Consider the following 56,370-nt stretch of genomic DNA (forward strand, 5'->3'; position numbering starts at 1 on the left):
GCCAGCAATGGTGGCTTTAGCCCGGGTGTTCACCTCTTCCCATTCCGAACAGAGTCGTTAAGCCCCGGTGCGCCTATGGTACTGCCTTCACCGGTGGGAGAGTCGGTCGCCGCCAACCTTATTTGAGCAAATCCCCTGTGCCGCTTTCACCAGCCGCATAGGGGATTTTGCTTTTATGGACTAAATCCAAGCTATCGACATTCCCACCGTTGATAGCGAGAGCAAGCAACAAGATGATTTGGAAGAGGTGCTAGTGGTCAAAAAACTGGTTGTCTGACAATTTTAATGGAGCAGCGCTCCTGGCTTACCTTGAGGGATGAATGAGCTAGCTTTTTACACCGACCTGCTGGGCTTGCCTCAGGTGGCCCTGACGGGCGTCATGGTCACGAAAACGACGATAGAAATCGCCTGTACCTTGACCGATACGCAGACGCTCTGTCCTTGCTGCGGGGTGGTCTGCACGCTCGTCAATGACCGTACCACGCGCCGGTTACGGGATTTAAACATTTCGGAGCGAGCGGTTTACCTGGTGGTGAGCGTGCGGCAGTTTCGTTGCCCGACCTGTGGCAGTTGCCCGACCGAGCGGTTGCCGTTTGCCGATTCCAACAAAAGCTACACACACCGGCAAGCCCGGTATGTGTTTGCCTGGTGCCGCAAACAAGCCTACAGCGAAGTAGGGGCCGTGGTCGGGATGCACGCCAAAACGGTGGAGCGTCTGGTGCTCGACCAGTGCCGGCAGGCCGAACAACTGCCCGAGCGCTACGTCGGTCTGCGGCGCCTGGGCATTGACGAGCAAAGCCACCGCAAAGGCAAGAAGCACTTTATCTGCCTGCTCACCTACCTGGACACGGGCACTGTGGTCGACATTCTGCCAGACCGCAAAAAAGAAACCTTAGTCGCTTATTTCCAGAAGCTTGGTCCAGCTTTTTGTCAGCAGATAACGGCCGTTAGCTGCGACATCTGGCAGCCGTATCTGGCCGTAGCGGCCACCTGTTTCCCGCAGGCCACGCTCGTGCTCGACCGGTTTCACGTGGTGAAATTGCTCAATCAGGGCCTGGATGCCTCCCGGCGACGCTTGCGCAAAGAGGCCCCGGACGAAGCGGGCTACAAACAGCTCAAATGGCTTCTTTTCGAGCAGTACCACCGCCTGAGCGATGCGGAGCTCGACACCTTGCAGGGCGCCTTTGCGGTGAGCGCCGAGTTGAAAAGCGCCTATTTTCTGCGCGAAGAGTTCCACCATATTCTAGACCGGCCGCAAGCAGTAGATTCCGCCATTGGCTTATTAGACAAGTGGATAGAACGTATTCAGGCCCCAAAAATCACCCTCTTCAATTCCTTTATCCGCACCCTCCAACGCCACAAAGAACCGATTGCCAACTACGTGCTTGAAAACTTGTCCAATGCCGTGACGGAGGGACTCAATAATTTAGTCCGAAGCATTCGTCGATGCGCCTTTGGCATGCCTAACTTTCAGCATCTGCGGCTGCGAGTCATGGCCATTTCAGGGTGAACATTAAAATTGTCAAACCTTACCACATTTTTTAACATGCACCGCTAAACTATCCGGTTTTTGGGAAGCAGTATACACCTACTGGTTGGCGTATAAAAATGATGACTTATTTGGTCATATACTTACATGCTCCAACAAATATGGGTTGGTTTGTTAGATAGAATACGCTATGAAACTGTTGTATCCGGGATTTTTAGTGGCATTGGGCGCGATTGCCATTCCAATTATTATTCATTTGCTGCAACTGCGCAAGCCGAAGCGCTTATTGTTTACTAATACTGCTTTTATAAGAGAGGTAGAATTAGTGACGGTGCAGCACCGGCGGTTGCAACATTTATTAGTATTAGGGGCTCGTGTGCTAGGTATCGTTGCTTTAGTGCTGATGTTTTGTCAGCCTTTTGTTCCTGCTAAAAATGTTGCTCAAGCAAATACCGGGGGCGTTGGAGTAGTAGTGGATAATTCATTTAGCATGCAGATGCGTGGGACCGTGCAATCTTCTCTATTTCAGGAAGCTATTGTGAATGCGCGGAATTTAGGTGCAGGTGGTAAGTCGGAGAAACAGTTGGAGTTGCTTAGTGCTGGCAAGGCAACTCCATTTGGTGCTGCTTTGGATGAATTGAAGCTTAGCGCGCAAGCTAATGCCGCGAAAAACTTGCGTAATCATCCTGCTCAGAATCAGGTATACGTCATCTCGGACTTTCAAAAAAATGGGTTCAATACGGATGCGTTTGATGGTTTGGAAAGAACCAGGCAGACGGTGCTGGTACCGTTGAAGGGCGAGCCAACGGCGAACGTATATGTTGACAGCGTGTGGGTCGATGATGCTTTCGTGCGGGTGCGAACGAACCTGAGTTTGCACGTTCGGGTGCGAAATGGTGGCAATGCTGAGTTGAAGGATTGTCCGGTGAAGGTGTTTCTGACTGGTAAGCAGGTAGCGGCCTTTCGGGTGACGCTCGCGGCTGGTCAGGTGCTGACTTCGGTGGTGCAGGTGCAGGTGAGTGATGCTTCGGTAGCGTTGGGGCGGGTGGTGACGGAAGATGTGCCGGTGACATTCGATAATGCTTATTATTTTACCTTGCAGCCCGCGGCCAATATCAGCGTATTGGAGATTGGAACAGCGCCCATTGCGCAGCAGTTGTATGCGAATGAGCCACTATTTAATTACACGTTCTCCAAGCCTGAGCGAGTAGACTATGGCGGGTTGAGGCGGGCTAATGTGGTGCTGGTGCGGGGCCTGGCAACAATTGATGCCGGCTTGCGGGAGGCCTTACGGGCGGTGACCCAACGTGGCGGGACTGTGGTGGTAGTGCCTTCAACGGTGGCGGGCGCGCAGGCATCTTATCAGCAATTATTTAGAGAACTGGGGTTGGGAGCGGCGCGATGGGAGGCTGCGGTGGCGACTCCGGAACTGCGGGATGTGGCCATGCCGAACGCTCAGGACCCGTTTTTTCAAGATGTATTTGGCGCACCGCAGCGGGCCGTGACGATGCCACGCGTGGCTCCGGTGCTCCGGTGGACGCGGACAGGCAAGGATATTTTGCGTCTGCGGGATGGCGAGAGCTACCTGGCAAGTTTCGCCAGTGGAACGGGCCAGGTTTATGTCTTCTCGGCTCCGTTTGAAAAGGCGTACTCGGACTTTGGTACGCATGCGCTGTTCGTGCCGGTGATGTATCGGATGGCGATGCTGAGCTACCGGAATGAGCAATTGCCCGCTTATCGGCTTACCCAGAACGGGCTGGCCCTGAAGTTGCCCGTGGAGCCTAACCAGCCGGCACGGGGTGCCGAGCGGGCGGATGAAGCCCCCCTGCGCCTGGTGAAAGACAGTTTGACGCTGATTCCGGCACAGCGGATGGTGGGGCAGGAAGTGCAGCTAGCCTTACCCGAGAGCATGGCCGAAGCTGGGTTTTACCGGGTGATGCGCCGCAATAAGGTGTTGGCAACCCTGGCCTTTAACCAAGACAAGCGCGAATCGGAGCTGGCGGTCTATTCGGCCGAGGAACTGCGCCAGTTGATTGGACCCAATCGCCCGAATATTCAGGTGCTGGAAGCGGGGACGGACGGAGCGGGTCTGGCCAAATTTCAAGCGGAGCAGACGGGCCAGCCCCTGTGGCGCTACTGCCTGCTGGTGGCGCTGGCTTGCTTGCTGGCCGAGGCGCTGTTGCTACAGTTTGGCTCGCGCCGAGCGGTTGCGGCGGGCATCAGACAAGCTGCTTAGGGAGTACGCTTTAGTAATTATAGCCTGCTGTAGCTGCCACAAAGCGTATCTTGCGGCCTTAACGGGTACTTGTTTATGGCTGTTTATTCTTCCGTGGAGACCAATGCAACGCTGGATACTGCGCCTTCGCGCCTCGTGACGCGCCTGGCCCTGCGGTTTGGAGGGGGCGCGGGACTGGCGTGCGGCCTGTGGATGCTGGGCTTGCAGCTGAGTGGCAACAACGGCTTTGGTCCGAAGCAAGTGCTGGCGCAGCTGCTGGTGCCTCTGGCAGCAGTGGCGAGCGAATGGGTTTTGCGGAAGAAGCTGCAGCCCGGCAAGCCCGGGCTGGGCCGCTCGTTGAGCGTTGGGTTGCTGACGGTACTGATTGCGGCCGTGATTTCGGCGGGCAGTGTGCTGGCGCTGGCTTATGGGGCGGGTGAACCAGCGTTGGCGCGCAACCGCGCCGAGGTGAAGGAAATTATACTGTCCCAGCAACGCGAAAACCCCAAAATGATGCGGAGCGAGAAGGAAATTCGGCAGCAGTTGCAGAACGTGGATAAGTTGGCGGCTTCGGATTTGGCCACCAGCAATTTCACGATTGTGCTACTGTTTGGACTGGTGCTGGCTTTACCGGGGGGGATATTTTTTCGGGAGTAATTCGGTTTATCTTTCGGCTCTTTTCAACCATTTACACACCATACATGGAAACAAACGCTACTTCACCGGTTACCACCACAGCGGTGGCCTTACGATATGGGCTGCTATTGACTGTGAGCGGCATACTGGTCGACTTTTTAGTTCGAATTGCGGGCTTCAACTTCATGACATTTGGTATCGCATCTTTCTTAGGCGGTATCACCGTGAGCATTGTGTGGATAGTATTGGCTCACCGCGCTTTTAAACGCGCCAATGGTAACCTTATGACGTTTGGCCAAGGGCTAACTATTGCTATGATAATGATGCTGATAACAGGCTTCGTGTCCGGCTTATTTAATTACTTGTACGTGCATTATATCGACCCGGAATTCGTAGAGCGGATGAAAGCGGGAATGACAGAATTCATGGAGCGCAATAATGTGCCCGATGAACAAATTGAGACAAGTACGGCTCGTTTGGATGGCATGAATGTGGGTATCGGTAAAGCATTGCTAGGAGGACTGGGTAATGGACTGGGCTTTGGTTTGTTCCTGGGATTGATAGTTTCAGCATTTACCAAAAAATCGAAGCCTGAGTTTGAATAAATTACCTGCCACTTTTCCGGTGGAAATTTCCATCGTGATTCCGCTGCTCAACGAAGCAGAGTCGTTGCCGGAGCTCACGCGCTGGATTGCGCGGGTGCTGCAAGCCAACGGGCTGACGTATGAGCTGATTCTGATTGATGACGGCTCGACGGATGATTCCTGGGCGGTGATGGAAGCGCTGGCCGAAGAAGATGCCACGCTGCGGGGCATTCGCTTCAACCGCAACTACGGCAAATCAGCGGCGCTGAACGTGGGCTTTGAGGCGGCGCGGGGCCGGGTGATTTGCACCATGGATGCCGATTTGCAGGACTCGCCGGAGGAATTGCCGGAACTGTACCGGATGATTGTGGAGGACAAATACGACCTCGTGAGCGGGTGGAAGCAGAAGCGTTTCGACCCGCTTTCGAAGACGCTGCCGACCAAGCTATTTAACGGCGCGACGCGGTGGATTTCGGGTATTCAGCTGCACGACTTTAACTGTGGGCTGAAATCGTACGACCAGCGGGTGGTGAAAAGCATTGAGGTGTACGGCGAGATGCACCGCTACATTCCGGTGATTGCGAAATGGAACGGATTCCGCAAGATTGGGGAGAAGGTGGTGCAGCACCAGGAGCGTAAATACGGCGTGACCAAATTCGGGCTGGAGCGGTTTGTCTACGGCTTCCTGGATTTGGCCAGCATCACGTTTGTGAGCCGGTTTAGAAGGCGGCCAATGCACTTTTTTGGCACACTTGGCAGCTTATCGTTTTTTGTCGGCATACTGCTGACGCTGTGGGTGGTGGGCGAAAAAGTGTGGCTTTCGCTGCACAATCTGCGCGCTCGCAATGTGACGGACCAGCCGTTGTTCTTTCTGGCGCTCACGGCGGTAATTATTGGCGTGATGCTCTTCCTATCTGGCTTCCTGGCCGAAATGGTGCAGCTGAACGGGCCGCGCCGCAACGATTATCTGGTGCGGGAAAAACTTAATTAAATTCATTTAACAATTATCAATTAATATTTAACAGTCGCGTATTTGGTCGAGTGTAGGTTGTTAAATGGTACTTGATAAATGTTAATGACATGAAGGTTGTAATTATTGGCCCGGCGTACCCCTTGCGGGGTGGGCTGGCGACGTACAACGAGCGGCTGGCGCGGGCATTTCAGGAAGCCGGCGATACCGTGCGCATCGTCACATTCTCGCTGCAATACCCGGATTTTCTATTTCCCGGGCAAACGCAATTCAGCACCGAGCCGGGACCGGCTAACCTCGATATTGAGGTAAGCCTGAATTCGGTGAACCCGCTTTCGTGGGTAGCAGTGGGGCGGAAATTACGCCGTGAGCGGCCCGATTTGGTTATTTTCCGGTTCTGGCTGCCCTTTATGGGGCCGGCGCTGGGCACGGTGGCGCGGCTGGTGCGTGGCAACGGGCACACCCGCGTAGTGGCGATTACGGACAATGTGATTCCGCACGAGAAGCGGCCGGGTGATGGCCCGCTCACGCGCTTTTTCCTGAGCGCCTGCGATGGATTTGTGACCATGAGCCGCAGCGTGCTGAGCGACTTGCAACGGCTGGGTTTTGGGCGGAAGCCGGCCCTGTACCGGCCGCACCCGCTATACGATAATTTCGGCCCGATTAAATCGAAAGCCGACGCGCTGGCGGCGTTGGGGCTGCCGGCTACCATGGGATACGTATTATTTTTTGGGTTTATCCGGGCGTATAAGGGACTGGATATTCTGCTGGAAGCATTTGCTGATAAACGGCTGGCCGAATTACCGATTAAATTAATTATTGCCGGCGAATACTACGAGGATGCTGCGCCGTATGAGGAATTAATTAAGCGTTATAATTTAGAAGAAAGAATTATTCGGGCGACGGATTTTATTCCGAATAACGTAGTGGTGGACTATTTCTGCGCGGCCGATTTAATTATGCAGCCCTATAAAAACGCCACGCAAAGCGGCGTCTCGCAAATAGCCTATCATTTTGAGCGGCCCATGCTGGTGACGGACGTGGGCGGGCTGGCCGAGTTGATTCCGGCTGGCGTGGTGGGCTACGTGGTGCCGCCCACGCCGGTCGCCATTGCCGACGCGGTGGTGGATTTCTATGCGGCGAAGCGGGAAGAAACCTTCGTGGCGGGCGTGCGGGAGCAGAAAAAGCAGTTTTCGTGGCCCGTGATGGTGGCGGCGCTGAAAGAGGTGGCAGGCTAACCTCACCCCCTGACCCCCTCTCCAAAAAAGAGGGGGCACCGGCTTTGCGCTAGTATTTCCCTGTTAATTAATTAAAAGCGCCGTCATTCCCGAACTGGTGCCCCCTCTTTTTTGGAGAGAGGGTCAGGGGGTGAGGTTGGGCTGCACGACGCTTTCGCGCACGGCCTGCAACACCTTGGCCGCCGGCAAATCCTCCATGCAGCTCGTGCCCAATTTACAGCTGCCCCGGTAGAAGCAGACGCAGTCCTTGTTGGGCTGCACGATTTGGCCCCGGCCGTAGAGGTCGAATTCGTGGGGGTTGAAGATGTTATTCATCAGGATGGTGGGCTTGCGGAGCGCAATGCTGATGTGCATGCCCATCGTTACCTGCGTCACGATGCCGTCCATCTGGTTCATCAGGTTGATGAACTGGGGCAGGGGGAAGGTGCCGGGGTAGGCCGCGCCGGTGGCGGCGTGCAGCTCGCGGTTGCGGGCGTCTTCGGCCTCGCCGCCGAGCAGGACGGGCGTGTAGCCGGCGGCTTGCAGGCCGGTTATCAGCTCAATCCACTTTTCGGTGCTCCAGAGGCGGGTGGTCCACCGGTCGCCGCAGCCGGTGTTGAGGCCGATGCGGGGATGCGTGGCGGGCAGGGCGCTCCAGTCGAAGCCCTTGTCGTCGTGGGTGTCGAAGACGTACTCTTCGCCCCGGAAATCGAAGCCGCAGAGCTCGAAGATTTCCTGCACGTAGGGCTTGGTGTTGGCCTGGCTCACCTGGTCGAAGATGCCGGTGAGGTACTTGTGCTCGGCCAGCGCATTCACGGGCCAGGCCACGCCGTCGTGCGGGCGCAGGGCGTAGCCGAATTTCTCTTTGGCCTCGATGGTGTTCAGCAGGGCGCAGGCTTCCTTTTCCTTGTCGAGGTTGATAACGACATCGAACTGCCGGGCCTGCAATTGGAGGGCGCTGGCGAAATCGAACTTCAGAATCTCCTCAATCTCGGCCTGGGGCAGGATGGCGGGCGTGAGCGTGAGCCAGGTAATGGCGCAGCCGGGCCGCTCCTCGCGCAGCCGCAGCAGCAGGGGCGTGGTCCGAATCACATCACCAATAGCCCCGAGCTTGATAATCAAAATCCGCTGCGTGACCGGCTCATACACCGGGCAGTCGGCGCACACGTAGCCGTCGGTTTTGTTGGGACGGCAGGGGAGGTCGCCGCGAAAGTGGCGGCAGTCGGGGTGAACAACAACGGTGTCGAGGAGCTGGGGCACGGCGCAGGCAAGGGGAATGATGCGGCAAAAGTAGCGCCCGGCGGCGGCCGGGGAGGTTGAGGTGGGTTGAAGGAAGAATATCGATGTAACGTGCCTACCGCCCCACGTAGCTATGCGGCGTGATGCCGCGCAGCTCCGCCTTCACGCCCTCGCTCACGTCCAGCCCCTCGATAAACGCCCCGATACTGGCGGCCGAAATGGCCTCTCCCGTGCGGGTGAGGGCTTTGAGGGCATTGTAGGGGTCGGGGTAGGCCTCTCTCCTGAGAATGGTCTGGATGCCTTCGGCCACCACGGCCCAGTTGGCTTCGAGGTCGCGCTGCAACGCCGATTCATCAAGGGCCAGCTTGCCCAGGCCGCGCTGCAAAGCCCCCAACGCAATGAGGATGTGGCCGAGCGGCACGCCCAGGTTGCGCAGGACGGTGGAGTCGGTGAGGTCGCGCTGGAGGCGGGAGATGGGCAGCTTGGCGGCGAAGTGTTCGAGCAGAGCGTTGGCCACGCCGAAGTTGCCTTCGGCATTCTCAAAATCGATGGGGTTCACCTTGTGCGGCATGGCCGAGGAGCCCACCTCGCCGGCCTTGATGGTCTGCTTGAAGTAGCCGAGCGAGATGTACTGCCACACGTCGCGGGCCAGGTCGAGCAGGATGGTGTTGAGGCGCTTGAGCGCGTCGCAATGAGCCGCCAAGTGGTCGTAGTGCTCAATCTGGGTGGTGGGGAAGGAGCGATGCAGGCCCAGCCGCTCGTTCACGAAGGTGGCGGCGAAGGCGTGCCAGCTAATGCCGGGGTAGGCCGCGAAGTGGGCGTTGAAGTTGCCGGTGGCCCCGCCGAACTTGGCCCCGAACGGCACCTGGGCCAGCAGCGCCACCTGGGCGTCGAGCCGGGCCACGAACACCCCGATTTCCTTGCCCAGCCGGGTGGGCGAGGCCGGCTGCCCGTGGGTGCGGGCCAGCATGGGCACGGGGGCCCACTCCTGGGCGCGGGCGGCCAGGGCGTTGCGCACGGCGGCGTAGGCGGGCAGCACCTCGCCCACCAGCGCATCGCGGAAGCTGAGCGGAATGGCCGTGTTATTGATGTCCTGCGAGGTGAGGCCGAAGTGAATGAACTCGACGAACGCCCCCAGGCCGAGGGCCGTAAACCGGTCGCGCAGGAAGTATTCCACTGCTTTCACGTCGTGGTTGGTCACGGCTTCGTGGGCCTTCACGGCCTCGGCATCAGCCTCCGTGAAGCCTTCGTAGAGCTGGCGCAGCTGGGGGAAAGCATCCGGCGACACGCCGTGCAGCTGGGGCAGCGGCAGCTCGGCCAGGGCAATGAAGTATTCGATTTCGACCAGCACGCGGTAGCGTATCAGGGCCATTTCGGAGAAGCGGGCGGCCAGGGGGGCGGTGGCGCGGGCGTAGCGCCCATCGAGGGGCGAGAGGGCGAGGAGGGGGCTGGGCATGGGGCAAAAGTACGGGAGCCGCAAGGGAGGTAGAACGACCAACTCCCCTCCTTTTTTAAGGAGGGGATGTTCGAGCCGCAGGCTCGGACGGGGGTGGTGGCATTCGTTGAACGATGGCGGAACGATGGCCGCTCCAGTCGTTCCGCCATCGTTCAACGAATGCCACCACCCCAGCTGACGCTTCGCGCCAGCATCCCCTCCTTAAAAAAGGAGGGGAGTTGGTCGTTCAACGACTTCACCACCCCCGTTTCAGCTTCGCTGAAACATCCCCTCCTTGGCAAGGAGGGGAGTTGGCCGGTTGGCCTTATTCTCCCGTATTCCTGCTACGCCCTCGTTTTTCTTACCTTTGACGCTGGCTAAGCCGCCCACCATACTGAGTTCCGTGCAAATATCCCCCTCCACCAAACGACTTCTACTCGGCATTCTGGGCAGCCTGGCTGCGCTGCTTCTGCTGGCATTCGCCGTGTTTCAGTGGAAGCGCCAGCAGCTGCTCACCTATGCGCTGGAGGCCGTGAAGGCCAAGGTTGAGCGCAAGTATCCGGTTATCCTCACGCTGGGGCCAGCGCGCTTCGCGGGCTTCAAAACCGTGGAAATTGCCGGCCTGAGCCTCGTGCCCAGGGCCGCGCCGACCGATACGCTGCTCACTGCCAAGCGCCTGCAGGCCAGCCTGAGCGTGCGCTCGCTGTTTGCGGGCCGGCCGGTTTTTAGCGGGCTCGAAATCATCACGGCGCGGCTCACGGCCCGCAAATCGGCCACTTCCGACAACTACGGCTTTCTGGTAAAAAAACAAAAAGCCAGCACCGTGCCCCGCGACACCACCAAGGGCACCAACTACGGCCTGCTGCTGAACCAGGTGCTCGAAACCGCCTTCGACAACATCCCCGATGAGGCCAGCTTCAAGGATTTTTACGTGAGCTACCTGGGGCCGCGCCACACGGCGCTGCTGCGCCTGCCCGAGCTCCGGATTGAGGACGGCGACATTTCGGGCCGCCTCACGGCCAGCATCGACTCGGTGGTGAACGAGCTGGGCATCAGCGGGCACATCGTGCCGGGCGACTACGCCCTCACGGCGCGGGTGTTTGGGGTAGGCGGCTCGGTGCAGCTGCCCTACGTGCCGCGCCGCTTCGGGGCGCTGGTGAGTTTCGATACCGTGCTGGTGCGGCTCGATAGCAAGGAATTCGACGACGATGATACCGGCGGACGGCTCACGGTGCGCGGCTCGCTGGCCGCCCGCAACTTCAGCCTCTACCATCCCAAGCTGGCCGCCAACGAGATTGAGGTGAAGCGCGGGACGCTGGACTTTGTGGCCACGCTGGGCCGGGGCACGGCCGCGCTGGAGAAGGGCAGCCTGCTCACGGTGAACAAAATCGTGCTGCACCCCGAAATCAGCGTGCGATTGAAGCCCAGCCAGGCCGTGCGCATCAACGTAACCTCCGACGACACGGAGGCCAACGACTTCTTCGCCTCGCTGCCCACCGGCATTTTCGACGAGGTGCGCGGCATCACGGGCACGGGCACGCTGGCCTACCACTTGCGGGCCAGCCTGGATTTGGCCCGGGTCGATAGCCTGAAGTTCGACTCCGGCCTGCGCGGCAAAAACTTCAAGCTCACCAGCGTGGGCGAGGGCGACGACGACCTGAGCAAGCTCAACACGGCCTTCCGCCACACGGTGTACAACGACCGGGGCGACTCGGTACGCACTTTCGCCGTGGGCCCGCCCAACCCCGATTTCGTGCCCTATAATCAGGTTTCGCCCTACCTTATCCACGCCATCACGACGGCCGAGGACCCGCGCTTTTTCACCCACCGGGGCTTCATGGAGCAGGCGTTCGTGAAGTCGGCCATTCAGAACATCAAGGAGCGGCGCTTTGCCCGCGGCGGCAGCACCATTTCGATGCAGCTGGTGAAGAACGTGTTTCTGACCCGGCAAAAAACCGTGGCCCGCAAGGTGGAGGAAGCCCTCATCGTGTGGCTGCTGGAGAATACGCGCCTGGCCAGCAAGCAGCGCATGTTTGAGGTTTACCTCAACATCATCGAGTGGGGGCCCAGCAAGTACCGCTGGCCCAGTGGCAAGCGCGGCGTGTATGGCGTGAAAGATGCCGCCCTGTTCTACTACGGCAAGCGCCCCGGCGAGCTCAACCTGCCCGAAAGCCTGTACCTGGCCAGCATTATCCCGAAGCCGAAATTCGCCCGCTATTCCTTCGATGCCTACGGCGACCTGCGCCGCAGCACCCGCTATTTCTTCCGGCTCATTGCTGATATCATGGCCACGCGGGGCCTCATCACCGGCAACGACCGCGAAAGCCTGCCGTATGCGCTGCGCCTCAATGGCCCGGCCCGCCAGTATATGGCCTTCGCGGCCCGGCCCGACACCACCCGCATCACCGCCGCCGCCGATTCGAGCCAGTTTGAGCCCCTCAACCTGATTGACCTGCTCAACACCGGGGCCGCCGCCCCCGATGCCGGCGTGAACTCAGGTGCCCCCGATGTGGAGCCGCTGAAAGCGCCCAAATAGGTAGAGACGCAACATTTTGCGTCTCGTCGTTGAACGAAATCGCCAGGCGTTGCCCACGCGAGCCGTTCAACGAGGAGACTCCAACTATTGCGTTTCTACCTCGTGCCCGCAATCCGGTTATTGATGAGTAGAAACGCAAAAGGGGGATGCGCCAACGTTGGCGCATCCCCCTTTTACATTATGGCGCAGCTGAGCTATTGCACCGCGATGCGGCGCGTAACCGAGCCATTTTCATAGGCCACGCGCAGCAGGTACACGCCGGCGGGCAGGCGCTCTATGTTCAGGGTCAGCTCGGCGGCAGTGCCCACGGGCAGGGCCAGCACGGGGCGGCCCAGGGCATCGAGCAGCTCGATGGAGCGCGGGTGGGCGCTGGCATCGGGGCGCACGTGCAGCAGGCCGTGGGCCGGCACGGGCCAGGCGGCGGTGCGCCCGGCCACGGCCGCCGGAGCGGCCACGGCCAGCACGTTGGGGGCCGTGATGCGGGCCACGCCCAGGGCAGGCTGGAAATTGACCGTGGTAAAAGTGCCCGCGAGCACAATGGCCCCGTCGGGTTGCACGAGCAGGGAGCGCACGGTGGTATTGGGCACGGCGGTATTGCCGAATGAAGCATCCGTCTGGCCATTGGCCAGCATGCGGCCCAGGTTAATCTGGCCAGTCGTCGCGCTCGAATTCGTGAAGCTGCCGCCCAGCAGTACCCGGCCATTGGGCTGCTGGGCCAGGGCAAACACATTGCCGGTAAGCAGCGCGTTGGGCGCAAACGAAGCATCGGCCATGCCGGCCGCGTCGAGGCGGGCCACGCCGTAGTGCAGGGTGCCATCTACGGCGTCGAAGTTGCCGCCCACCAGCAGCTTGCCGTCGGGCTGCTGGGCCAGGGCATAAACGCGGTTGGACGGGGCCGTTGTGCCATTGGTGGCCGTGAAAGTCGACAGGTTGTTGAACGTAGGGTCGAGGGCTCCCGTGGTTTCGTAGCGCACCACGCGCACCACGGCGCTCGGCTGGCCAGTGGGGCGGAAGCGGCCACCTACTACAATCTTGCCGTCGGCCTGCACCAGCAGCGCGTCGGTGCCATTGGGGCTGCCCGTGCCGGTGCTACTCACAGCGCGCGAAAAGGAGAAGTCCGTAGCCCCGGTGCTGGTGAGCCGCGCCAGCCCGGCCCCGCCCACCCCGTTGAGGCCCCCGGCCACCAGTATCCGGCCATCGGGCTGCACGGCTACGGCCGTAAGGTTGGAAGTGGCCAGGGCCGGGGCAGCAAAGCCCAGGTCGGGAGCCCCGGTGGTGCCAAGCCGGGACACGCCTTGCACCATGCCGGCCACTACTTTGCCATCGGGCTGCAGGGCCAGGCAGGTAACGGCGGCGGGCAGCACGCCCGTCGCGGCCGAGTAGCTGGTTTCGAGCGTGCCATTGGTGGCCAGGCGGGCCAGCCGGTGCACGGGCTGGCCGTTCATTTCCGTGAAGTTGCCGCCCACCACCAGCTTGCCATCGGCCTGCCGCACCATCGCGACTACATTGCCGGGGATTTGCAGCTTGGCGGCAAACGTGGGGTCGGATGCGCCGGTGCTGGTCAGGCGCAACAGGTTGTTTTCCTGGTTGCGCAGGGTGTTGAAGTAGTTGCCCACTACCACGCCGCCAGTCGCATCGAGACTGATGCTGCTGGGGTTGCTGTTGGGGTTGCCGTTGAACTGAAAGCTGTTATCGAGGGCCCCGGTGGAGGTGAGGCGGGCCAGGCCATTGGCCGGGCCCGTGCTGAAGTAGCCGGCCACCACAATCTTGCCATCGGCCTGCAGCCGCACCGCCGCGTCGGAAAAGGTAGTGGAAATGCTGCCGACAGGAAACTGCGACGAAGAAACCGCGAAGGTATTGTCGATAGCCCCGGTGGTGAGGAGGCGCACCAGGCCGGGGCCGGAACCGGGGGTGGCCGTGTTCACCAGGTAGCCATTCACCAGCACTTTGCCGTCGGGCTGTAGCGTCAGCCCTTCCACCTGCGAGCCGGCCAGCAGCAGTGGGGCGAAGGTGGCATCTATGCTGCCGTTGGCGTTGAGGCGCACAATGCCCGGCGCGGGCGTGCCGTTGAAGGTCTCAAAATCGCCGCCCACCAGGATTTTACCATTGGGCTGCACCGCCACCGTGTAGGCCGAGGCGTACTGGTTGGAGGTGCTGAGAATGCCGCTGCCGGCGCTGAAGCCGGTATCCACGCTGCCGTCGGCGTTGAGGCGCACCACCCCGGCGGCCGTCGCGCCGCTGTAGGTGTTGAAATAGCCCACGACCACCACTTTGCCGTCGGCCTGCACGTCGTAGTTCTGCACGTAGCCGTAGTCGTTGGTGAAATCCGGGCCGGGGCCGGGGTCAAACCCGTTGTCGGGAGTACCGTTGGCGTTCAGGCGCAGCAGCTCGACCCGGCTCGTGGTTCCCACGGTGATGCTGCCACCATTAGCCCCCAGCAGGTACTGGCCGTTGGGCAGGTTCTTGATGCGAAACACGTTGCTGCCGAGGCCAACGTTTTGCCCAAAGGGTACATCTACGGCTCCCGCGGCATCGAGCCGCACCAGGCGGCCTGATGCCGTGCCGTTCACCCGTGTGAAGGTGCCACTTAGCAGCCGCTTGCCATCGGCCTGCTGGTCGCCCATGGTAAACACCGCGGCCGGGGCGAAAATGCTGGTAGGCGAGGCAAAGGTGGGGTCGAGCACCTGGGCCGCCGCCTGAAAATGGGTAAGCGGAGCCAGCAGCAATCCCGCAATAGCGAGTCGAAGTATTTTCATGTAGTGGTGGAAAGGAAGCGAAAAAATACAGTGAAAAAGGGGGTGAAAAATGAAGCGAAGGGAGAGTTAAAATAACAGAAGCGGCTGAGGCTACGCTTCTTTTTTGGGCCAGAGCAGCGAGGCCAGCACGCTCAGTACAAGCAGGCCGCCCACCACGCCCAGCGCCACGGGCATGGGGATGGTAATGAAGCTCTCAAGCAGGATTTTGGCCCCGATGAATACCAGAATGAGCGAGAGGCCGTAGTGCAGGTAGTGAAACAGGCGCATCATGCTGGCCAGGGCGAAGTACATGGCCCGCAGCCCCAGCAGGGCAAATACGTTGGAAGTGAACACGATAAACGTGTCGCGGGTGATGGCCAGAATGGCGGGAATAGAGTCGGCGGCAAATACCACATCGGTCGTTTCTACCATCACCAGCACCACGAAGAGCGGCGTGGCAAAGCGCACGCCGTCGCGCCGCACGAAGAATTGGCCCCCCTCAATCTGCCGGGTGATGGGCAAATGGCGGCTCAGGAAGCGCACCACGGGGTTGTGCTCGGGGTCGATTTCGGGACCGTCGCCGCTCAGGCCCATCTTGATGCCGGTGTACATCAGAAAAGCCCCCAGCGGGTAAATCAGGAAGTGGAACCTGGCCAGCAGCGCGCCTCCTATCAGAATAAATACGGCCCGCAGAATCAGCGCGCCCAGCACGCCCCAGAACAGGATGCGGTGCTGGTATTGTGCCGGCACTTTGAAATAGCTGAAAATGAGCAGAAAGACAAATAAGTTGTCCACGCTCAGGGCTTTTTCCACCAGGTAGCCGGTCAGCCATTGCAGCCCGGCCTGGGGGCCCATGGTGCGGTACACCACGTAGTTGAACGCCAGCGACAGCGCCACCCAAAAGGCACTCCACCCCAAAGCTTCACGCAGTTTTATCTCGTGGGCATTGCGGTTGAAAACCAATAAATCAAGCAGCAGCAGCCCGATAACGAACGTCGTAAAGAGCAGCCAGAACAGGGGCGTGTTTTCCATGCGTAGCGCCAAGATACAGCGGTCCAGGTGCGTCTACGCAACTGGTCCTCACGCCAACGCCCGCAACGTTCAGCTTAGCGCGCTAGCGCACCACCCGCTTCAGCGGGCGGAACCAGCTGTTGGCCTTCATCTGAAGCACCCCGAAGAAAGCTTCCTGCACAATGCCCTTCGACATCTTGGAAGTACCCCGGGTGCGGTCGGTGAAGATGATGGGCACTTCCTTGATGCGGAAGCCCAGCTGGTAAGCCAGCCACTTCATCTCAATCTGAAACGCGTAGCCTACGAAGTGAATGTTGGCCAAATCAATAGCCCGCAGCACCCGCGCCGTGTAGCACTTGAAGCCCGCCGTGGCGTCGCGGATGGGCATACCCGTCACCACGCGCACGTACCAGGAGGCGAAATACGACATCAGCACCCGCGACATGGGCCAGTTCACCACGTTCACACCCTCAATGTAGCGCGAGCCCACGGCCAGGTCGAAGCCGTCGCGGGCGCAGGCATCGTGCAGGCGCAGCAGGTCGTCGGGGTTGTGCGAGAAGTCGGCGTCCATCTCAAACACGTATTCGTAGCCGTGGCCCAGCGCCCAGCGGAAGCCGTGCAGGTAGGCCGTGCCCAGGCCCTGCTTGCCGCTGCGCTCTTCCAGAAAAAGGCGGCCCGGAAACTCGGCTTGCAGGCCGCGCACAATGGCGGCGGTGCCATCGGGCGAGCCGTCGTCGATAATCAACACGTCGAAAGCCCGCGGCAGCGACATCACCTTGCGGATAATCAGCTCCGCATTTTCGCGCTCGTTGTAGGTAGGAATCAGGACGAGGCCTTCGCTCATGGGGTAAGAATTGGGGCAAAGATAGGGTTTTGCCGCACGAAGCTGCATAAGCAATCAAGCTTCTGCGTTAATATTTAGTCAGTTAATATCAATAATAATAAATATTATGATACTAAAAATATAAAATGAATTAGAAAATCGGATTAGCTGGCGGCTAATGTTTCGGCGGTGCGGCGGGCGTGGCGGATGCAATCGGGCACGCTCACGCCGGCGCGCCAGTTGGCCACGGCCACTACGTGCTCGCGGGCCAGGGCATCGGTGGTAGCGTGGGCAGCCATAATGCGGGCATCGTACTGCGGAATGCTGCGCGGCCACAGGTAGCGCCCTTGCCAGCGCGGCGCGCCCGTGATGCCGTAGAACTTGCTCAGTTCGGCGTGCACGGCGGCTTGCTGCACGTCCTCGGGCTGCGCGGCGGCTTCCTCATACTGCGTGCCGCCCACGAAGGTGGTGAACAGCACCTGCCCCGCCGGCACCCGCTGCGGATAGATGCTGCTGGTCCAGATGGAGCCCGCCGCATACGTGCCTTCCACCTTGGGGTGCAGGGCCCCGAAGCCGTTGAGCGGGTGCGCTACGGCGGCGCGGTCGTAGGCCGAGAACACCACGCTCATGGGCGGGTAGTGCACGGCGGCCAGCGCGGCGGCGGCTTCGGCAAACAGCGGCTCCAGCAGCGGCGCGGCGGCGTAGGCGGGCAGGGCCAGGGCCAGGTGCGAGTAGCCGGGGGCGGCGGCCAGACCCTGGGGGCCGCGCAGCTCCAGCTGGTAGGTGCCATCGGTGGCTCGGGAAAGGGCCGTGACGGTCGTGCCGGGCTGGTAGCTGCTGAGCTTGGCCGCCAGCGTGTCGGTAATGGTCTGCACCCCGCCCGTGAGCGTGACGATGCGGCGGCGCGGCGCTCCCTTGCCGGTTTTCATCAGCCCGCGCAGCACCGAGCCGTACTGCTGCTCCAGCGCGGCCAGCTGCGGAAAGGTTTTGTGCAGCAGCAGCTTCTCGGGGTCGCCGGCGTAGATGCCGGCCATGAAAGGATTGACGGCGTAGTCCACGATTTCGGGGCCGAAGCGGCGGCGGAAAAAGTGCGCTACGGTTTCGTGAACATCGATGGGCGCGGCGGGCTGGCGGAATTCTTTCAGCAATTGCCACTTGGCTTTGAGGGTGAAAAAGCCGTTGGTGAGCAGGGTGGGGGGCGAGCCGGGCAGCTCGCGGTAGCGCCCGTCGCGCAGCACGTAGCGGTGCTGGCTCACGGCGGCCGAGTCCTGAATCTGGTCGGTGAGGCTGAGGTCGGCCAGCAGCTCTTCCAGCTCGGTGCTCAATTGCAGCGAGTTGGGGCCGGTTTCGAGCAGGTAGCCTTCCGGCGTGGCCCAGGTGTGCAGGTTGCCACCGGGGCGCTGGTCGGCCTCGAATAAATCGTAGGGCAGGCCGGCCTTTTGCAGGTACCAGGCCAGGGTGAGGCCGCTGATGCCGCCGCCGATGATGGCAATTTTCATAGAGTGATACTGTAGCTGAAGCGAGCTGTAGCGCGAAGCGGTGCTTCGCGTCGCCGCGCCGCCAACGAATTGTTGTATCGGCGCAACGCCGTGGGCTACAAAGTTAGCCTCGCCGTCCTGCGGTTCGCCCGTAGCTTTGCTCCCGATGACAACAATCAACAAAGCCATTTTTCTGGACCGCGACGGCGTGCTGAACGACGAAATCGGCGACTACGTCTGGAAGCTCGACGAATTCATCGTGAGCCCCGGCGTGCCCGAGAGTCTCACCCGCCTCAAAGCCGCCGGGTATTACCTCGTGGTGGTGACCAACCAGGCCGGCATCGCCAAAAAGCTTTACACCGCTGCCGACGTGCACGCCTGCCACGCCAAACTGCAGGACGCCTGCGGCCACTTGCTCGACGCCCTCTATTTCAGCGAAGCCCACCCCAGCGTGAGCGACTCCATCCTGCGCAAGCCCGATTCGGGCATGTTCGAGAAAGCCGTGGCCCGCTTCAACCTCGACCCCGCCCAGTGCTGGATAGTGGGCGACCGGTACCGCGACATGGAAGCCGGGGCCAAAATCGGCGTGCGCGGCATCATGGTGGGGGAAACGGAAGCGGTGGATTTCACGCCCCGCGTGGCGGATTTGCGGGCGGCCACGGATATTATTCTGGGCGCGGAATAATTGTAAAAAGCACGTCATGCCGAGCGCAGCCGAGGCATCTCGCCTGGGGTAGTAACTCAATCGATTGGTTTACTACCCCAGGCGAGATGCTTAGGCTGCGCTCAGCATGACGTGCTTTTTCATGACCGTTCTGACATAATAAAAGGCCGGCCTCCCTTGCGGAAAGCCGGCCTTTTCTTTTCAAAGCCCTAAAGCTCTACTGGCGCGCCGTAGTCGTGGCCGTGCTGGCCGTAATCGGCGAGGAAACGCGGTTGGCTTCCTTGGTGCTGCTGTAGGCGGGGCACTTCTGGCGGTTGCAGGCACCCAGCGAGAGGGCCGCGAAGCCGGCGGCGAGCAGAACGAACTTTTTCATAATAGCTATAAAACGGGTGAGGGATGATGCGGTTGGGCTTCAAAGATAAGCAGTCAGCCCAATATTCTGCTACGATTCCTTAACGCGGAAATTGCACTATTGGTATCCGAGAATGCGCATCATGCTGGCCGCTTCCTGGGCGGGGGCGAAAACCCGGTCGGAGAGGGTGCCGTCGTCGGCGCGGTCGAGGATGATGTGCTGGGGGGCGGGAATGAGGCAGTGCTTGATGCCGCCGTAGCCGCTGAGGCTCTCCTGATACGCGCCGGTGTGGAAGAAGCCCACGTAGAGCGGCTGCGCATCGGCGGGCTTGCGCTCGGGCAGGAAGGTCTGGTAGATGTGCTTCTCGGAGTTGTAGTAGTCCTGCGAGTCGCAGGTGAGGCCGCCAAGCTGAATCTTCTTGTACTGCTTCTGCCAGCCGTTGAGGGCCAGCATGATGAAGCGCTGGTTCAGGGCCCAGGTATCGGGCAGGTTGGTGATGAACGAGCCGTCAATCATGTACCAGAGCTCCTTGTCGTTCTGCAGCTTTTCGTCGAGAATGCTGTAGATGGTAGCGCCGCTTTCGCCCACCGTGAAGATGCCGAACTCGGTGAAGATATTAGGCTCGGGCACGCCTTCTTCGGCGCAGATGCGCTGGATGGTGCGCAGGATTTCGGCCACCATGTAGGGGTAGTCGTACTCGGGCTGAATGCTGGTTTGGATGGGCAGGCCGCCGCCAATGTCGATGGTGGTGAGGGTGGGGCACACCTTGCGCAGCTCGCAGTACTTGTGCACGAAGCGGCTCAGCTCGGTCCAGTAATAGGACGTGTCCTTGATGCCGCTGCTGATGAAGTAGTGCAGCATGGTGAGCTCGAAGCGCGGGTCGTCCTTGATGCGCTGCTCGTAGAGCGGGATGGCATCGGCGTAGCGCACGCCCAGGCGCGAGGTGTAGAACTGGAAGCGCGGCTCCTCGTCGGAGGCCAGGCGCAGGCCCAGCTTGGTTTTGGTGGCCGCGGGCTGCACGTGGGCCAGGTAGTAGTCGATTTCGCTCGGCGAGTCCAGAATCGGAATGCAGTTGACGAAGCCATCGTTGAGCAGGCCCACCACCTCTCTTTTGTAGTCTTCGGTCTTGAAGCCGTTGCAGATGATGTGCTTATCGCGCTCGAACGCGCCCTGCGCAAACAGCGCCCGGATGATGCTGATGTCGAAGCACGACGAGGTTTCGAGGTCCACGTCGTTGGTCAGCGCTTCTTCGAGCACAAATTTGAAGTGCGACGACTTGGTGCAGTAGGCGTAGGAATAGGAGCCGGTGTAGCCGGTCTCGGCGATGCCATTGGCAAACCATTGCTTGGCCCGCTGAATCTGGGAGCTGATTTTGGGGAGGTAGGTGAGGCGGAGCGGGGTGCCGTACTTCTCCACGAGGGCCATCAGGTCGATGTCGTGGAAGCGGAGCTCGTGGTCCTGGACGGTGAAATCGGCCGTGGGAAAATCGAAAGTTTGGGAGATGAGGTCGTGATACGTATCCATAAGTAGTTGTCAGGTGCTTGTTGTCAGTTGTTGGGGGCTGTTGGGGCTGCTGAACAAGAAAAATGTCCAACAACTGACAACGAGCACCTGACAACTAACAGAAATCCCCGACCTTTGCGGCGGGCAGTACAAAAGTACCGCCGGGGTTAGGATAATAACCGGGGAACGGCTGATTGTTCTCCGGGGGTCCGGCCTCGCATCGTGACGATGGAATAGTAAGCGACTTGGCTACGGCAGATTCTTCTGCCGCAAGGCAGCGTGATTCTAGTGGTTAACGGTTAGTGATAAGTGGTTAATTGTCGGGTTGCCGAAAAAATTAACCAGTAACCACTAACCACTAACCACTAAAAAACGATGCCGCCATCCTGCCAACCTAAATTCCCACCCGATGAAACGCATAAAACTACTGGAAGTACGCTCCGAGCTGGGGGCTGGCACGCGCGGCGCGAGCATGGGCCCCGATGCCCTGCGCGTGGCCTGCCTCAACAAAGGCTCCGACTATTTCCGCCGCTTCAACTCCGTGGTGGTGCCGGATTTGAACCACGTGCTGTTCGACAAGAACCACTTCCCCTTCGCCAAGCACATTGACAGTATCTACACGGTGCAGAAGGGCATTGCCAACGCCGTGGAGCAGACGCTGCGCTTCGGCGAGTTCCCGCTGGTGCTGGCCGGCGACCACAGCAGCGCCAACGCCACCATTGCCGGCATCAAGGCCACCTACCCGCACAAAACCCTGGGCGTGGTGTGGGTTGATGCCCATGCCGATATTCACTCGCCTTACACCACGCCCAGCGGCAACATGCACGGCATGCCCCTGGCCGCCGCCCTGGGCCAGGACAACCTGAGCCACCAGCGCAACATTCCGGACCCCGAAACTACCTTCTTCTGGAAGCGCCTGCGGGACCTGGGCGAGCCCGGCCCCAAGCTCACCCCCGACCACCTGGTGTACGTGGTGGTGCGCGACACCGAGGAAGAGGAAAATGCCATTATCGACGCGCTGGGCATCCGCAACTTCAAGCTGCCCGAGTTCCGCGCCAAAGGCCCGCGCCAAGTGGCCCGCGAGATTTACGAGCAGCTGCGCTTCTGCGACATGGTGTACATCTCCTTCGATGTGGACTCGCTCGATTCGCGCTTCAGCAAGGGGACGGGCACCCCCGTGGAGCTGGGCCTCGATGTGCCCGAGGCCATGGCCCTGTGCCGCGCCCTGCTCGAAAACGACCGGGTGGTGTGCTTCGAGATGGTCGAAATCAACCCCACGCTGGATAGCGAGAACACCATGGCCAAGAATGCCTTTGATATTCTGGAAGTAGCCACGGAGGCCATTGAGCAGCGGCTGCGGCTGGATGAGGTGGTGAGTCGGTAGCGACCGGACTTGGCAGCAGCGCGGACTTTGTAGTCCGCGACCCGCGCCGTGAGAACTGCTTTAACGGGCCGCTGGCCGTAGTTTAGCGCGCAGCGCGCAACTACGCGCCACTGGGTAAGGTGAGTCTGCGACTCACGGCCGCAGAGCGGCCAGGCGGGGCCGCGCCGTTTGGGCCTAACGGCGAGTTGCAAACTCGCCTTACCAGCGGCCAGCAGTTACGCGCTGCGCGCTAAACTGCGGCCAGCAACCACCAGCCAGCGCACCACCGCCGTCGCCGGCAGCACCGACCGCAAAACCCTCACCGCCCTGCTGCGCCGCAACGCCAACCTCATCAAGGATATGCGGGTGCAGCTCAAGCCCTACCAAAGCTCGCCCACCAAGCACGAGGTCTGGCTGCGCTTCCAAGGCTACACCAAGCTCATCGTCCTCGGCGGGGGCGGCCCCAAAGGCCCTGCCCCTAAGCCCGCCGCCTAAGCCGCTGCAGGAACAAAGAGCCCCGCCAGTAGCTGGCGGGGCTCTTTTGTTGCTTCAAGTTTCGGGGGGGCTATTCATCCGACGGGCGCGGTCTATCACGCCGTTATTAGCTGGCAATCGAGAAAATCACATCGGCTGGAATTTTCAGCCGAGTGTAAAGCCTGCGGGCGAAATCCATGTTCAGCTCCCGTTTGCCTTTCATGAGTTCGGACAATCGAGGTTCGGAGACTTCGAGGAGCTCAGCCAGTGCCCGTTGCCGGATACGCCGCTTAAACATTTCCACTTCAAGGATGCCCCGGAGGGTTGTTGGTGGTTCGGGCGTGTGGCCCTGGGCCGTTTCGTAGGCTTCTACGGCATCAGCAAGCAATGCCAGGGCCTTATTTTCAGCTGCGTCCGGGGCTTGTTCCCAGGCGAGCATCTGCTCGATGGCGGCCTCGTGCTGTTCGTCGCTGGTAATGGTAAAGTCGAAGGAATACGCTGTTTTGGTAGCGACTTGCTCAGTGGGAATTCCCTTCGGTTTGGTTGCTGTTTTTTCGGTGGACTTGCTCATTTCACGTAGGGCCTTAACGGGGATAGCGGGTATTAAAGATTCATTCTGCATAGCCTGGGGCTACCTATTTATAATTTGCTTCTTCGTCAGTTTGGAGTATTCAGCGTGAGTAAAAATTTCTCGAATGTAAATGCGTTTAGTTTGGAAGAATAGCATGGCTATCAGTCGGTAATGATTTCCTTTGATATTGAAAACGTAACGGTCATTCCCGATATAATCGGTGGCTGGCATGTCTGCCTTTAATTCGTTCAGGTTATTCCATTCAGCTAATTCCGCTTTCGCGTACCAGATGTTTAACTCTTCCTTTGCCTGGGCATTTGCTTCACCATATTCTCTTATTTTTCTTCTAGCGGTTACTCTCATTTCTAATTAGCTACTGTATTGGGTGAATCATATTACATAGTTTATGCCGCTGGTAACGGCAAAGATAAGACAGTGGTTTCCATATAGTATAATTAAATTACCAAAAACAGAATAAATGCTCTTCCCGCTATCAAAATGACCCTTGGGTGAGGACAAGTCAGCCACTGACGGGGCTTTTTGTTGCTGCCAGTTTCGGGGGCTAATGAGCATTTAGGGAAAGTCGTTTGACGGTCATGCTTAGCTGGCGTCCGCTTGTCGAAGCAGCTCTACCGCTTCGCCTGGCTCCCCTCTCTTTTGGCTTCGCGCATTAAGCGAACCGGGGCCGGGGGTGAGGTTTGACGGGAGGGCGAAGCGGTAGAGATGCTTCGACTTCGCTCAGCATGACGTACTGGTGGGGTGGGGTTCCGGCCAGCCCGTACCTTTGCCCCGTGCAACAGTTAGAAAACTCCCTCAAAACCGCCCTGCAAACCGCCGCGCAGGCCGTATTCGGCGTTGAAATTCCGCCCGCCAGCCTCACGCTCCAGCCCACGCGCAAGGAGTTTGCCGGCAGCTTCACCCTCGTCACGTTCCCGCTCACCAAGGCTTTTGGCAAGGGGCCGGAGCAAATCGGCCAGGCCCTGGGCGAGTGGCTGAAAGCCCACGAGCCCCGCGTGAGCGGCTACAACGTGGTGAAAGGCTTCCTGAACCTCGAAATCGCCGATTCGGAGTGGCTGGCCGTGTTTGAGCAGCTGCGCGCCCAGCCCGCCACCGCGCCCGTGGCCACCGATGGCCCGCAGAACGTGGTGGTGGAGTACTCCTCGCCCAACACCAACAAGCCCCTGCACCTGGGCCACCTGCGCAACAACTTCCTGGGCTACTCAGTGGCCGAGATTCTGAAAGCCACCGGGGCCACCGTCACCAAAGCCAACCTGGTGAACGACCGCGGCATCCACATCTGCAAGTCGATGATTGCCTACCAGCACTTCGGCCACGGCGAAACCCCCGCCAGCGCCGGCCTGAAGGGCGACCACCTCGCCGGCAAGTACTACGTGCTGTTTGAGAAGCACTACCGCGAAGAAATCAAGCAGCTCGAAGCCGAAGGCGTGGCCTCCGACATCGCCAAGAAAAGCGCCCCCCTCATGACCGAGGCCCAGCAGATGCTGCAAGCCTGGGAAGCCGGCGACCCCGAAGTAAAGGCCCTCTGGAGCCTGATGAACGGCTGGGTGTACGAAGGCTTCGACGCTACCTATAAGAACATCGGCGTCGATTTCGACCAGTTTTACTACGAGTCCGAAACCTACCTGCTGGGCAAGGAGCGGGTGGAGGAAGGCCTCTCAACCGGCGTGTTCTTCCGGAAGGAAAACGGCTCGGTGTGGGTCGATTTGCAGGCTGAAGGGCTCGACGAAAAGCTCCTGCTCCGCGCCGACGGCACCAGCGTCTACATCACCCAGGACCTGGGCACGGCCGAGCTGAAATACCAGGATTTCGGCTACGACAGCAGCATTTACGTCATCGCCGACGAGCAGAACTACCACATGCAGGTATTGCAGGCCACGCTCAAAAAGCTGGGCAAGCCCTACGCCGACGCCATCCACCACCTCAGCTACGGCATGGTAGACCTGCCCTCCGGCAAGATGAAATCGCGCGAAGGCACCGTGGTCGATGCCGACGAGCTGGTGCGCGACGTAATAGCCGCCGCCAAAGCCGCCACCCTCGAAAAAGGCAAAACCGAAGGCCTCGCCGATGCTGAGCTGGAGGAGCTCTACCACATGCTGGGTCTGGGCGCGCTAAAGTATTACCTGCTGAAAGTGGACCCCAAGAAGCGCATGCTCTTCAACCCCGAAGAGTCGGTGAGTCTGGAAGGGCACACGGGCCCATTCATCCAGTATTCGCACGCCCGCATCGCCGCCATCCGCCGCAAAGCCGCCGAGCTGGGCATTGCTGAAACGGCTGATTGGAGCAGCATCACCAGCCTCGAAGGCACCGAGCGCGAGCTGGTGCAGGAGCTGGCCCGCTACGCCTCGGTGGTTACGGAAGCCGCCCGCAACCTCTCGCCGGCCGTCATCGCGCAATACGCCTACGATTTGGCTAAAGCCTACAATCGGTTCTATGCGGAAGTCTCGATTTTCCAGGAAACCGACGTGGCCAAGCGCAGCCTGCGGGTGGCGCTCTCGGCCCGGGTGGGCGAGCAGATTAAGCAGTCGCTGGGCCTGCTGGGCATGCAGGTGCCCGAGCGCATGTAGCGCGAAGCGGTGCTTCGCGTATCGCCGCGAAGTGGCGAATGCTGCCATCCGCTCAACTTATTTTTAAACCGTGCGATTTTGCGTTAACATCCTTTCGCCGCTTCCCGGCGATACGCGAAGCACCGCTTCGCGCTACATCCTTCTATGAAAAGTATTGCCGTTTACTGTGGTTCCAGCGCCGGAATCAACCCGACTTATATTACCCAGGCCCGAGCCCTGGCCGCTGCCATGGTCGCCCAAAACCTCACCCTGGTGTACGGTGGCGGCCGCGTGGGCCTGATGGGCACCATCGCCGATGCCGTGCTGGCGCTGGGCGGCCAGGTTATCGGCGTGATTCCCGATTTTCTGGATGCCAAAGAGCTGGCCCACAAAGGCTGCACCGAGCTGCACGTGGTACGCTCCATGCACGAGCGTAAGCTGATGATGGCCGACCGCGCCGATGGCTTCATCGCCATGCCCGGCGGCTACGGCACCCTCGAAGAGCTGTTTGAAGTCCTGACCTGGGGCCAGCTCGGCCTGCACCAGAAGCCGGTGGCCCTGCTGAACGTGGATGGCTACTACGACCACCTGCTGCTGGCCCTCGACCGCATGCGCGACGACCAGCTGCTCCGCGCCGAAAACCGCGACCAGCTCCTGCAATCGGCCGACCCGGAGGACCTGCTGGCGCAGATGGCGGCCTACCAGCCCGTGCAGCTGGAGAAGTGGCTCACGCTGCCCACTACCTGATTGTAGCGCGGTCATACCCGGCAGGGACTTTGTAGTCCGCGAGTCTGAACGTTTGACTCGCGGACTACAAAGTCCCTGCCGGGTACGACCGCGCTACTTCCTAAAACCCTCCTGACCTTCGTTTGGTTACGCACTCACTTGCGCAACTCTTACCTTCAATTCATGAAAAATTACCTTCTCCTCACCCTGGCCACTGCCGCCACGGGAGTAGTCTTCATCGCTGCCAAACCAGCCGCCCCCACCGCCATGACCACACCCGCCGAAACCACTGCCGCGCCCGCCTCCGTGTACGATTTCACCGTGAAATCCATCGACGGCAAGGCCGTGAAGCTGAGCCAGTACAAGGGCAAGAAGCTGCTGATTGTGAACACCGCCTCCAAGTGCGGCTACACCCCGCAGTACAAGGAGCTGGAAGAGCTGTCGAAGAAATACGGCAACAAAGTGACCGTGCTGGGCTTTCCGTCGAATAGCTTCAACCAGGAGCTGGCCTCGAACTCGGAAGTAGCCTCGTTCTGCGAGAAAAACTACGGCGTGACGTTCCCACTCTTCGAAACCGTGGCCGTGAAGGGCAACGATGCTACCCCGCTCTACAAGTACCTGGCCGATAAGACCAAGAATGGCAGCGTGAGCGACGCGCCGAACTGGAATTTCTGCAAGTACCTGGTGAACGAAAAGGGCCAGGTCGTGAAATTTTACGGCTCTAAAGTGACGCCGCTGAGCCCCGAGCTGGTGGCCGATATCACGAAGTAGTTTTCCTGTTAGTTAATGTCATAGGCAGAACGTCATGCTGAGCGCAGCCGAAGCATCTCTACCGCGTAACTAATCCACTTATTTGGCTTGGTTGCGCGGTAAAGATGCTTCGGCTGCGCTCAGCATGACGTTCTTTTTTGCTGTTTAATTTTCCCTGCTACCCATGTCGCCCTGGATTTCCGCTTTCCGCCCGCGTACGCTGCCATTGGCCCTGGCCAGCATCCTCACGGGAGCATTTTTAGCCGCTGCCGCCGGTCAGTTCAATGGCCCGGTAGTGGCGTTAGCGGCCCTCACCACCATTCTGCTCCAGGTCCTCAGCAACCTCGCTAACGACTACGGAGACTCCCAGAACGGGGCCGACAGCATCCACCGCGAAGGCCCGCAGCGCGCCGTGCAGAGCGGCGCCATCACCCCCGCCCAGATGAAGCGCGGCATGTGGATTTGTGGTTTGTTGGCGCTGGGCAGTGGCCTGGGGCTGCTGTGGGTGGCACTGGGCGCGGCGGGGCTGGGGCTGTTCCTGGCGTTTCTGGCGCTGGGGCTGGCGGCTATCTGGGCGGCGGTGAATTACACGGCGGGCAAAAACCCGTATGGCTACGCCGGGCTGGGCGATATCTCGGTGTTCCTGTTTTTCGGCATAGTGGGCGTATGCGGCACGTATTTTCTCCAAAGCCGGACGCTGCCGCTGCCCGTGCTGCTGCCCGCCGCTGCCCTCGGCTGCTTCGCCACGGCCGTGCTGAACGTGAACAATATCCGCGATATCAAGTCGGATGTATTGGCGGGTAAAATCACGATTCCGGTGCGGCTGGGGCCGGTACATGCGCGGCGCTACCACTGGCTGCTGCTGGTGTTCGGGCTGGGCTGCGCCACGGTGTTTGTGGCCCTCACGTATCATTCGCCCTGGCAGTGGCTGTTTGCGCTGGCCGCGCCGCTGTTTGCCTTCAACGCCATCCAGGTGTGGCAGCGGCAGGATTCCATGCAGCTCGACCCGCTGCTGAAGCAGATGGCCCTGAGTACGCTGGTATTCACGGTGCTGTTCGGCCTGGGGCAGGTGGTGGGGTAAGAGAAAGACGGGTATCTTGGTGATGCGAAACCCCATCCCGTTTTTTGCCTGCCACTATGAGCCCCACCCAGGTTGCCGAGATAAACGCGCATTTCCAGCGCTATAACAATGCGCCCCTGGCATCGTTCAGCGGCCTTAGCCCCGAGCAGATGCACCACCTGATGTACGACCCGCTGGGTGCGGCCTCGCCGGTACGGCTCCGGGCCGAGCTACCCGCGGCCGTGCTCGACCAGGTGCCGCTGCTACGGGTCACCGAAGAGTTGCTGCGGCTGGTGCAGCGCGAGGGCCACATCAAGCTGACGGCCGGTGGCGCGCTGCCCCGCAAGTATCTGCACGAGCTGTACGGCCACGGCATTCTGCCGGACGAATTCGTTGAGAGCGGCTTCGTGAAGATTAACCGGGAAATCGACTCGTCGTTTTTGCACACCGTGCACATCATCGCCACGGGGGCCGGGCTCGTGAAAAAAATACACGGCAAGCTCACCGTTACCAAAAAAGGGCAGCTGCTCCAGCCGCCTGCGCAACGGTCCCAGCTGCTGCGGCTGCTGCTGGAGGTATTCACCAGCAAGTTCAACTGGGGCTATTTCGACGTGTATGGCAACGACGAATCCCCGGCCGGGCAGTTGGCCTGGGCCTATTCCATCTACCTGCTGGCCCGGTTTGGCTCCGACCCCCGACTCATGGAGTTCTACGCCGATAAATACCTGCTGGCGTTTCCCTTCATCATCAACTCGGTGCAGGAGGTTGAGTACATGACCCGCGAAGCGCAAATTCGTAACTACTACAATGGCCGGGTATTTTTCCGGTTTGCGCGTTGGTTCGGCCTGGCCCACATCAAGGAGCGGCAATATGGCCCCGATGCGGAAGCCGACCAGGTTACCGCCACCCCGTTGGTAGCCCAGCTATTTCAGGTGAGCGGGGGCGGTAAAGCATAGCGCCGGGGCGTGCGTCTATGGTAATATACTCACCGTACTATTGCTCCCAGCCATGTCTAAAACCGTCTTTATCACCGGCACTTCCACTGGCATCGGCGCGGCCGCCGTGCGTCTGTTTGCCCAGCATGGCTGGCAGGTGGCCGCCACCATGCGCAACCCCGCCGACGCCAAATTTGGCGACCTGCCCAATGTGCGCGTCTACGCCCTCGACGTAACCGATACCGCTGCCGCGTCCCGCGCCATCGAACAGGCGCACACCGACTTCGGTGGCCTCGATGTGCTCATCAACAACGCGGGCTACGGCTTAGTTGGCCCGTTCGAGTCGGCTACCGATGAGCAGATTCAGGCGCAGTTTGCTACGAATGTGTTCGGGGTATTTGCCGTAACGCGGGCGGCCCTGCCGATTTTGCGGGCGCAGAAATCCGGCGTTATCATCAATATTACCTCAGTGGGCGGGCGCACGGCCTTTCCAATGAACTCGCTCTACCACGCCACCAAGTTTGGCCTCGATGGCTTTTCCGAGTCGCTGTGGTACGAGCTGGCTCCGTTCGGTATCCACGTCAAAGTAGTGGCTCCCGGCGGCGTGGCCACCGACTTCGCCACTCGCTCACTCAAAATGACCGTCGACCCCAACGACGATACCAACCCCTACGCCGGCCAGGTGCGCAGCGTGCTGGCCGCCTTCAACGAGCACGGCGGCGCGGCCAGCGCCCCCGAGCAGATTGCCGAGGTCATCTATACCGCCGCCACCGATGGCGCGTCACAGCTCCGCTACATTGCCGGCACCGATGCCCAGGGCCTGCTAACCGCCAAAGCCGGCATGAGCGAGGCTGATTTCGCCACCATGATTCAGGGCAGTTTCGGCGTAGCAACTACCTGATTGTACTAAGTACTCGTGCAGAAGTAAGCGTATGCCCCGGTCTGACCGCCCTAGGCGGTCTGACCGGTTGTCGTTGGACCGAAATCGTTGTTGCTTCAACCGGTCAGACCGCCTAGAGCGGTCAGACCGGCAGGCCCGACTCGAATACGGTTATTTTTGCACAAGTACTTAAAGTATCGACATAAAAAAAGCGGCTTGTAGGTCGCTCTTTTTATGTCGATACTGCTCGGTTGGCAACCTATTCAGCGGCCGGAGCAGCTGGAGTTTCGCCAGCCGCTGGGGCGGCGGAGCCTTCGGGCCGGGGGCCACGGCCGCCCCGGTTGCGGCCGCCACGGTTGCCCCGGCGTTCGCCCTCGGCACGCGGCTCGCGGGTTTCGCCTTCGGGCCGGGGCTCGCGGGGCGGCCGGCTTTCGCCTTCAGCACGCGGCTCACGCGGCTCGCCTTCCGGTCGCGGGGCGCGGGGCTCGCGGGGTGGGCGGGCCTCACCCTCCGGGCGTGGGGCGCGCTCGGGGCGGGGGCCACGGTCGCGGCGCTCTTCGCCTTCGGGGCGCGGGGGGCGCTGATAGGGCACGGCCGGGGCGTGGCCGGCATCGAGGGCGGCGAGGGCGTTTTTGGCGTTGGCCAGGCGCTCCAGGTGCCTGGGGTCTTTGGGGTCGGGGGCGTCGCGGCGGGGCGGGCGGCCACCGTCGCGGGCTCCATCGCGGCCGCCACCACCGCCACCTTCGCGGCGGGGGCCACGGTCGCCTTCGGGGCGGGGGCCGCGGTCACGTTCGCCACCGCCGTGGCCACCACGAGCCGGGCGGCCGCCGATTTTACCACCCAGGCCGGCGAAGCGCTTGGGGTCGAATTCCGGGGCCGGGCCCAGGCCCAGCTCCTCGGTGATGGCGCGCTTTTCGAGGTCGCGCTCGATGAGCTTTTCTATTTTCAAAACCCGGTCCTGGTCCTGGTCCGAGATGAAGGTGATGGCGGTGCCTTTGGTAGCGGCGCGGGCGGTGCGGCCGATGCGGTGCACGTAGTCCTCGGCGGCGCGGGGAATGTCGTAGTTCACGACGTGGCTCAGCGAGTCGATGTCGATGCCCCGGCTGAGCACGTCGGTGGCCACCAGGATGGGGAACTGCTTGTTTTTGAAGGCGCGCATGATTTCCTCGCGCTCTTCCTGGGTGCGGTCGGAGCTGATGCCCCGGGCTTCGATGCCCAGCTTATTCACCGCTTTCACGATGCCGCCCACGGCCGCTTTCTGACTGGTGAAGAGCACCATGCTCTGCACATCCTGGGTTTTGATGATGTGCTCGAGGACGTAGATTTTCTGGCGGTCAAACGCCATGTAGAGCTGCTGGTCGATGCCGGCGGCGGGCTTGGACACAGCCAGGCGAATCTCCTCGGGGTTCTTGAGAATCTGCTGCGAGAAGTCGCGGATTTTAGTCGGCATCGTGGCCGAAAACAGCAGCGTCTGCCGGTTGGTGGGGAGCTGGCGCACGATGTTGAAGATGTCATCCGAGAAGCCCATATCCATCATCTTGTCGGCCTCATCGAGCACTAAGTACTTGATTTGGTCGAACTTCACGTAGCCCATTTGCAAGTGGGCGATGAGGCGGCCGGGCGTGGCGATGATGATGTCGGCCCCCGAGGTGAGGGCGCGCTTCTGCTGCTCCCAGCCCTCGCTTTTGCCGCCGCCGTAGATGGCAATGCTGCTGGCTTCCACGTAGTAGCCGAAACCCATCACCTGCTCGTCAATCTGGGTGGCCAGCTCGCGGGTGGGCACCAGGATGAGGGTGGTGGTATGGCCATGCTTGGCGTGCGAAATCTTGTCGAGCAGCGGCAGCAGGTAGGCGGCAGTTTTGCCGGTGCCGGTTTGGGCGCAGGCAATCAGGTCTTTGCCTTCGAGAATCTTGGGGATGGCCTGTTCCTGAACGGGGGTGGCCTGCTTGTAATTCATGGCGTCGATGCCAGCCAGCAGGTCGTCGTGGAGGTTGAATTCGTGAAACGTCAAGGTTCAGCTTATTTGGAGTGAATTATTGGGCTGACCTTGATTCGTGGGCCAGCAAACCGCTTGATTTGAAGTAAAGATACGGCGGGAGATGAGTGTTGAGCGATGGGTGAGAATAGGTTGAAAAGGAACGTCATGCCGAGCATTCTGCGCATCAAGCAGAGACCGAGGCATCTCGCGTGTGGGAGTAACTCAATCGTGGCCGCTTTATGGATTAGTGGTGGCACGCAAGATGCCTCGGCCAGGCTCGGCATGACGTTCTTTATGGCTATCGATAACCCTGCCCCATGCCCGCTCTCGACCGTTTCTCCGCCCAGGCCGCCGACTATGCCCGCTACCGCATCGACTACCCCGCCGACCTCTACGCCTGGCTGTTGCCTCAGGTAGCGGGCCGCGAGCGGGCCTGGGACTGCGCCACCGGCAACGGGCAAGTGGCCGCCGTGCTGGCCGAAAGTTTCGTGCGGGTGGATGCCACCGACCTCAGTGCCAGCCAGCTGGCTCAAGCCGCGCCGCGCCCCAATATCCACTACCAAGCGGCCCGCGCCGAGCACACGTCGTTTCCCGCCGGGCGTTTCGACCTCATCACCGTGGCCCAGTCTGTGCATTGGTTCGAGCCGGACGCCTACCACGCCGAAGTGCGCCGCGTGGCCCGGTTCGGCGCGGTGCTGGCCGAATGGGGCTACGGCCTGATTGAAATCAGCCCGGAAATTGACCCGTTCATCCGGCATTTCTACCGCCACACGATAGGTCCGTACTGGGACGCGAACCGCTGGCACATCGACGACGAGTATGCCCGTATTCCGTTTCCGTTTGCCGGGGTGCGGCGGGCGCATTTCGCGGTGCGGCGGCAGTGGTCGGCCGCGTGGTTTTTGCAGTACCTGCGCACCTGGTCGAGCGTGGCCAGGTACCAGCAGGAGCGGGGCGAGGATGCCGTGGCACTAATTGCCGAGGAGCTGACGCGGTGGTGGGGCGCGGGCGAGCGGCAAATCACGTTCCCGGTATTTGTTCGCGCCGGGCGGGTGTAGTTGATGTTATTTGCGGCATGAATCATCCGCCCTTCGCTCACCTCCGCGTCCTCGAACTCGCCTCCGTGCTGGCCGGCCCGCAGGTGGGCCAGTTCTTTGCCGAGCTGGGGGCCGAAGTGCTCAAGATTGAAAGCCCGGCCGGCGATGTCACCCGCACCTGGAAAACAGCCTCTGAAACAAGTGCTTCCTCCGCGCCGGCCGATGCTTCGGTTTCTGCTTATTTCGCGGCTTCCAATTGGGGAAAAAAGTCCCTGGTGCTGGACCTGACTACCGCCGCCGGCCAAACCACTCTGCACCGCCTGGCCGCCCAGGCCGATATCGTGCTAACCAGCTACAAGCCCGGCGACGCCGAAAAGCTGCACGCCGACTACGCCACGCTGGCCCAGGAAAACCCGCGCCTGATTTACGGCCACCTCACTGGCTACGGCCCCGACCACGCCCGCGCCGGCTACGATGCCGTGCTGCAGGCCGAAGCCGGGTTCATGCACCTCAACGCCGCCGGCCCCGGCCAGCCACCCCAGAAAATGCCCGTGGCCATGGTCGACCTGCTGGCCGCGCACCAGCTGAAAGAAGGCCTGCTCACCGCCCTGTTTCAGCGGGAGCGCACCGGGCGGGGGGCGCTGGTGCAAGTCAGCCTGCTGGACAGTGCTTTAGCATCTCTGGCAAACCAGGCCGCCACCTATTTAGTAACCGGGCACGACCCGCAGCCGCTGGGTTCGGGCCACCCCAGCATCGTGCCCTACGGCACGGTGTACCGCGCCGCCGATGGCCGCCCGCTGGTGCTGGCCGTGGGTTCCGATGCCCAGTTTCGGCAGCTGTGCGCCGCTTTGCACCAGCCCGCCTGGCCCACCGATAGCCGTTTTGCCACCAACGCCGCCCGCGTCACCCATCGCGCCGAGCTGGAAGCCCAGCTCACCGCCCGCATTGCCGCCGTGGATGGCGACGCCCTGCTGGCCGAGCTGGAGCGCCGCGCCGTGCCGGCCGGGGCCGTGCGCTCGGTGGGGGAGGCTCTGCGTCAGCCCTCGGCGCAGCCCATGCTGCTGCCGGCTGCCGATGGCCCCGGGGCAGGGCTGCGCACGGTGGCGTTTCGCAGCTCGGAGTGGGCCGTGATGCCCCAATTGAGTGAGCCGCCAGCCGTGGGCACGGCCGAAACGGCGGCTTTTTCCGTCCGGCCTCCAGCAGAAAGTGAAACTACAGCCGTGCTTCCTTGCGTACCTCCCGTGGGCTGACCGCGCCGCCGTTGCGGCGGCCATAGTCGGCCGGGCTGCTTATACTTTTCCCCCGCCGCCAGTTTTCGGGCGTAATTCCCTCCTCTCATGGCCAAATCACCCACCAAAAAGTCCGTCGACCCCGCGCTGTTCACCACCGATACGCCCCCGGTGCCCGCCGAGCTGCCGCCGCCCTTGCCGCCCGCCGCGCCCCGCAAAAAGCCCGCGCGCGCCGGCCAGGCGCGCAAAACTGCCGTGGCCACGCCGTCCGGCGGGGCCACGGCCAGCGCGCCCGAATCCGTCCACAGCGGGGCCACTGCCACCAATAATCAGCCCACTGCCGCCGCCGGCTCACCCACCCAGGCCCCGGCCGACCGCCTGAATCAGATTTTCGATGGCCTCAAGCAGAAGTCAGCGGCAAAACAGGCTATTTTCCGCAATGCGTTAGCGGCGTTCGACTGCCTGCGCCTGGTGTCGCAGGAGCTGGTGGTGGAGCTTACCCGCAAGCTGACGCCGCTCGATTCGACCGTGGTGATTGAGTACCGGTCCATCAATGATATGGAGTTTCACATCCGGTTTTCGGGCGATTTGCTCATTTTCGTGATGCACTCCAACGTCGTCACCTTCCCCGACGATTACGGCCCCATGCCCAGCGCTTACGTGGCCGGCGATTTCCGCCGCCGCTTTTTCGGCCACATCATGGCCTACAACTTCATGGCCGACAGCATCAAGTACCAGCGAATGAACGACCCGGGCTACCTGGTGGGCCGCCTGCTGGTCAACATCGACAACCACTATTTCCTCGAAGGCGTGCAGCAGCTGGAGCTGCCCGACAACGACATGGCCGACAACGCGGTGACGCCCGAGGCCATGCGCCTGTTCGTGGAAAGCGCCATGATTGCGGCCGTCAACAACGACCTCATCGCCCCGGGCCTAGCCGAAATTCAAAAAATCAGCGTCAAGCAGAAGCTGGAGAATCAGCAGGTTAGTCGTGGTAGTAAAGTAGGTTTCAGTTTCTCGAACGAGCAGGATTCACAGTTTTAAATGGCCATGTACGTGATACATTGGGATGTAAAAAAATATTTTACATCCCAATGTATCATCAAACAAAAAACAATTCTTTGACCAAATCATGAAAACACTAATCTTCCTGCTGCTTTTAAAAGCCAGTACAATTAATGCTCAGACTCTAACCTTGAACCAACTTAAGAAAGTATACAACTCAACCGAAGAAGAGAGTGATATATATCTAAGCGAACGAGGTTGGGAAGTTTACAGTAACGAGACAAAAGATGATGCCACTTTTCTAACGTGGGCCTACAAACCCAATAGCACAGTTGGGCAAAGTGCCAAAGGCTGGCTAACTGTTGTACATGATGAAGATGGTAAGATGATTCAATATGGCCCGATAGGATTACCGCAGTTCAATGAACTGCGTAAAATCGCCATATTAAATAAATTGAAAAAGAAATCAGAAAAGTATAGCCAAGAGTCGATAACGGTCAAGTACATATATGAAAATTTAATATTGACCTTTGTTACGAGTCTGCGAAATGATGTCCAAAATGGTCGGAATAGTTATTTGGTTGGGCTAAGCTCAAAATGGTAAGTCCGAATAGTCATTTGAATTTATATCTGTTCTGGAGATATATGATTTATAAGTGCCATTGGGATTTCGAACGGGGCCATTGAAACCATAGCCAACTTTTTCGCGAACCTTTGCTAGATTTCTGTTCGCTATTGCTCTCGCTTTTATTGCGCCAGTTATGAGCTTAGCCTCCAGCGCAGGTATGTTATTCATGTAAAAATTGAATAGTTTTCGCTCGTTCGCGAAGCGGCGCAGAATCAGCTCGTAGAGCTCCTTTTTGGCGTGGCCATAGCCGTAGCCGCCAGCCAGGTAGTTGGCGCGCATGGTTTCGGTTTCGGCCGGCGTGGCCAGCAGCGAGTAAAGCTTGAAGGTGGTGTCGGTGTCCGGGTTTTTAGGGTCGGCCAGGTCGGTGCTGTCCGAAATAATGGTTTTGATGGCCTTGAGCAGGTCTTTTTCGGGCAGGAAAATGTCGATGATATTGCCGTAGCTCTTGCTCATCTTGGCCCCGTCGGTGCCGGGGATGGTCATCAGCTGGGCATCGACGCGGGCCTCAGGCAGCACCAGCGTGTCGCCGTAGCGGGCGTTGAACGCGCTGGCAATGTCGCGGGCAATCTCAAGGTGCTGAATCTGGTCTTTGCCCACGGGCACGATTTCCGCGTCGTAGAGCAGAATATCGGCCGCCATGAGCACCGGATAGGTGAAGAGGCCGGCGTTCACGTCCGAGAGCTTGTCGCTCTTGTCCTTGAACGAGTGGGCGTTGGCCAGCATCGGGTAGGGCGTGAAGCAGCTCAGGTACCAGGTCAGCTCGGTCACCTGCGGCACGTCGGACTGCCGGTAAAACAGGTTTTTTTCGGTGTCGAAGCCGCAGGCCAGCCAGGCGGCGGCCACGGCGTAGGTGTTGGCCCGCAACAGCTCCGGGTCGCGCACGGTGGTGAGCGAGTGCAAATCGGCGATGAAATAGAGCGAGTCGTTGGCTGGGTTTTTCGACAGCTCGATGGCGGGCAGGATGGCCCCGAGCAGGTTGCCGAGGTGGGGGCGGCCGGTGCTTTGGATGCCGGTGAGAATGCGGGACATATGGTTGATTAAGGAGTTAAGCGCACGCCCTGGTTGTAGGCGCGCACCACGGCCGCGAGCTGGGCCCGGCTGACGCTGTTGGTGGCAAACTGCCGCTGGAGCACGGGGTCGGCCGGGAAGAGGGCCGCCACGAAACCACCAGGGGCCAGCTTCTGGTCGAAGCCCGGCGTGCGGCCGGGCGCGTACGCAAAGAACGTAGTCGTGCCGGCTTTACGCAGTATCGGCAGCTTCGCGTGAGCCTTGAAGTTGGGGCCCATCTCCACTTGGTAATGGTAGTAAAATAGCTCCACCGGGCCTGTTTCAAGCGTTTCCAGCCAGGCAGCGCCCGGAAATTCCGCATCGGTACCGCTGAGGAAACGAAAGTCGTTCACCTTAATAAAACGATGCGTGTCAATGGTGAAAGCCGGCAGGTCGGCGGGGCGAAAAGTACGCTCACGGCTGTTCTTGCTGCCCACTACCACCGTGGGGCGGCCGCCTTCGGCCAGTACCAGCTTCAGCGAAGCGGTACCCTTTGTGCCGTTGGCTAATTGATAGGTGCCGGGCGCAAAAGTGAACTGGGCCTGCGCCCTTGCGGGTAGCAGCAGCGCCGCTATCATCAGCAAAAACGAGAATAAGCGCATCTGGGTCGGCAAAAATAGTGGCTGATGGGTCGCTATACACTCACGTTCTCCGCCGCTTCCACCTGCATTTCCTCCGTTTCCTCCTGGCCCAGGTAGCGGTCAATCAGAAAATGCGCCAGGTACAGCACCGGCGTGAGCAGAATGGCCGCCGCGAATTTGTACCAGTAGTTGGTATTAGCCACCGCAATAACCTGGTTCATGGTCCAGTTGCCGAACACGTAAAATGCTACGTAGAGCACCACGAACGAATCAACGAGCTGCGAAATCAGCGTGGAGCCGGTGGCCCGCAGCCAGATATACCGGCCGCCCGTGGCCTTGCGAATGGCCGCGAAAATGGTGGCATCGAGCACCTGCCCCACGCCAAACGCCACGATGGAACCGGTGATGATGCCCAGGCCCTGCCGAAAAATGCTCTGGTAGGCGAAGTCGATGTTGAATGGCCGGCCTTCGTTGTCCGTCTTGTTCACATCGAGCCAGAAATCGGCCGGGGGTAGCTTGGTGGTGAGGTAGATAACCCCAAACGCAAACAGAATAAGCACCACCGTGAGGTAGCTGATGCGCAATACGCCGGCCTTGCCGAAATATTCGTTGATAATGTCGGTAGTCACAAACACCACCGGCCAGATGAGCACGCCGGCCGTCAGGTTGCCGGGCAGGCCCATGAGTTTATCAGCCGAAAAAATCTTGACCCCGATTATTTCAGCGAGCAGGGCATTCACCAAAAAGATGCCACTGAGAACGAGGTACAGTTGCTGTTTTTTGAGCGCGAAGCGGGACATTTAATTCGATATTGATTGTCGTGTCATCCTGAGCTTACCAGGGATGACAGATGGGATGTTCACAGGCTCACGACCAGCCCTTCGTTGGCGAGCTCGGCGGTTTCGAACACGGCCTGGGCCTCGTGCAGCAGCGGCTCCAGCGACTTGTAGCGGCTGGAGAAGTGGCCCAGCAGCAGGCGCTTCACGCCGGCGGCCTCGGCAATCTGGGCGGCCTGGCGGGCGGTGCTGTGGTGGGTTTGGGCCGCCCGGTCGCGCATGTCCTCCAGGAAGGTGGCCTCGTGATACAGCAGGTCGGCCCCGCGAATGAGCTCGGCCAGCGCGGGCGTGTAGAGCGTATCGGAGAAGAAGGCGTAGCGGCGCGGAATGGGGGCGGGGCCGGCCACGTCGGCGTGGCGCAGGCCGGGTTGCTGGTCGTCGGCGGGCAGGTCGTCGCCCTGGGCCAAGCGGGCCAGCTGCTGCGGCGTGAGGCCAGCGGGCAGCTTGTCTTTCAGTAAGTTGGCACGGCGCGGCTTCTCTGAGAAAAGATACCCGGCGCAGGGGATGCGGTGCCGCATGGGCAGCGTGGCCACGCTCAGGTGCTCGTCTTCGTACACCACGGCGTGAACTTCAGTATTCACCGGCACAAATTCCATGGCGAAGCCCAGCTGCATACCCGACACCCGGGCCTGCACCAGTAACACCTCATCGAGGCCGGGCGGGCCGATGATGGTGAGCGGCTGGGTGCGGCCCTGCAAGTGCATGGTGCCGAGCAGGCCAAACAGGCCAAAATAATGGTCGCCGTGCAGGTGTGAGATGAAAATGACCCGCAGGTGGTGCGGGCGCACCCGGTGCTCGAGCATCCGCCACTGGGTGCCCTCGCCGCAGTCGATGAGGTAGTTGCTGGCACCGGCCGTGAGGACCTGCGCCGTGGGATGGCGGGCCTGCACCGGCGTGGCCGAAGCCGACCCCAAAATCTTCAGCTCAAAAGTCAAGGCAAATAATGGTTAGGTGCGCGAGAGGCAGGAGGGAAATGGGCCGGAAACAAAAAAATGGTTGCCGATTGCCAAGTTCAATAACTGACAACCGGCAACCAACTACTGACAACTAAAAAGCCCTACTCTTTATCCGTCAGGTCGCGCTCGATGGCATGCAGAAATACGCGGTCGATGCCTTCCTCCACGGTGGGCAGAATGTGCAGCACCGACTCGAGCTTGCTGATGGTGATAAGCTTAAGCACATGGTCCTGCAAGCCGGTGAGCACCAGCAGTCCGCCCGTGGAATTGCACAAACGGTTGGCAATAAGAATAGAGCTGAGGCCCGACGAATCCGTGTATTTCACGTTCGTGAGGTCCAATATCAGGTTGTTGATGCCTTCGGCGTTCAGCTTCACGAATTCCGATTTGAGGTCGGGCGCGACGGTGGTGTCGAGCTTCTTTTCCTCAATGGTAATGATGGTGTAGCTTTCTTTTTTATCAATCGTGTACTTCATACAGCGTAGGGCAAGGAGACTAAGAGAACAGCGAAGGTAAAGAAAAAACCTAAAATCTGGGGTGAAGTTGGCTAATGTTTTGTGGGGAGCCGCGAAGTGGCGGCGGGCGGCCCGGCAAAGGTGAGCGACGCCCAGGTTGATTGCCAGTCGGCGCGGTCACGCAACTTGGTCGGGGCCGCGCTCATATCCACCGCGGCCACCAGGTAAGGCCCCGGGCCGGACAAGCGTAACAGCACACGGCCGTTTTGGTTGGCGCGGGTGGTATAATGGGTGGTCGGCAGGCCCTTGGGCTGGCGCTGCCACACCTGCACGGCTGCCCCAAAAGCGGGTTTGCCATTGCGCAGTACGCGCAGCGTCAGGGCTTTATCGGCGGTCAGGCGGTAGGGGTTTTGCTCGGGCACTAATTCCAGCGGCAAACCATAAATCCGGCGGCAAGCGCTGTCGGTAGCGGGCGAGGTGGCGGCGGCATCGCCCACCTGCACCAGGGTTTTGGCACAGCGGCGGTAGGTTTCGCGGCCGGGCTGGGCGGTCTGGTCGTTTTCCTGGCGCAGCTTCAGGGCGTAGTCGAGGCCTTCTTCGCGCAGGTAGGCCGTGAACTTGTCGGCGGGCAGCTCGATGAACGAGTTGGTGGAGCGCAGCAGCACGACGTGGGTACCGGGCTGCGCGAAGGTGAAGGCCGTGCGGAACGTGTCGGTGGGGGCGAAGCCGGGGGCGGGCGTGAGGTCCGTACTGTCACCCGCAGCAGGGCCGTAGCGCACCAGGCGCTGGATTTTCGCGGCTTTGGTGGTCCAGGGCTCGCCGTGGAAGTTTTCGCCCACCAGCGGGCGCACGCTCACCGTCTGGCCCGGTTGCAGGCGAAAGCGCGGGGCTTCCAGCCAGAACTCGTGGGCGAGCGCGGCGGAGGTTGAGACGAGGAGAATGGCTACGAAAAGCTTTTTCATAATATTGTTCATGCCTGCTGTTACATACCAACGAGCTGGCGCGCGTTTGTGACGCGCGCCAGCCCCGCTGAGGTTCGCTGCGATTTTACTGCCGTTCCAGGGCCAGCGCATACGCCCGGTCGTAGTGCACGCGCAGGTTTTTCCAGTCGAAGAGCTCGGCCGAGCTCTCCACGGCGTTGCGCTGCATGATGCGCTCGCGGCGGCTGAGCTGCACGAACTGCCAGAGCATGTCGCACAGCTCCTCGGCCGACTCGTCGAAGGATTTTTCCTGGCGGTGGACCACGAAAATGCCTTTCTGCTCGGGGTCGGGGATGGTCTGGAGCACGTAGTCGCCAAAGCCCGAGAGGTCGGAGGTGATGGCGGGCACGCCGCGGGCCACGCATTCGAGCGGGGTGTAGCCCCAGGGCTCGTAGTAGCTTGGGAACACGCCCATGTGGCAGCCGCGCACAAACTGGCCGTATTCCATGCCCAGCAGGGGCGAGGAGGGCGACACGAAATCGGGGTGGTACACCATTTTCACCCGGTCGTGGCGGTGGTTCAGCAGGTCGGCCCGGCGCATAAAGGCCAGGATGTCGTCGTCGCCATCGTTCACCAGGTTGTGGGTGATGACGGGCGGCAGGGCATTGGTTTTCCAGCTTTGCAGCGTGCGGCGGTAGCGCAGCTTCCAGTAGTCGTCCACCATCGCGCCCAGCTCGGGCAGCTTGTGGTCTTGGCTGGCGGCGGCGGCGTAGAACAGCCGTTCGCCCACCTGGTGCTCGATGGCGCGGCAGGTTTCCTGCACCTCGTTCAGCATGGCGCGGCGCTCCAGCACCTGCGGGTTGATGCTGGTGAAGGGCCGCTTGGTAATGAAAAACATCACCACCTGGCCTTCCAGCCCACTTTCCTGGAGGCGGTGGTTGAGGCGGGCCAAGGCTTCAAGGGTCAAATCGAAGCCCTTGTTGTGGTACTCGTAGCGGCCCGAGGTGAAGAAATACAGCGTCTTATCCAGGTCGAAAGAATACGACTGGAAGAAGTGGGCCATCACAAACTCGTGAATCTTGGCCTTGTACTGCTGGTGCAGGTTCTGGAACTCGTGCAGGGCCACAAACCGCTCAATATTGAGGCCGTTGGGCAGCACCGCGTCCGGAATTCTATCCAGTAGATAGATACACTCGCGCACGGTCAGCTCGCTCACCGTGGTAAATACGTGGCTGCCGTGGGCGGCGGCGCGCTCCATGCGCACGGCCGGCTCGATGTTGAATTTTTTGGCCTCGGTTTCCCAGTCCACCCACATCAGGTGGTCATAGAAATTGGCGTCGTTCATGGCCAGGTAGCGGCCCAGCAGCGTGGCGTGGGTGGTGAAGAGCAAGTGCGCGGGCACCTGCAGGCGGCGCAGCTCCGGAATGGCCACGCCGGTCATCCACTCGTGGAAATGGCCCAGCAGACGCTGCCCGGCCACTACCTGCTGCGCGACGTGCTGAAAGAAAACCGTGGTAAGATGCCCAAAGGCAATAACCTGGTGCAGTAAATCGTCAGTATCGGGGGCCGGAATGCCGTGGCGGGCCCAGAGGTCGGTTTTGAGCTGGCCGAGCTGCGGGTAGGCCTGAAACGGGTTGATGAGCACCGTGCGGGGCCGGCCAGTTACCAGCCAGGTGCCCAACTGCACATCGTAGCCCTGGGCGCGCATGGCGCGCACGGCGGCGGCGTAGGGGTCGGAGGCGGTGTGCAGGGCCAGCTCGTCCACGGGCTCAAACTCGCCCTGCGCCTGGTTGGGGAAGTAGGGCCCCAGCAGGCAGTACCGGTCGCCCCAGGCCGGCATGGTGGCCGGCACCTTGCTGCGGATAACCGTGTAGATGCCGCCTACCTGGTTGCAGACTTCCCAGGCCACTTCCACCAGCAGGGCATCGGGGAAAAGGGCATCGGGGGCGTGGGGCGTGGGCTGCATAGGCGGGGAGCGGGAATTGGGGAGCGGCCGAAAGGTAAGCCGCCTGCGATTCAGTTGCCATTGGCGGCGGCATATTTTTGCCTGGCCGCTGAAATCCCTATCATTGACCGTCCGGAAACTTCGCACGGCTCGTACGGTTACCCGCCCTGCCACTGCCGCGGCGCTATTGCGGGCGGCGGCAAGTTCCATCTCACCGATTCCATCATGGCTGATACCACCAACGTTCTCACCCTCGAACACCCTATTCTGCCCGTGCTGACCCAGCGCCGCAGCCCCCGCGCCTACGCCGAAACGCCCGTGCCCACCGAAGCTCTGCATCAGGTATTCGCCGCGGCTTCGTCGGCCGCGTCGTGCTTTGGCGAGCAGCCCTGGCGCTACCTGGTGGGCTCGCGGGCCGAGCAGCCCGCCGCCTACGACAGCATCCTCGCCAGCATGGGCGAGTTCAACCAAGTGTGGGCCAATAAGGCGCCCGTGCTGGGCGTGAGCATTGCCAAGCTACATTTTTCGCACGATGCCAACCCCAATGCCTGGGCCCGGCACGACGTAGGCCAGGCCACGGCCACCCTCGCCATTCAGGCCACCGTGCTGGGCCTGCAAATCCATCAGATGGCCGGTTTCTCGCCCGATAAGATTCGCGAAGCCTTCAACATTCCGGCCGGCTACGAGCCCGTGGCTGTATTCACGCTGGGCTACCCCGGCGACCCGGCCAGCCTGCCCGACGGCCTGCGCGAAAAGGAAACCGCCCCCCGCGTGCGCAAACCGCTGGCCGAGTTCCTGTTTGAAGGCAGCTGGCCCATGCCCGAGGGCGAGCGGTACGACCAGGCCCCGGTGTAATTCCTGGGTGCATCTCCGCCTTCCGCAGTAACCAGCTGCTGTTACGCACGCTCCTTGTTAAAGCGCCTCGGGGGATGTAGCGCGGACTACAAAGTCCGCGCTACATCCTACTGCGTAACATCAGTAACCAGTAGACGCACGCGTTCAAACTTTTGAACAAAAGTTGACTTGTGAGCGTCGGTTTGCGGATTTTTAACCAAAAAGCGGCCGCTGTGCTACCCGTGCAGTGGCCGCTTCTTAATAATGCCGCCCTGGGCATCGTCGATGCCGTATTGCACGATAAACGCGTACGGGTCGATGCGCTGCACCTCGGCTCGGAGCTGGGGCAGTTCCAGGCGCGTGACGACGGTGAAGATGATGTCGCGCTCGCTGAGCTGGTCGCTGCGCTTACCGTAGCCGGCCTTGCCTTGATAGAGGGTCACGCCCCGGCCCAGGCCCTCGGTGATGGCCAGCCGAATAGCCTCACTCTGCTCCGACACGATGGTGACGCCCGTGTATTGCTCGATGCCGTTGAGTACAAACTCCATGACGCGGGCGGCGGCGAAATACGTGAGCATGGAGTACAGCGCCGGCTCAGTACCAAGAATGAATACGGCGCCCATGAATATTATCAGGTTCAAAATCAGAATGATGTCGCTGACTTTGAGCAGCAACAAGTGCCGGCTGGCGAGCAGGGCGGCAATTTCGGTGCCGTCGAGCACCGCCCCGCCGCGCATAGCCAGCCCAATGCCCGCCCCGATGAACACGCCGCCAAATACGGCCGTGAGCAGCTTATCGGGTGTCACGTCGGGGAAGGGCACCACGGCCAGCACCAGCGCCAGCCCGCCAATGCCCAGCGCGCTACGCACGGCAAAGCGGCGGCCCATTTGCCGGTAGCCTAAGGCCACGAAGGGCAGGTTGATGAGGAGAATGAGTGCCGCCAGCGGCAGGTTGAACGCCGCCGCCAGCAGCATGGACACCCCCGTCACCCCGCCATCAATGAAGTGGCTGTAAAGCAGGAACCCTTTCAGCCCAAATGCCGCCGAAAAAACCCCGGCAACGATGAAAATGGCATTGCGCAGCTCTGACGCCGGAGAGTTGATAGAAGTCGGGGGAGTCTGCATGGGCTGCTAGTAAAAGGGCACACAAACGCCCTTGCGGGCGTAATGGGTGCGGCCGCCAGATGAGTATGACGTTTCTGCGTAGGTATAGAGGCGACTGAATCTGAGGTTGGGACGTGGCAACTTACCCTTCCCGCGATAAAATCAGGGTGGAGTAGGGGGCCAGCGGAATGCTGCCCTGCCACGCGTAGCCGTCCCGCGCGCCGGCTTTGGCCTCCATGCCGAAGCTGTCGAAATCGCCGAACTCGCCGTCGTAGCCGCGCCAGTCGCTGTTGAAGCGCACCTTCCAGTGGCCCGCCTCGGGCAGGCCGATGGTGTAGGCCTCCTGCGCCTGGTTGGCGAAGTTGGCCAGTACGATGGTGGCCTGGCTGGCCTCGCTGCCCGTATCCCAGCGGGCAAAGGCAATGACCTTCGCCTCGTTGTTGAGGTGAAATACGTGGATGTGCTGCCCGCCCAGGCCCGGCGTGTGGCCGGCCAGGTTGCGGCGCAGGGCAATCAGGTCGCGGTAGAGGTGCACCAGGCCCTTGCGCTCCTCGGCGTGCTGCCAGTTCAGGGGCTCAGTATCCACAAACGAGCCATCGGCCAGAAACTCCTGACCCTGAAACAGCATGGGGATGCCGGGGGCCGTGAGCACCAGGGCCGCGCCCAGGGTGGCGCGCTTTTTCGGAAACCAGTGGGCGGCGTCGCCGGGCATGATTTCCTCGGGCACGCGGCTCTTGCCGTTGGCTACTTCGTCGTGACTTTCGGTGTAGATAACGCGGCGGAAAGCATCGTCGTTGTACGTTTTCGTCAGGGCTTCGGCCACGGCGTTCAGGTCGCGGTCGGCATCGTTTTGGGTAGTGAGGGCCTCCCGCATGGGGTACACGAAGGCGCTGTCCCACTGCGAGTTGAAGCCCTGGCCGCCTTTTTCCACCGTTTCAGTGATGCTTTCGTTGCCGCGCAGGTCTTCGGCGATGGTGATTTTCCAGGGCATGGTCTGGTCGATTTCGGCGTTAATCCAGGCCATTAGGCTCTGGCCGTCGGCGAGGTTGGCGCTGGGGTCTTCCTCGCCGTTCACGTTGCGGATGAAGGCAATGGCATCCATGCGCAGGCCATCGCAGCGGTACTCCTCCAGCCACATCAGGGCATTGTCGCGGATGTACTGGCGCACTTCGGGGCGGCCGAAGTCGGGGCGGTTGTCGCCCCAGGGCGTTTTGGCGCGCCAGTCGTTGTAGAAATAAATGCCGCCGCCGTCGTTTTCGCTCCAGCCGTCAAACTGCCAGAGGTCGAGGTCGCCGGGGCCGAAGTGGTTGTACACCACATCCAGCACCACGGCAATGCCGTGCTGGTGAGCCTGCTTCACCATTTCCTTGAAGGCCACCGGTCCGCCGTAGTCGCTTTCGAGCGCAAACGGGTTGGCCGGGTTGTAGCCCCACGAGCGGCTGCCCGGAAACTCGGCCGCCGGCAGCAGCTCGATGCAGTTGATGCCCAAATCGCGCAGATACGGCAGCTTTTCGGCCACGCTGAGAAAGGTGCCCACGCTCTCCTGGTCGGGGGCGTTGAAGGTGCCCACGTGCAGCTCGTAAATCACGAGGTCGTTCCAGGCGGGCATCTCAAAATGGTCGTCGCCCCAGTCAAAGGCTGGGTCGTGCACCACCGACGAGCCGGCCGAGTTGGTCATTTCGCGGGCGTAGGGGTCGTTGCGGTCAAACTGCTGCTTCCCGTTGGTGAGGTGAAACTTGTACTCGTCGCCGGCCCTGGCCGCGGGCACGTCAACGGCCCAATAGCCATCGGCTTCGTGGTGCAGCGGGTTTTTCTGGGCGTCCCAGTCGTTGAACGTGCCGATTACGGACACTTCATCGGCGTGCGGGGCCCAGACCCGGAAGGTAGTGCCGGCGGCGTGCGGCACGGCTCCCATGCCGGGCTGCGGCGCGGGGCCGGTGGGGGCCGGGGCGGTTTTGGCGGGTGCTTTAGGGGCTGACTGAGCGCGGGAAGCGGGTTTGGAAGCGGAAGAGTAAGGCATCGAAAGCAGACTGCCCGCCGCCCGGGCAGCCGAAAATGCGGCTGATGTTGAACGTTGGGTAGTCTCAGCGTACGAAAATCCTGAATTTTTGGCCAAAAGCGCCGCGCTTCGGCGTTATAAGGGTTGGCATCCAGACAAATAACATACTCGGCGTTGACCTGCAAACACCAAATTATGCCGCTATTCGGGCATGGATATCTCCGCAACGTCAGCCCCTGCTGGCTCACAGCGCTGAGCGGTACCGAGGGCTTCTGAAGCGAGCCGAAAAGCCGTCTGGGACAACTTTAGCCGGGTGATTCAGGTTTTGGAGGCAATCTTTGCCTTCGCTTTACTGCTCCTCATGCGCCGTCCCAAACCCGTTGTTTTTGGCCTTTACGGCTGGTCGCCCGACTACGGCTTCCGCTACATTCACCCCGCCAACCGCCGCTCGTTTGAGCTGCTGGAGCCCGTGGGCAAGCTATTTGAGAAGATTTCCGAAGACGACGAAGGCGAGTGGGCCACCATCCGCTACGACGAGCAGCAGTTTCTGGTGCGGCCCGAGCTGTTCAAGGAAATCTACCACAAGCCCAAGTTCAGCTTCGGCGATTCGGTGGAGGAAGTAACGCCCGCGCCCGGCCAGTACCGCCACTTCGGCCTCATCTCCGACGTGTTCTGGGATGAAGCCACCGACACGGCCACCTTTCAGATTGTGGAGCGCCGACGCAAGCTGCCGCGCGTGTTCGCCGCCGCCGAGTTGCGGGCCGATTAAGCTCTTGTGTAGACCGTCATGCTGAGCGCAGTCGAAGCATCTCTACCACGTAGCTAATCCAATCGAGAGGATTTGCTGCTTGCAGTAGAGATGCTTCGGCTGCACTCAGCATGACGTTCTTGCTTACGCTACACGCCCACGGCAATACCGATTACCACCGCCACCGCCCCCAACGCGAACAGCGCCCCCCACAGCGGCGCGGCAAACCTTATCCACTGCTCAAACCGTACGCCGGTTGCCGCCAGCATGGCCATCAGCGTGCCGTTGGTGGGCGTGATGAGCTCACAAAGACCCGCCCCGTACTGAAACGCCAGCACCGTCACCTGGCGCGACAGCCCCAGAATATCGGATAGCGGCACCAGCAGCGGCATGGTGAGCGTGGCCTGCCCGCTGCCGCTGGGCACCGGTACGTGCAGCAGGGTTTGCACGCCCATCATGCCCAGGGCGGCCAGGGCCACGGGCAGGTGGCCCAGCGGTTCGGCCAGGCCGTGCACGATGGTATCCACGATGCGGCCCTGCTCCAGCACCACGAAAATGGCCCGCGCAAAGCCAATGAGCAGCGCCGAAAAGGCAATGTCGCGGAAGCCCGCGATGAAGCCCTCGGCCGTGCCCGTGAGGCCCCGGCCGCCCACCAGCCCGGCCACCACGCCCAGCCCCAGAAACAGCGCCGACATCTGCTCGAACTCCCAGTGCAGCTGCACCACGCCGTAGGCAAAGAGGCCAAACGCCGCCAGCATCAGCAGCAGCACCAGGCCGGGCCGCCCGCCCCTGGCCACCGGGCCCGCCTCGGTTTCGGCGGCATCGGCCGTCAGGTCGGGGGCCAGGCGGTGGCGCACGGCGTGGCGCGTGGTGGCCCACAGCCAGCCCGCCACCGCCACCACCAGAAACCCCATGCGGTAGGCCCCGCCCGAGAGCAGCGGCAGCTGCGCCAGCTTCTGGGCAATGCCCACCTGAAACGGGTTTATCGGGCTGAAGGCCGCCCCCACGAACGCCGCCCCCACGCTGGCCGCCACCGCCGTGAGTACCGGGTAGCCCAGCCGGCGCATGAGCACGAGCAGCACCGGCACCAGCGGAATAATCTCCTCGCCCATGTTCTCCAGGGCCCCCATGGTGGCAAAAAGCACGCCCACCAGCGGTATCACGAGCACCTCGCGGCCCTGGGCCCGGCGCAGCAGCCAGTCCACGCCAAAGCGCAGCGCCCCGGTCTGGTCGACTACCGTGAAGGCCCCGCCGGCCAGGAAAATCAGGAACACCACGGCCGCCGCGTCGGCCAGGCCTTTGGGCACGTTCACCAGCACATCGAGCGGGCCCACGGGCGCGGCGGGCACGGCGTGGTAGGAGCCGGCCACCACCACCTGCCGGCCGGTGGCCGGGTCGAGGTGGCGGACAAATTCGCCGGCCGGCAGCACGTAGCTCAGCGCGGCGGCCAGGATAATAAAGCCAACAATAAGCACCAACGGGTGCGGAAAACGGAAACGATTCATGGCGCAAAGTAGGGCGGCGGCGCACGAACTTTGCAAAAACCCCGTTCCGCCTTCCGTGACCATCACCACCTTCAAAGCCCTGCACCAACGCCAGCAGGCCGAGCATCTCGCCCGGCACGGCACCCGCCTGGCCGAGCGCCCGGAAGACAGCTTCGACCTGACCTTGTATGCGGTGGAGGGGTTTTACGCCGAAATCTGGCGCAGCCGCAGTGAGGAGCACATCCTCTTTATCCACGTGTTTCAGAAGCCCGCCGGGCTGGGCGATTACCTGCGGCTGGTGCAGCTACCGGCTGGCCTGTAAAGTCCTTGCGCCGCCCGGGCACCAGCGCCGAGGGTCTTCAGAGCGGAAAGCATATGCGTAGGTAGGGATGGTTGTTGGGGGTGCTGCTGGGTTGCTATACTTCTCGCCGAAGCGGTGCGTTAGCCTTTGTTGCCAAACGGAAACGCTGCCAGGCTTTCCCACGGCCCCTGGCGGTAAGCCCACAGGTGCAGGCCGGTGCCCACCGCCCCAAACGGGGCGAAATCGGCCTGCAAATCGGTCAGCAGCTGCTGGGCCTCGGCGGGCTCCACCTTGTTTTGAATAGTGACGTGCGGCTGGAGCTTTTGTTGGTCCTGCGGGGTGAGCCAGGGGCCAAACGCCGCCTGCAACGTGCGGTGCAAGGCGCGCAGCTGGTCGTTTTCGAGGGTGAAAGCCACGCCCCGGCCCAGCGAGCGCAGGCCCGTGACGGCTAATGGCAGCGGGGCCTGAGCGTGGCACAGCTCGTGCAGTTGGGCGCACACCGCCTCCTGCTCAGTCCCGGGCAGGTGGTGAAACAGGGTGAGGTGCGCGGCCAGATAGTTGATGCGGGCCGGGAAATGCTGCCGGCGCAAGGCGTTGCAATAGGTTTGAGCCGCGTCGTCGAGCGTCAGGCTGAGGATGAGGGGCGCTTCGGAATCAGGCATGAATTAGGGGAAGGCAGTGCGAGTGCGTACGCAAAGCCGGACGCGCTGGCCGTAATTTGCCGGCCCACCCCCGCCCGCCTGCCCATGCCCGATTCCGCCCCGTACTCGCTCCTGATTCAGCACGCCGCCCAGGTGCTCACAATGGTCGGTGGCCCCCCCGACCGCCCCCTGGCCGGCTCCGACCTGGGGGCCTGGACCATCATTGAGAACGGCTTCGTGGCCTGCGTCGATGATAAAATTGTGGCCGTGGGGCCGATGGCCGGGCTGGATGCGGCCCGCATTGGCCCGGCTACCCGCATAGTCGAGGCCACAGGCTGCGTGCTGATGCCGGGCCTGGTGGAATGCCACACGCACCTGGTGTTTGGCGGCAACCGCGCCCACGAGTTCGAGCGCAAGCTGCGCGGCGAAACCTACCTCGATATCCTGGCTAGCGGCGGGGGCATCCTGAGCACCGTGCGCGCCACCCGCGCCGCCTCCGAGGCCGAGCTGCTGGCCAACGCCCTGCATCACCTCGCCGGCTTCCGGCGCTACGGCATCACCACGCTGGAGGCCAAAAGCGGCTACGGCCTCGACCGCGACACCGAGCTACGCCTGGTGCGCGTGGCCCGCGAGGCCGGCCAGCGCCAGCCGGTGCGCGTGGTGCCCACCTTTCTGGGGGCGCACGTCGTGCCGCCCGAGTTCAAGGCCGCCGGCCCGCGGGCTTATGTCGATTTCATGCTGCGCGAGGTGCTTTCGGATTTGAAAGGGGAGGCCGCGTTCGTGGATGTTTTCTGTGAGGAAGGCGCGTTTCCACTTGATGTGGCCCGATATTACCTGGAGCAGGCCCACAAAATGGGCTTCGGGCTGAAAATCCACGCCGAGCAGCTGCACGACCTCGGCGGCTGCGAGATGGCCGCCGCGCTGGGCGCTACCAGCATCGACCATTGCGACTACCTCACGCCCGCCGCCGCCGCTCGCATCGCGCAGCACACCCAAGGCCGCACCGTGGCCGTGCTGCTGCCGCTGGTGCCGCTGTTTCTGCGCCAGGAAGTGTATGCGCCGGCCCGGGAATTCATTGATAACGGCTTGCCCGTGGCCCTGAGTACCGATTTCAACCCCGGCTCGTGCCCCAGCAAAAACCTGTGGCTGGCGCAGTCGGTGGCCTGCCTCAAAATGGGTTTCACCCCCAAAGAAGCCCTGGCCGCCGCCACCCTCAACGCCGCCTGGGCCATCGGCCAGCAGCACGACTGCGGCAGCCTGGAGCCCGGTAAGCGCGCCGACCTACTGGTGCTGCACGTGCCCAGCGTGGCCGAAATCCCCTACTGGCTGGGCGAAAACCCGGTGCGCGACGTCTTTATCGGCGGCAGGGAATGGTAGCGGACCCGCTAGAGCGTGAGGACAATTAGCCGAAACGGTCTTTTGCAGCCGTAAAAACGGTCATGCTGAGCTTGTCGAAGCATCTCTACCGAACATTGTGATGCAACGAAGCGGTAGAGATGCTTCGACAAGCTCAGCATGACGGCCTTCGAGGATAATTGTCCTCACGCTCTAGCGCAGGTGGTAGGAGAGGCCCATTAGGGCACTGCCGCCCCAGAGGTAGCGCGGCGGGAGGCCAGTTGCGGGCCGCGCCAGCGGATTCAGGAAGTACGTGGCTGTGGGCTGCACCACCACTTCCAGGCGCGGGGCGAGGCGGTAGCGGACGTCCAGCCCCGTGCTCAGGGCGAGACTGAGCGAGCGGTAGGGGCTGTTGCTGGCATTCCAGTCTTTGATGGTGCCGTTGGGCTGCAGGTTGCTGCCGCTTAGGTAAATAGCGGCTTCAGCTCCGGCCATTACACCGTAGCGCAGGCGTTTGCCCAGCTGGCCCAGTGCGTAGTGCGCCTGCACGGGCACCGTCAGAAAGCGGTAGGTGTCGCGGTGGGTAATGGTAGTAGTCGAAGACGACAAAAACCGGTCAAAAGCTGTTTGGGTGGTTTCAACCGTACTCGCATATTCCTGATAGCCAAGGCCCGCGCTCAGGGTCCAGCGGCCATTGAGCACCCGGCTTACTTGCACCTGCACCCCGAAACCAGTGCTTTGGCGCTCCCGTTGCGCCAGCCGGTGGGGCATACTATCCGGCCGCGTAGTGGGTAGTCCTGCTCCAACAATGGGCGTTGGAGTAAGCGCCTGGTCCATGTTGCTGCTCCCCAAACGGCGATGCGTGAGGGCCGGGCCGGCCAGCACCAGTAGCGCCCAGTGCCGCGCCAGCAGCTTCGGCAGGTGCGCCGAATCTGGCTGCGAACGCAGGAGCGGGGCCGGCACAGCGGAGAGTTGTAGGCCCACCGGCAAAAATTCTACCCGGCCTACAGCCAACATACTAGTAGCTTGAACCGAAGTTTCAACGGAGGAACCAGCCGCTGCGGGTAGTGGCCTATCCGTAGCCAGGGAAACTGGTGCGGCTGAAGCAACGCGCGGTGCTGCTGTCGTTTCCGTGGCTTTATTCCGGTCAACCATTCCCGCTGACTCCACATCGGGTGTGCCCTTGGCAACCATGCCCGCGCCGGAAAGTGCCGACCGGGTTGCGGGCGAACCAGTAGGTGTGGTGGAAGCTACCACAGCCGTTTGCGCTGCCCGGCGCCGGGTGCGGTTCTTGGCATCGGTGTTCAAAGTAGATGCGGCACTCTCAACCGCTCCATTTCCCATGGAGTGAGTGTTTGGGGCTTGCTTCGGCCTATTGGCTGCTGCAATGGTTCCGAAGCCCGGCTTTTCGGCCCTGGTGCCAAGCTGACCAGCCAACAAACTAGGTACCGGGTGGCTGCGCCTTGCCCGAACGCCCTGTTCACCATTGGCGATACTGGCCCCAGCAGGCGTGGCAGCTGCGCCGGCAGAAACCGTTATCGGAGTCGTATTGGCAGCGTATGTATCAGTTGAGACGGTGCTTGGGGCTGTGGTTGCTGGCGTACCACTTGCTGAGGAAGCTGTGGCCTGTAGTTCGGTATTGCGGCCGGCGTCAGGCAAGGTAGGGGTAGTTGGCCCTACTCCGACTTCATTCGGTGTATTACGCCGTGTGTCCGGAGCGCCTGGTGTAGTCGTGCGGTGGGCAAGCGGACTGGTGGCCGCGTTGTGCCGCCAGAGCCAGTAGGTGCTGCCCACCACGGCCACCAGTAGGCCCAGCAGCAGCACGGGGCTCCAGCGACGGCGGCGGCGCAGCTGGGGCGTGGCTACCGGTGGCGGCAGCTGCGCCCGAATGTTGGCCCAGAGCGGCGCGGGTGGCTCCTGGCCGTAGTCGGCCAGGCGGTCGCGCAGGGCATCGTACAGGTCGTCGGGGTTGCGGTCGGTCATGGCAGTTGCGGGTGGTGCTGGGCCGTCAGGCGGGTTTCGAGCAGCCGGCGGGCCCGCGCCAGCTGCGATTTGGAAGTGCCTTCGGCGATGCCCAGCAGCTCGCCGATTTCCTGGTGCGAGTAGCCCTCCACGGCGTAGAGGTTAAGCACGGTGCGGTAGCCCGGCGGCAGTGTGGCCAGCAGGGCCAGCAGGTCGGCCGTGGCCAGGTTATCCAGGGCCGAAGGCGCGGTGCTGGGCTGTTCGGTAGCTTCCCCGTCGAGGTCCACGCTGGGGCCGGGGTGGCGCAGGCGGTGCTGCTCCAGAGCGTGCAGCGAGGTAGTGACGGCAATGCGCCGCGCCCAGGCCTCGAACGGCCCCTGCCCCCGGAATTGGTCGAGGCGGGTGAATATTTTAACGAACGTGTTTTGCAGGGCGTCTTCCGCTTCGGCCCGGTTGGGACAATAGCGCAGGCACACGCCCATCAGCAGATAGGAGAGCTTTTGGTAGAGCCGGTACTGGGCCGCGGATTCGCCCCGCCGGCACGCCGCCAGCAAGGCCTCGTCAACCGGAGCAGTGGGAGGCGGCATGCAGAAAGAAGAATGAGAAAAGCGGACTGTACACGACCCGCTTCGTGCTGCCTTGACCGGCAGCCACCCCGCCGGGTTGCACGGGCCCAAAGTTATTTTGAAAATAGGTACGCCGCACCTACCATCACGCCACAAAGTCGTATTCTTGCCCTGCCAATCCGCGCCTTCATCCCCAGCCCGCCCCAGCCGTGATACCCTACTTCCACGTCGACGCCTTCACCCAAACACCCTTTGCCGGCAACCCCGCCGGCGTGTGCCCGCTCGAAACCGCCCTGCCCGCCGCCCTCATGCAGCAAATCGCGGCCGAAAACAACCTGGCCGAAACCGCCTTCATCGTGCCCCGCCCCGGCACGTCGGGCGAGTACGACATCCGCTGGTTCACGCCCGCCGTGGAAATTGACCTGTGCGGCCACGCCACGCTGGCTTCGGCCCACGTCCTGTTCCAGCACCTCAATTTTCAGGGTGATGCGGTCACGTTTCACAGCCAGAGCGGCCCGCTGCGGGTTTCGCGCGAGCCCGACGGCCGCCTCACCCTCGATTTTCCCTCGCGCCCGCCGCAGGAGCTCACCACGCACCCCACCGGCCTGACGGATGCCCTGCGCGCCACGCCACTGCACGTGCTGGCCGCCCGCGACCTGCTGGTCGTATTCAATACCGAAGCCGAAATCCGGGCCCTGAAACCCGACTACGCCCGCATTGCCGCCCTCGAATACGTGGGCGTCATCGCCACCGCGCCCGGCACCGATGGCATCGACTTCGTATCTCGCTTTTTCGCCCCCCGCGTGGGCGTGCCCGAAGACCCCGTCACCGGCTCGGCCCACAGCACGCTCATCCCGTTTTGGGCCGCCAAGCTGGGCAAAGCCGAGCTACGCGCCCGCCAGATTTCACCCCGCGGCGGCGACTTATGGTGCCAGCTGCGCGAAGGCGACCGGGTGAATATCAGCGGTTATGCCGTGACGTATGCGGCGGGGGAGTTGCTGGTAAACACTTAGTATTTGCCACGTGAAAGAGTTGTGTAACTTTTCGTTTCTAGATTGCGAGTTGCTAGCAATTCGCCACTGCTTGTATTTTAAATAAAATAGGAAAAAATCGAATACCATAGCATAATTAATTGAGAATGCACATGGAGCAACCAAGGCCTATGTCTTCAACAATTGTTGAAACAGACACTGAGCTCATAATTACTACTCCCAAAAAGAAGAGTTGGGTGGTTATAATATTGCTGTCAATTTTAACACTGCAGTTCTCGCTTGGGCTATTTAGCGTCATCTTTTCTGATGAGACAATGCCGGCAACAGGCAGGATTATAATGGCGGCATTTTCCCTGACAGTGCTTTATTTCACAGTTAAAGGCATTATATGGCAAGCAAAAGGAAGAACCAAAATAACTATTAGCAACAGCACACTAACCGTTAATTCTATAGCTTCAGTACTAGCGAAAAATAAAGTCTACAGGCTGTCAGACGTCGGATTAGTGGGGGTGAAAAATGAAGTAGTTTCTGAAGGTCCTTTGGCAATGCTTCAGCTTCTTAAAATTGCCGATAGAATTAAAGTCGTCATCGGCTATGGGTACGAGACAATCCCAATAATTGGCGGTGTAGATATGACAGAAGCGGTTGAGATTAAGGATAGAATCAACACTAAATTGAAAGCTGCTAGACAGTGAAGGACCGTACCGTGGTATTTTAATTTCTGCATTAAACTCTGCTGCAATTTCAGTTTCTACTGGAATACAGAATCCGATTGCTATCCATCCCGTGCCTACGATTTCGCAGGCGCTTTCTTCTTGCCCGTACTAGCCCCAAGTCGCTCGGGATTATCGGCCAGGAACTTGCCCCAGCTTTTGCCGCCGCTGACGGTGGCGTTGTTACCCTTCTGGTAATGATGGCACAGTGCCACGGACAGCGCATCAGTCGCATCCAGAAACTTAGATGCCTCGGCGATGGGCGGCAGCGTGAGCGTCTGACGCAGCATGTGGGCCACCTGCTCCTTGGTGGCCGAGCCCGAGCCGGTTACGGACTGTTTTACTTTGGTGGGCGCGTACTCCACGTACGGAATCTGGCGGCTGAGCGCGGCGGCAATGGCTACGCCCTGGGCCCGGCCCAGCTTGAGCATGCTCTGTACGTTGACGCCAAAGAATGGCGCTTCGATGGCCAGCTCATCGGGCAGGTACTCGTCAATCAGTTCCAGCATGCGGTCGAAAATCCGCTTTAGCTTTACGGCGTGATTCGACCCCAAGGCCTTCATATTGATAACGTCGTAGCACAGCACGTCGACCCGCTGGCCGCGCACCTCAATCAGAGCGTAGCCCATAATCTGGGTGCCGGGGTCGACGCCCATGATGATTTTGGGCAGCAGCTCGACGGCGGGAGCGGGGCGGGGGCGAAGGGGAGCGGGCATCTGGCACAAAGCTACGACCCCGGCAAGGCCGCTGCCGCAGAAGCGTTGGTTTCGGCCGAAACCAGCGCACCCGGTTCCGGCCAAAATTCAGTTCCGCCCGAACTGGAAAACCGCCGGGCCCGGCAGTGGCGCCGGCTGGTGTTCTGGGGCAA

Annotated in this window: 53 protein-coding genes and 1 rRNA gene (1 of these 54 only partly in view); 29 read left to right on the forward strand and 25 right to left on the reverse strand. The window is 61.1% G+C overall.

Translation table 11 applies throughout. The features are described from left to right. The first annotated feature begins 6 nt into the window (after nt 1-6). From rrf to ABD819_RS15510, 7 genes are all read left to right on the forward strand, one after another. Nucleotides 7-118: ribosomal RNA gene (gene rrf / locus ABD819_RS15480) — 5S ribosomal RNA — on the forward strand. 198 nt (nt 119-316) lie between these two features. Then, nucleotides 317-1,510 carry an ISL3 family transposase gene (locus ABD819_RS15485; protein ID WP_345125745.1) on the forward strand — a complete coding sequence of 398 codons (1,194 nt, stop codon included), beginning with the start codon at nt 317-319 and terminating at the stop codon, nt 1,508-1,510. Nucleotides 1,511-1,679: 169 nt separating this feature from the next. Continuing rightward, nucleotides 1,680-3,725, forward strand: coding sequence for a BatA domain-containing protein (locus tag ABD819_RS15490; protein ID WP_345125746.1), 2,046 nt, complete (start codon nt 1,680-1,682; stop codon nt 3,723-3,725). A gap of 75 nt (nt 3,726-3,800) precedes the next feature. Next, nucleotides 3,801-4,361: a DUF4199 domain-containing protein gene (locus tag ABD819_RS15495; protein WP_345125747.1), complete on the forward strand. Its 561-nt coding sequence runs from the start codon at nt 3,801-3,803 to the stop codon at nt 4,359-4,361. 44 nt (nt 4,362-4,405) lie between these two features. Next, the gene (locus ABD819_RS15500) at nt 4,406-4,945 is read left to right on the forward strand and encodes a DUF4199 domain-containing protein (RefSeq protein ID WP_345125748.1); all 540 of its coding nucleotides are present in this window, start codon (nt 4,406-4,408) and stop codon (nt 4,943-4,945) included. 19 nt (nt 4,946-4,964) lie between these two features. Next, the gene (locus ABD819_RS15505; protein ID WP_345125749.1) at nt 4,965-5,915 is read left to right on the forward strand and encodes a glycosyltransferase family 2 protein; all 951 of its coding nucleotides are present in this window, start codon (nt 4,965-4,967) and stop codon (nt 5,913-5,915) included. A gap of 89 nt (nt 5,916-6,004) precedes the next feature. Further along, nucleotides 6,005-7,132, forward strand: coding sequence for a glycosyltransferase (locus tag ABD819_RS15510; RefSeq protein ID WP_345125750.1), 1,128 nt, complete (start codon nt 6,005-6,007; stop codon nt 7,130-7,132). A 123-nt stretch (nt 7,133-7,255) separates the two neighbouring features. Here the strand turns inward: ABD819_RS15510 and ABD819_RS15515 are convergent, their stop codons facing one another. Both ABD819_RS15515 and purB read right to left on the reverse strand, forming a co-directional pair. Next, complete coding sequence (locus ABD819_RS15515; RefSeq protein ID WP_345125751.1) at nt 7,256-8,371, reverse strand: glycosyltransferase family 9 protein; 1,116 nt, start codon at nt 8,369-8,371, stop codon at nt 7,256-7,258. 94 nt (nt 8,372-8,465) lie between these two features. Then, nucleotides 8,466-9,806, reverse strand: coding sequence for an adenylosuccinate lyase (purB, locus tag ABD819_RS15520; RefSeq protein WP_345125752.1), 1,341 nt, complete (start codon nt 9,804-9,806; stop codon nt 8,466-8,468). A 382-nt stretch (nt 9,807-10,188) separates the two neighbouring features. On the opposite strand from purB, the gene ABD819_RS15525 reads away from it, so the two are divergent. Next, on the forward strand, nt 10,189-12,321 hold the full coding sequence (locus ABD819_RS15525) for a transglycosylase domain-containing protein (protein WP_345125753.1): 2,133 nt from the start codon (nt 10,189-10,191) through the stop codon (nt 12,319-12,321). A gap of 194 nt (nt 12,322-12,515) precedes the next feature. Here the strand turns inward: ABD819_RS15525 and ABD819_RS15530 are convergent, their stop codons facing one another. The 4 genes from ABD819_RS15530 to hemG form a co-directional block, all read right to left on the reverse strand. Beyond that, a complete protein-coding gene (locus ABD819_RS15530) occupies nt 12,516-15,077 on the reverse strand; it encodes a T9SS type A sorting domain-containing protein (RefSeq protein ID WP_345125754.1) in 2,562 nt (853 codons plus the stop codon). Between the two features lie 90 nt (nt 15,078-15,167). Beyond that, on the reverse strand, nt 15,168-16,088 hold the full coding sequence (locus ABD819_RS15535) for a TerC family protein (protein WP_345125755.1): 921 nt from the start codon (nt 16,086-16,088) through the stop codon (nt 15,168-15,170). Between the two features lie 82 nt (nt 16,089-16,170). Next, nucleotides 16,171-16,911, reverse strand: coding sequence for a polyprenol monophosphomannose synthase (locus tag ABD819_RS15540; RefSeq protein ID WP_345125756.1), 741 nt, complete (start codon nt 16,909-16,911; stop codon nt 16,171-16,173). Nucleotides 16,912-17,054: 143 nt separating this feature from the next. Further along, nucleotides 17,055-18,389, reverse strand: a complete 1,335-nt coding sequence (hemG, locus tag ABD819_RS15545; RefSeq protein ID WP_345125757.1) for a protoporphyrinogen oxidase — start codon at nt 18,387-18,389, stop codon at nt 17,055-17,057. A 145-nt stretch (nt 18,390-18,534) separates the two neighbouring features. Between hemG and ABD819_RS15550 the strand changes: the two genes are divergently transcribed. Continuing rightward, nucleotides 18,535-19,053 (forward strand): D-glycero-alpha-D-manno-heptose-1,7-bisphosphate 7-phosphatase, encoded by a 519-nt coding sequence (locus ABD819_RS15550; RefSeq protein WP_345125758.1) that lies wholly within the window; start codon nt 18,535-18,537, stop codon nt 19,051-19,053. Between the two features lie 196 nt (nt 19,054-19,249). Here the strand turns inward: ABD819_RS15550 and ABD819_RS15555 are convergent, their stop codons facing one another. Both ABD819_RS15555 and ABD819_RS15560 read right to left on the reverse strand, forming a co-directional pair. Beyond that, nucleotides 19,250-19,405, reverse strand: a complete 156-nt coding sequence (locus tag ABD819_RS15555) for a hypothetical protein (protein ID WP_345125759.1) — start codon at nt 19,403-19,405, stop codon at nt 19,250-19,252. Between the two features lie 96 nt (nt 19,406-19,501). Then, nucleotides 19,502-20,908, reverse strand: coding sequence for a type III PLP-dependent enzyme domain-containing protein (locus ABD819_RS15560; RefSeq protein ID WP_345125760.1), 1,407 nt, complete (start codon nt 20,906-20,908; stop codon nt 19,502-19,504). A gap of 388 nt (nt 20,909-21,296) precedes the next feature. On the opposite strand from ABD819_RS15560, the gene ABD819_RS15565 reads away from it, so the two are divergent. Continuing rightward, a complete protein-coding gene (locus tag ABD819_RS15565; protein WP_345125761.1) occupies nt 21,297-22,271 on the forward strand; it encodes an arginase in 975 nt (324 codons plus the stop codon). A gap of 168 nt (nt 22,272-22,439) precedes the next feature. Continuing rightward, nucleotides 22,440-22,745: a hypothetical protein gene (locus ABD819_RS15570; RefSeq protein ID WP_345125762.1), complete on the forward strand. Its 306-nt coding sequence runs from the start codon at nt 22,440-22,442 to the stop codon at nt 22,743-22,745. Between the two features lie 106 nt (nt 22,746-22,851). Here ABD819_RS15570 and ABD819_RS15575 read toward each other — a convergent pair whose 3' ends face one another. Next, nucleotides 22,852-23,295, reverse strand: coding sequence for a hypothetical protein (locus ABD819_RS15575; protein ID WP_345125763.1), 444 nt, complete (start codon nt 23,293-23,295; stop codon nt 22,852-22,854). Between the two features lie 60 nt (nt 23,296-23,355). Further along, the gene (locus ABD819_RS15580; RefSeq protein ID WP_345125765.1) at nt 23,356-23,658 is read right to left on the reverse strand and encodes a type II toxin-antitoxin system HigB family toxin; all 303 of its coding nucleotides are present in this window, start codon (nt 23,656-23,658) and stop codon (nt 23,356-23,358) included. A 380-nt stretch (nt 23,659-24,038) separates the two neighbouring features. Between ABD819_RS15580 and argS the strand changes: the two genes are divergently transcribed. The 6 genes from argS (at nt 24,039) to ABD819_RS15610 (ending at nt 30,231) form a co-directional block, all read left to right on the forward strand. Continuing rightward, a complete protein-coding gene (argS, locus tag ABD819_RS15585) occupies nt 24,039-25,880 on the forward strand; it encodes an arginine--tRNA ligase (RefSeq protein ID WP_345125766.1) in 1,842 nt (613 codons plus the stop codon). Nucleotides 25,881-26,024: 144 nt separating this feature from the next. Then, nucleotides 26,025-26,606 carry an LOG family protein gene (locus tag ABD819_RS15590; protein ID WP_345125767.1) on the forward strand — a complete coding sequence of 194 codons (582 nt, stop codon included), beginning with the start codon at nt 26,025-26,027 and terminating at the stop codon, nt 26,604-26,606. A 162-nt stretch (nt 26,607-26,768) separates the two neighbouring features. Next, complete coding sequence (locus tag ABD819_RS15595; RefSeq protein ID WP_345125768.1) at nt 26,769-27,356, forward strand: glutathione peroxidase; 588 nt, start codon at nt 26,769-26,771, stop codon at nt 27,354-27,356. Between the two features lie 163 nt (nt 27,357-27,519). Continuing rightward, the gene (locus ABD819_RS15600; protein ID WP_345125770.1) at nt 27,520-28,416 is read left to right on the forward strand and encodes a 1,4-dihydroxy-2-naphthoate polyprenyltransferase; all 897 of its coding nucleotides are present in this window, start codon (nt 27,520-27,522) and stop codon (nt 28,414-28,416) included. Between the two features lie 56 nt (nt 28,417-28,472). Beyond that, on the forward strand, nt 28,473-29,351 hold the full coding sequence (locus ABD819_RS15605) for a hypothetical protein (protein ID WP_345125772.1): 879 nt from the start codon (nt 28,473-28,475) through the stop codon (nt 29,349-29,351). Nucleotides 29,352-29,403: 52 nt separating this feature from the next. Continuing rightward, entirely contained in the window at nt 29,404-30,231 is an 828-nt protein-coding gene (locus ABD819_RS15610; protein ID WP_345125774.1) for an SDR family oxidoreductase, read from the forward strand. A gap of 238 nt (nt 30,232-30,469) precedes the next feature. On the opposite strand, the gene ABD819_RS15615 is transcribed toward ABD819_RS15610, so the two are convergent. Beyond that, nucleotides 30,470-32,167, reverse strand: coding sequence for a DEAD/DEAH box helicase (locus ABD819_RS15615; RefSeq protein ID WP_425554016.1), 1,698 nt, complete (start codon nt 32,165-32,167; stop codon nt 30,470-30,472). A 338-nt stretch (nt 32,168-32,505) separates the two neighbouring features. Here ABD819_RS15615 and ABD819_RS15620 point away from each other — a divergent pair, with 338 nt between their 5' ends. The 4 genes from ABD819_RS15620 to ABD819_RS15635 all read left to right on the forward strand — a co-directional run bounded on the left by ABD819_RS15620 (nt 32,506) and on the right by ABD819_RS15635 (nt 36,060). Then, complete coding sequence (locus ABD819_RS15620; RefSeq protein WP_345125777.1) at nt 32,506-33,243, forward strand: class I SAM-dependent methyltransferase; 738 nt, start codon at nt 32,506-32,508, stop codon at nt 33,241-33,243. A 17-nt stretch (nt 33,244-33,260) separates the two neighbouring features. Then, the gene (locus tag ABD819_RS15625; RefSeq protein WP_345125779.1) at nt 33,261-34,472 is read left to right on the forward strand and encodes a CaiB/BaiF CoA transferase family protein; all 1,212 of its coding nucleotides are present in this window, start codon (nt 33,261-33,263) and stop codon (nt 34,470-34,472) included. Between the two features lie 87 nt (nt 34,473-34,559). Further along, a complete protein-coding gene (locus tag ABD819_RS15630; protein ID WP_345125780.1) occupies nt 34,560-35,495 on the forward strand; it encodes a hypothetical protein in 936 nt (311 codons plus the stop codon). Between the two features lie 88 nt (nt 35,496-35,583). Continuing rightward, complete coding sequence (locus tag ABD819_RS15635; RefSeq protein WP_345125781.1) at nt 35,584-36,060, forward strand: hypothetical protein; 477 nt, start codon at nt 35,584-35,586, stop codon at nt 36,058-36,060. Here the strand turns inward: ABD819_RS15635 and trpS are convergent. The 7 genes from trpS to ABD819_RS15670 all read right to left on the reverse strand — a co-directional run bounded on the left by trpS (nt 36,049) and on the right by ABD819_RS15670 (nt 42,845). After that, nucleotides 36,049-37,113 carry a tryptophan--tRNA ligase gene (gene trpS / locus ABD819_RS15640; protein WP_345125782.1) on the reverse strand — a complete coding sequence of 355 codons (1,065 nt, stop codon included), beginning with the start codon at nt 37,111-37,113 and terminating at the stop codon, nt 36,049-36,051. The genes ABD819_RS15635 and trpS overlap by 12 nt on opposite strands. Before the next feature lie 8 nt (nt 37,114-37,121). Beyond that, nucleotides 37,122-37,733: a hypothetical protein gene (locus tag ABD819_RS15645; RefSeq protein ID WP_345125783.1), complete on the reverse strand. Its 612-nt coding sequence runs from the start codon at nt 37,731-37,733 to the stop codon at nt 37,122-37,124. Nucleotides 37,734-37,765: 32 nt separating this feature from the next. Next, the gene (locus ABD819_RS15650; RefSeq protein ID WP_345125784.1) at nt 37,766-38,512 is read right to left on the reverse strand and encodes a queuosine precursor transporter; all 747 of its coding nucleotides are present in this window, start codon (nt 38,510-38,512) and stop codon (nt 37,766-37,768) included. Between the two features lie 59 nt (nt 38,513-38,571). Then, entirely contained in the window at nt 38,572-39,483 is a 912-nt protein-coding gene (locus ABD819_RS15655) for a ribonuclease Z (protein WP_345125785.1), read from the reverse strand. A gap of 122 nt (nt 39,484-39,605) precedes the next feature. After that, the gene (locus tag ABD819_RS15660) at nt 39,606-39,980 is read right to left on the reverse strand and encodes an STAS domain-containing protein (protein ID WP_046246220.1); all 375 of its coding nucleotides are present in this window, start codon (nt 39,978-39,980) and stop codon (nt 39,606-39,608) included. Between the two features lie 71 nt (nt 39,981-40,051). Further along, nucleotides 40,052-40,921, reverse strand: coding sequence for a DUF4198 domain-containing protein (locus tag ABD819_RS15665; protein ID WP_345125789.1), 870 nt, complete (start codon nt 40,919-40,921; stop codon nt 40,052-40,054). A gap of 85 nt (nt 40,922-41,006) precedes the next feature. Then, on the reverse strand, nt 41,007-42,845 hold the full coding sequence (locus ABD819_RS15670; RefSeq protein WP_345125790.1) for a glycosyltransferase: 1,839 nt from the start codon (nt 42,843-42,845) through the stop codon (nt 41,007-41,009). A gap of 204 nt (nt 42,846-43,049) precedes the next feature. Here ABD819_RS15670 and ABD819_RS15675 point away from each other — a divergent pair, with 204 nt between their 5' ends. Beyond that, entirely contained in the window at nt 43,050-43,679 is a 630-nt protein-coding gene (locus ABD819_RS15675; RefSeq protein WP_345125791.1) for a nitroreductase family protein, read from the forward strand. Between the two features lie 215 nt (nt 43,680-43,894). On the opposite strand, the gene ABD819_RS15680 is transcribed toward ABD819_RS15675, so the two are convergent. Continuing rightward, the gene (locus tag ABD819_RS15680) at nt 43,895-44,782 is read right to left on the reverse strand and encodes a YitT family protein (protein ID WP_345125793.1); all 888 of its coding nucleotides are present in this window, start codon (nt 44,780-44,782) and stop codon (nt 43,895-43,897) included. Between the two features lie 121 nt (nt 44,783-44,903). Then, nucleotides 44,904-46,781: an alpha-amylase family glycosyl hydrolase gene (locus ABD819_RS15685; protein WP_345125795.1), complete on the reverse strand. Its 1,878-nt coding sequence runs from the start codon at nt 46,779-46,781 to the stop codon at nt 44,904-44,906. A 340-nt stretch (nt 46,782-47,121) separates the two neighbouring features. On the opposite strand from ABD819_RS15685, the gene ABD819_RS15690 reads away from it, so the two are divergent. Beyond that, nucleotides 47,122-47,529 carry a DUF6960 family protein gene (locus ABD819_RS15690; protein ID WP_345125797.1) on the forward strand — a complete coding sequence of 136 codons (408 nt, stop codon included), beginning with the start codon at nt 47,122-47,124 and terminating at the stop codon, nt 47,527-47,529. Between the two features lie 128 nt (nt 47,530-47,657). Here the strand turns inward: ABD819_RS15690 and ABD819_RS15695 are convergent, their stop codons facing one another. Then, the gene (locus ABD819_RS15695) at nt 47,658-49,013 is read right to left on the reverse strand and encodes a YfcC family protein (RefSeq protein WP_345125798.1); all 1,356 of its coding nucleotides are present in this window, start codon (nt 49,011-49,013) and stop codon (nt 47,658-47,660) included. A 55-nt stretch (nt 49,014-49,068) separates the two neighbouring features. Here ABD819_RS15695 and ABD819_RS15700 point away from each other — a divergent pair, with 55 nt between their 5' ends. Beyond that, a complete protein-coding gene (locus ABD819_RS15700; protein WP_345125799.1) occupies nt 49,069-49,314 on the forward strand; it encodes a hypothetical protein in 246 nt (81 codons plus the stop codon). Nucleotides 49,315-49,433: 119 nt separating this feature from the next. On the opposite strand, the gene ABD819_RS15705 is transcribed toward ABD819_RS15700, so the two are convergent. Further along, complete coding sequence (locus tag ABD819_RS15705) at nt 49,434-49,955, reverse strand: 2'-5' RNA ligase family protein (protein WP_345125800.1); 522 nt, start codon at nt 49,953-49,955, stop codon at nt 49,434-49,436. Nucleotides 49,956-50,039: 84 nt separating this feature from the next. Here ABD819_RS15705 and hutI point away from each other — a divergent pair, with 84 nt between their 5' ends. After that, nucleotides 50,040-51,311, forward strand: a complete 1,272-nt coding sequence (hutI, locus tag ABD819_RS15710) for an imidazolonepropionase (RefSeq protein ID WP_345125801.1) — start codon at nt 50,040-50,042, stop codon at nt 51,309-51,311. Between the two features lie 171 nt (nt 51,312-51,482). Here the strand turns inward: hutI and ABD819_RS15715 are convergent, their stop codons facing one another. Next, the gene (locus ABD819_RS15715; protein ID WP_345125802.1) at nt 51,483-52,232 is read right to left on the reverse strand and encodes a porin family protein; all 750 of its coding nucleotides are present in this window, start codon (nt 52,230-52,232) and stop codon (nt 51,483-51,485) included. A gap of 820 nt (nt 52,233-53,052) precedes the next feature. Here ABD819_RS15715 and ABD819_RS15720 point away from each other — a divergent pair. Then, nucleotides 53,053-53,196, forward strand: coding sequence for a hypothetical protein (locus tag ABD819_RS15720; protein ID WP_345125803.1), 144 nt, complete (start codon nt 53,053-53,055; stop codon nt 53,194-53,196). A 52-nt stretch (nt 53,197-53,248) separates the two neighbouring features. Here ABD819_RS15720 and ABD819_RS15725 read toward each other — a convergent pair whose 3' ends face one another. Further along, nucleotides 53,249-53,818: an RNA polymerase sigma factor gene (locus ABD819_RS15725; protein WP_345125804.1), complete on the reverse strand. Its 570-nt coding sequence runs from the start codon at nt 53,816-53,818 to the stop codon at nt 53,249-53,251. Between the two features lie 188 nt (nt 53,819-54,006). Between ABD819_RS15725 and ABD819_RS15730 the strand changes: the two genes are divergently transcribed. Then, complete coding sequence (locus tag ABD819_RS15730) at nt 54,007-54,810, forward strand: PhzF family phenazine biosynthesis protein (RefSeq protein ID WP_345125805.1); 804 nt, start codon at nt 54,007-54,009, stop codon at nt 54,808-54,810. 149 nt (nt 54,811-54,959) lie between these two features. Continuing rightward, on the forward strand, nt 54,960-55,484 hold the full coding sequence (locus ABD819_RS15735; protein ID WP_345125806.1) for a hypothetical protein: 525 nt from the start codon (nt 54,960-54,962) through the stop codon (nt 55,482-55,484). A gap of 95 nt (nt 55,485-55,579) precedes the next feature. On the opposite strand, the gene ruvC is transcribed toward ABD819_RS15735, so the two are convergent. Next, nucleotides 55,580-56,218, reverse strand: coding sequence for a crossover junction endodeoxyribonuclease RuvC (ruvC, locus tag ABD819_RS15740; RefSeq protein WP_345125807.1), 639 nt, complete (start codon nt 56,216-56,218; stop codon nt 55,580-55,582). 45 nt (nt 56,219-56,263) lie between these two features. On the opposite strand from ruvC, the gene ABD819_RS15745 reads away from it, so the two are divergent. Then, nucleotides 56,264-56,370, forward strand: the start of a protein-coding gene (locus ABD819_RS15745) for a lysylphosphatidylglycerol synthase domain-containing protein (RefSeq protein WP_345125809.1). Its footprint extends 946 nt past the window's final position; the window shows 107 of its 1,053 coding nt (coding positions 1-107); its start codon is at nt 56,264-56,266; its stop codon lies off the right edge, out of view.

The organism is Hymenobacter antarcticus, assembly GCF_039539545.1.
GTDB lineage: Bacteria > Bacteroidota > Bacteroidia > Cytophagales > Hymenobacteraceae > Hymenobacter > Hymenobacter antarcticus.

Coding starts and splice junctions, on each gene's coding strand:
- ABD819_RS15485 (WP_345125745.1), top strand. CDS start 317: ATGAATGAGCTAGCTTTTTACACCGACCTGCTGGGCTTGCCTCAGGTG.
- ABD819_RS15490 (WP_345125746.1), top strand. CDS start 1,680: ATGAAACTGTTGTATCCGGGATTTTTAGTGGCATTGGGCGCGATTGCC.
- ABD819_RS15495 (WP_345125747.1), top strand. CDS start 3,801: ATGGCTGTTTATTCTTCCGTGGAGACCAATGCAACGCTGGATACTGCG.
- ABD819_RS15500 (WP_345125748.1), top strand. CDS start 4,406: ATGGAAACAAACGCTACTTCACCGGTTACCACCACAGCGGTGGCCTTA.
- ABD819_RS15510 (WP_345125750.1), top strand. CDS start 6,005: ATGAAGGTTGTAATTATTGGCCCGGCGTACCCCTTGCGGGGTGGGCTG.
- purB (WP_345125752.1), bottom strand. CDS start 9,806: ATGCCCAGCCCCCTCCTCGCCCTCTCGCCCCTCGATGGGCGCTACGCC.
- ABD819_RS15530 (WP_345125754.1), bottom strand. CDS start 15,077: ATGAAAATACTTCGACTCGCTATTGCGGGATTGCTGCTGGCTCCGCTT.
- ABD819_RS15535 (WP_345125755.1), bottom strand. CDS start 16,088: ATGGAAAACACGCCCCTGTTCTGGCTGCTCTTTACGACGTTCGTTATC.
- ABD819_RS15540 (WP_345125756.1), bottom strand. CDS start 16,911: ATGAGCGAAGGCCTCGTCCTGATTCCTACCTACAACGAGCGCGAAAAT.
- hemG (WP_345125757.1), bottom strand. CDS start 18,389: ATGAAAATTGCCATCATCGGCGGCGGCATCAGCGGCCTCACCCTGGCC.
- ABD819_RS15550 (WP_345125758.1), top strand. CDS start 18,535: ATGACAACAATCAACAAAGCCATTTTTCTGGACCGCGACGGCGTGCTG.
- ABD819_RS15555 (WP_345125759.1), bottom strand. CDS start 19,405: ATGAAAAAGTTCGTTCTGCTCGCCGCCGGCTTCGCGGCCCTCTCGCTG.
- ABD819_RS15560 (WP_345125760.1), bottom strand. CDS start 20,908: ATGGATACGTATCACGACCTCATCTCCCAAACTTTCGATTTTCCCACG.
- ABD819_RS15565 (WP_345125761.1), top strand. CDS start 21,297: ATGAAACGCATAAAACTACTGGAAGTACGCTCCGAGCTGGGGGCTGGC.
- ABD819_RS15575 (WP_345125763.1), bottom strand. CDS start 23,295: ATGAGCAAGTCCACCGAAAAAACAGCAACCAAACCGAAGGGAATTCCC.
- ABD819_RS15580 (WP_345125765.1), bottom strand. CDS start 23,658: ATGAGAGTAACCGCTAGAAGAAAAATAAGAGAATATGGTGAAGCAAAT.
- argS (WP_345125766.1), top strand. CDS start 24,039: ATGACGTACTGGTGGGGTGGGGTTCCGGCCAGCCCGTACCTTTGCCCC.
- ABD819_RS15590 (WP_345125767.1), top strand. CDS start 26,025: ATGAAAAGTATTGCCGTTTACTGTGGTTCCAGCGCCGGAATCAACCCG.
- ABD819_RS15595 (WP_345125768.1), top strand. CDS start 26,769: ATGAAAAATTACCTTCTCCTCACCCTGGCCACTGCCGCCACGGGAGTA.
- ABD819_RS15600 (WP_345125770.1), top strand. CDS start 27,520: ATGTCGCCCTGGATTTCCGCTTTCCGCCCGCGTACGCTGCCATTGGCC.
- ABD819_RS15605 (WP_345125772.1), top strand. CDS start 28,473: ATGAGCCCCACCCAGGTTGCCGAGATAAACGCGCATTTCCAGCGCTAT.
- ABD819_RS15610 (WP_345125774.1), top strand. CDS start 29,404: ATGTCTAAAACCGTCTTTATCACCGGCACTTCCACTGGCATCGGCGCG.
- ABD819_RS15615 (WP_425554016.1), bottom strand. CDS start 32,167: ATGAATTACAAGCAGGCCACCCCCGTTCAGGAACAGGCCATCCCCAAG.
- ABD819_RS15620 (WP_345125777.1), top strand. CDS start 32,506: ATGCCCGCTCTCGACCGTTTCTCCGCCCAGGCCGCCGACTATGCCCGC.
- ABD819_RS15625 (WP_345125779.1), top strand. CDS start 33,261: ATGAATCATCCGCCCTTCGCTCACCTCCGCGTCCTCGAACTCGCCTCC.
- ABD819_RS15630 (WP_345125780.1), top strand. CDS start 34,560: ATGGCCAAATCACCCACCAAAAAGTCCGTCGACCCCGCGCTGTTCACC.
- ABD819_RS15635 (WP_345125781.1), top strand. CDS start 35,584: ATGAAAACACTAATCTTCCTGCTGCTTTTAAAAGCCAGTACAATTAAT.
- trpS (WP_345125782.1), bottom strand. CDS start 37,113: ATGTCCCGCATTCTCACCGGCATCCAAAGCACCGGCCGCCCCCACCTC.
- ABD819_RS15645 (WP_345125783.1), bottom strand. CDS start 37,733: ATGCGCTTATTCTCGTTTTTGCTGATGATAGCGGCGCTGCTGCTACCC.
- ABD819_RS15650 (WP_345125784.1), bottom strand. CDS start 38,512: ATGTCCCGCTTCGCGCTCAAAAAACAGCAACTGTACCTCGTTCTCAGT.
- ABD819_RS15660 (WP_046246220.1), bottom strand. CDS start 39,980: ATGAAGTACACGATTGATAAAAAAGAAAGCTACACCATCATTACCATT.
- ABD819_RS15665 (WP_345125789.1), bottom strand. CDS start 40,921: ATGAAAAAGCTTTTCGTAGCCATTCTCCTCGTCTCAACCTCCGCCGCG.
- ABD819_RS15670 (WP_345125790.1), bottom strand. CDS start 42,845: ATGCAGCCCACGCCCCACGCCCCCGATGCCCTTTTCCCCGATGCCCTG.
- ABD819_RS15675 (WP_345125791.1), top strand. CDS start 43,050: ATGGCTGATACCACCAACGTTCTCACCCTCGAACACCCTATTCTGCCC.
- ABD819_RS15680 (WP_345125793.1), bottom strand. CDS start 44,782: ATGCAGACTCCCCCGACTTCTATCAACTCTCCGGCGTCAGAGCTGCGC.
- ABD819_RS15685 (WP_345125795.1), bottom strand. CDS start 46,781: ATGCCTTACTCTTCCGCTTCCAAACCCGCTTCCCGCGCTCAGTCAGCC.
- ABD819_RS15690 (WP_345125797.1), top strand. CDS start 47,122: ATGCGCCGTCCCAAACCCGTTGTTTTTGGCCTTTACGGCTGGTCGCCC.
- ABD819_RS15695 (WP_345125798.1), bottom strand. CDS start 49,013: ATGAATCGTTTCCGTTTTCCGCACCCGTTGGTGCTTATTGTTGGCTTT.
- ABD819_RS15705 (WP_345125800.1), bottom strand. CDS start 49,955: ATGCCTGATTCCGAAGCGCCCCTCATCCTCAGCCTGACGCTCGACGAC.
- hutI (WP_345125801.1), top strand. CDS start 50,040: ATGCCCGATTCCGCCCCGTACTCGCTCCTGATTCAGCACGCCGCCCAG.
- ABD819_RS15725 (WP_345125804.1), bottom strand. CDS start 53,818: ATGCCGCCTCCCACTGCTCCGGTTGACGAGGCCTTGCTGGCGGCGTGC.
- ABD819_RS15735 (WP_345125806.1), top strand. CDS start 54,960: ATGTCTTCAACAATTGTTGAAACAGACACTGAGCTCATAATTACTACT.
- ruvC (WP_345125807.1), bottom strand. CDS start 56,218: ATGCCCGCTCCCCTTCGCCCCCGCCCCGCTCCCGCCGTCGAGCTGCTG.